Here is a 57,671-nt window from a genome sequence, read left to right as displayed (position 1 = left end):
TTTATTCTCAATTGCCTGGTTTAATAGTTCGATTACTTTCATTGATTAATTGGTCACTGGTTAATAATCGTCGTGGGCTAAAAAAGTCCCTCAACTTTGAAAAAAAGAATCAGCATTTGCTGTTTTCTATTTAATTTAATGTTTATAAAATTGGAGCTAATAATTTTCTAGCCTTCTCTTCGGATATTCCCTTTCGGGATGCATAATCTTTCAGTTGATCCTCTTTGATTTTACCTATGGAAAAATACAAGGCATCGGGATGGGCAAAGATCAAACCACTCACCGAAGCTGCCGGATACATGGCAAAACTCTCGGTTAAAGTTGCTCCAATATTTTCCTTTACCTTCAAAAAATCCCAAAGCACTTCTTTTTCGGAATGCTCGGGTAAGGATGGATAACCAAATGCTGGACGTATTCCCTGATATTTTTCGCGAAGCATCTCTTCCACACTCCAATCTTCACCATTGGCATATCCCCAATCCACTTTACGGATTTGCTCGTGCAACAATTCGGTAAAAGCTTCGGCCAATCGATCTGCCAATATCTTTATCATGATACTATTATAATCGTCGTGCTGAGCTGCGAAATGCTTCAGGCTTTCTTCTATTCCCAATCCCGCAGTCACTACAAAAGCACCTAGATAGTCAATTCTTCCAGACTCTATGGGAGCAATAAAATCACTCAAACACAAACTACTCAAGCCTTTTGCAAATTTCTCCTGCTGACGAATGCAAGTAAAACTAGTCCGTTCTTCACGTCTATCCTCATCACTATAAATTACAATATCATCTCCATCGGCATTGGCAGGAAACAAACCGTACACGGCACTTGCCTCCAATAACTTTTCCTTCTCAATTTTGTCGAGCATGCAATTGGCATCGTCAAATAGTTTTTTAGCCTCCTCCTTTAAATCGGGATCCTCCATAATTTCGGGATACATGCACTTTAGTTCCCATGCTACAAAAAAGAAAGTCCAGTCGATATATTTACGAATCTCACCAATAGAATAATTCTTCTTTACCTGTAACCCTGTTCGTTTTGGCTTATAAATAGGAGCTGATTTCCAATCGATCCTTTCCTTATTTACTCTCGCCTCATCAAGACTATAATATTCTTTCGATTTTTTATTACTGTGTTCTTCTCTTACTTGCTGATATTGCTTTCGTACTTCGGTCAGGTAATCTTCTCTTTTATCTTTATTGCACAGCTTTTTAAAAACACCTACCGATTGCGATGCATCTATAACATGAACTACTCCATGATCGTAATTTGGTTCAATTTTCACTGCCGTGTGTAATTCCGAAGTAGTAGCACCACCAACCACCAAAGGAATATCGAATCCCGATCGTTTCATTTCTTCTGCAACAAAACACATCTCCTCCAGAGATGGTGTAATCAACCCACTTAAACCAATGGCATCTGCTTTTTCGCGTTTGGCAACTTCCAGTATTTGAGAGCTGGACACCATCACTCCCAAATCAATTATTTCGAAATTATTGCAAGCCAAGACTACGCCAACTATATTTTTACCAATATCATGAACATCCCCTTTTACGGTAGCCATCACTATTTTTCCGGCATTGGAAGCCTCCGATAAAGTGTTTTTCTCCGCCTCGATGAATGGCTGCAAATAGGCAACTGCCTTTTTCATCACTCGTGCAGATTTCACTACTTGAGGCAAAAACATTTTTCCGTCGCCAAAAAGCTGCCCTACGATATTCATGCCATCCATTAAAGGTTGTTCGATTACATCCAAAGCCCTCGGATAGCTTTTTCTGGCTTCTTCCACATCGGCTTCAATATAGTCGGTAATTCCCTTTACCAAAGCATAAGACAAACGTTCGGCACAAGCTTTCTCCCTCCACGCATCGGTTTTCACCTGTATTTTTCCTTCCGATTTCAGTCCCTCTGCAAAGTCAATTAGTATTTCGGTAGCATCCGACTTACGATTCAGAATTACATCCTCTACTTTCTCTAGTAGCTCAGGATCAATTTCATCGTAAATTTGCAACATTCCCGGATTCACAATCCCCATATCCAAGCCAGCTTTGATGGCATGATATAAAAATACCGAGTGCATTGCTTCCCGTACTGTATTATTCCCACGAAACGAAAAAGACAAATTGCTAATTCCTCCACTTATTTTTGCATATGGCAAGTTCGCTTTAATCCATTTTACTGTTTGGATATAATCTACCGCATAATTGTTGTGTTCCTCAATTCCGGTAGCAATAGCCAATACATTTGGGTCGAAGATGATATCCTCGGCAGGAAAACCAACTTCTTCGGTTAATATTTGATAAGCTTTACTACAAATAGCAATTCTCCGCTCATAGGTAGCGGCCTGACCTTTTTCATCAAAAGCCATTACCACCGCAGCAGCTCCATATCGCTTAATCTGCTTTGCATGAGCAATAAATTCATCTTCCCCTTCTTTCAGCGAGATGGAATTTACCACACATTTTCCCTGCACACATTTCAATCCTGTTTCCAAGACAGACCATTTCGAAGAATCAATCATTATAGGAACTCTTGAAATTTCCGGTTCCGACACCAATAATTTCAAGAAAATCTCCATCTCTTTTTCAGCATTCAACATGGCATCATCCATATTCACATCGATGATTTGAGCACCATTCTCGACCTGCGACCGAGCTATGGAAAGAGCCTCTTCGTATTTTTCCTCCCGAATTAAACGCGCAAATTTCCGCGAACCTGCAACATTGGTACGTTCCCCAACATTCACAAAATTACTAAGTGAATTAATGCGTAATAGTTCCAATCCGCTCAACCGGGTTTCCTTTTCAATTTCAGGTATTACCCTTGGTGCAGCTCCTTTCACAGCCTCCGCCAATGCTTTGATATGCTCGGGACGTGTGCCACAGCAACCACCAACAATATTAATTTTTCGACCTTGCAGCAATTCCTGCAAATCGCTTCGCATGGTTTCCGGCGTTTCGTCATATTCTCCCAATTCATTTGGCAACCCGGCATTGGGATATACACTTACATAAACAGGAAGCAGTGTATCCAGTTGCTGAATAAACGGCACTAAATCTTTCGCACCAAAAGCACAATTCAGTCCAATACTCAACAATCGGTCATTCTTCATAGAAGTAACGAAAGCCTCGAGTGTTTGTCCGGACAAAGTACGCCCGCTTCTATCGGTAATGGTTCCCGAAATCATGATGGGAACATCAAGTCCACGCTCTTCCAGTAACTGATCGGCAGCAAAAATGGCAGCTTTGGCATTTAAAGTATCAAAAATAGTTTCGATCAGTAATACATCTACGCCTCCATCAATCAAACCTCTTATTTGTTCGGTATAAACTGCTACTAAATCATCAAAACTCACATCCCGATAGCCCGGATCTTCTACCTTGGGAGACATAGAGGTTGTTTTGTTGGTAGGACCAATGGAACCTGCTACCCATCGTGGGGTATTCAGGTCGATTGCGTTCATCTCCTCCACAACTTCTCGTGCATTTCTAGCTGCCACCAAATTCAGTTCATATGCCAATTCTGATAATTGATAATCAGCAAGTGAAATAGCATTGGAATTAAAGGTATTGGTCTCGATAATATTTGCTCCTGCCACCAAAAATGCCCTGTGAATATCCTTAATTATCTCCGGCTGGGTCAGACTCAACAGGTCGTTATGCCCTTTCTGATCACATGGAAAATCGGCAAAGCGATCCCCACGAAAATCAGTCTCTCCCAATTGGTAAGACTGTATCATGGTTCCCATGGCTCCATCTAATACCAGAATTTGTTTTTGTAATGTTTCTTTTAAGGCTGTCAATTCTTTACTCCTTTCTATAATTTAAAAACCATTTCTAATAGCATCCCTATTCTAAATTTTCCTGAAAAGAAAAATCCCGCAAGGCACTTTCGAATTCCTTCTTAGGGATATGGGGGAAATTCCAATTCGTATCTATCAGATAAATGGCCGTATTCCTATTCTTTTGTTCTCCCAACACATGATGCTTAAACTGTATTTCCTTAATAGTGGCTGAAGTATAATGCCGAACGGTAATTAATTCCAGATTTTCGGTTATTTCAACCTCATAATATTTCTCCAACTCAACAGCTAGGTCTTTCCAATTTCTTGCCGAAGTATTTACACAAAAAACAAAGCTAACGGCTGTGTTTTGAGTAAAATTAAGCTTTATTCTAAATTTTGTCACAAGCGAAAAGATAAAAACCATGTCTTTCTCGCTTATGAATGAAAAATTTAACGGTTTCAAACTCACCAAAACCTGTTGCTTTTTCACAATGTAATTGGGAAGCAAAGGCTGTGGTCGCTCTCCTTTAGTAATTAAAGTGCCATTCTGATTCGGCTCTATAAACGATTTCACCCACAAAGGAATTTGTTTTGCCTGCAATGGCTTGATTGTTTTGGGATGAATTACGCTTGCTCCATAATACGATAATTCAATGGCTTCGTGATAAGGAATGGTGTCCAACTTTGTGGTGTTCTCAAAATAATCCGGATCGGCATTCAAAATACCAAGTACATCTTTCCAAATAATCATTTTTTCTGCATCCAACAAGTGAGCCAAAATTGCAGCCGTATAATCCGAGCCTTCCCTACCTAAAGAAGTTGTATTTCCTTTCGGATCACTGGCGATAAAGCCTTGAGTAATGTAAAGGGTATTCTGGTTTTTAGTGAATCTCGTACAGACCTTCTCTTTAGATGATTCCCAAAGAATATTGGCATCTACATAATTGTCATCTGAATCCAGACAAGTACGTACATCAACCCATTCATTGTTTTGTCCTATCTGATTTAGATAAGCTGACACAATAGTAGTGGAGAGTAATTCCCCAAAACCGATCACCTGATCGTATTCAAAATTGAATTGATCAGATGATGGCTTGGTAATTTTGGTTTCCAGCTCGATGAAAAGAGCGTTCACATCGGTAAGGACTTGCTCGGGAACTTCTTCGAATAAATCATGAATCAGGGAAGTGTGGTTTTTCTTCACCTGATTCAGAAGTTCTCTTAGCTTATCATTACCGGAAAAATAAGCTTCCACTAGTGCTTCTAACAAATTGGTAGTATTCCCAATTGCAGAAATCACAACTGTGAGCGGACACTTTGCATTGCCAATGATTTGACAAATATTTTTAATTCCCGAAGCATCCTTTACCGATACTCCTCCAAATTTATATATGATCATTTTTTCTCCTCTTTTATCAAACAGATAATATCAAAAGCCTTTAAATAAAGCCTACTCCTCGCCCAAATAAGCAAGGAATATATCTTTCCCTATTATCTGTTGACGAATCTTAAGCAGATCGTTTAGATTTAGAATTCCTATCACATAGTTAAAATCCTTCCCGATTAGGGATTCAGAAATCTCTTTAAAATCAAACAAATCCAAATCGTTTTTATCGTTATATCTTAAATACACTTTAACCTCCATATCATTGGTATATTCCAAACCACCGTAATATTTTAGTTTTTTGTATTCATATTTATAGTTGTATGCCAATGCGGTAATATCCGATAATACTGCAGAACCTGTAGGATGCGCACCTGCTCCTTTTCCGTACATAAACTGATTGTCGTAAAAATTTCCTTGTATCAAAACCCCATTATAATGACTATCTACGGTGTAGGCATGTTCTTCAGGTTTTACGAATTTAGGTATCACCAAAAGATTCACCTTATTGCCATTTACCTTAGTTACTTTTCCTATCAAGCGGATTTTATATCCCTTTTGAGATGCCAGTTCGATATCCTTCACACTTAAGTTGGAAATTCCGGAATTAAATACCTGATTGGGATGTACAAATAATCCAAATCCATGAACAGTAAGAATAATCAGCTTATACAAGGTATCAAATCCATCCACATCCGAAGTGGGATCGCTCTCGGCATAACCCAATTCCTGTGCTTGTTGCAATGCTACTTTATAATCCAGATGATCGTTAAAAATCTTAGTTAGGATGTAATTCGAGGAACCATTCAGAATTCCGCTAACCGATTGTAACAAATCATTGTCGTAATACTCTTCCAGATTGCGAATAATAGGAATACTCCCACAGGCCGAAGCTTCGTATACAAAGGAAACTTTGTATTGCCATTGCAATTGAATTAGTTCTTCGATATGATATGCCAGCATTTTTTTATTCGCCGAAACCACATGTTTTCCATTTTGCAAAGCCGTTTTCACAATTTGATAAGCTGCATCCGCATCATCAATCAATTCTGCTACCACATTAATTTCAGGATCATTTAAAATATCATCCGGATTAAGAGTAAGAATTTTGGAATCCAATTCTCTTTCTTTATCCGCATCCTTCACACATACTTTCACGATGGATGCATCCAGTCCTTTACTATTTTTTAGAACGTGAGCCAATCCGGAACCGACAACGCCATATCCGAAAACTCCTATTTTTAGTTTATTGCTCATTGTTTTTACTTTCGATTAAAAAGGATTCTAATACTTTGCTTAGTTGTTCTTGTTCCAGAAGGAATCCATCGTGTCCATAAAGGGATTTAATTTCCAGAAAGGATGCATGAGGGATATGTTTTGCCACAAAGCGTTGTTCATCAATTGGAAATATCTGATCCGTATTCACTCCAATTATTAAGGATCTGGATTTAATTTGACCCAAAGCCGCAACTAAACCATTTCTCCCTCTACCCAGATCATGACTATCCATTATTTTGGAAAGATGCCAATAGGAATAAGCATTAAATCGCCGGGCTAATTTCTCGCCCTGATAGCGTTGATAGGAGCTTGCACGAAAATCATCGGTCTTATCCTCCTCATTTTCCTGTTGCGAATGATCGTAAGTTGCATAGGTTCTATAGCTTAATAAGGCAATGGATCGTGCTACCCTCATCCCATCCAAACCAGCTTTTTCGTTAGATTCTTTCCAACTGGGATCTACCTCTACAGCCATTCGTTGCGACTCGTTAAAGGCAATTCCCCAAGGCGAGTGTTTAGCATTCGAAGCCAAAACCACCAGATTATCCAACTCACCATTCAATAAGTACGCCCATTCCAAAGCCTGCATTCCTCCCAGAGAACTACCAATCATCATTTGAATGCGTTCAATCTGAAGGTGCTTTCGCAGTATTTCATGTGCAGCAACCAAATCACGCACCGTTAATTGTGGAAAATCATGATAATATGCTTGTCCGTTCTCCGGATTTTCGGAAAGTGGTCCGGTAGTTCCGTAGCAAGAACCAAGGAAATTGTCACATACAATAAAATAATCCCTCGGATTAAAAAGATCATTCTCCCCAAATAAGCCTTTCCACCAATCAAAAACATCAGAATTGGCTGTAAGTGCATGACAAACCCAAATCACATTATTCCTTTTGGGATCATAATTCCCATAGGTGTGATAGGCTATTGTCAACTCCTTCAGACGCTCACCTGATTCAAGTTGCAGACCTTCTTTATGGATATAATATTTTGAATTCACGCTTTGTTGATTTTGCTTGTTTATTGTTTTGTGAAATTTGCACAGGAGTTTTATACCTATACAAACATTGGAGTACCCGATCGAAATACCAATTCTAAAATCAATCTTCCGATCGGATTTTCTAAAGAACTAATTGATTGTTTCCACATTAATGGCTTTCTCTACTGCTTGTTTGATATCGGCTTTAATGTCTTCGATATGTTCTATTCCTACAGAAATACGTAACAAGCCAGGTTCTACCCCCGAATCTTTTTGTTCCTCCAAACTCAATTGCTCGTGAGTAGTAGAACTAGGGTGAATGATCAAGGTTTTAGCATCTCCCAAATTGGCAACATGAGAAAGTAATTCTACTCCATCCACCAATTTATCAGCAACCTCTTTACCACCTTTTACTTTGAATGTCAGTACCGAACCAGCACCCTTCTTGAAATATTTTTTTGCTTTTTCGTAGTACGGACTAGATGGCAAACCAGGATAATTCACCTGCTCCACCCAATCCTGATCTTGCAACCATTCGGCTAAAGTCTGCGTATTTTCCACATGTCGGTCAAGTCGAAGCGAAAGGGTTTCCAGTCCTTGCAAAAGCAGGAAGGAATTAAACGGACTTTGGCTGCAACCATAATCTCTTAATCCTTCCACTCTGGCACGAATAGCAAAAGCAATATTCCCAAATGGTCCGTCAGCACCAAATACATCCCAGAATACCAAATCGTGATATCCTTCGGAAGGTTCTGTGAACTGAGGATATTTTCCATTTCCCCAATTAAAGTTTCCACCATCTATAATTACACCGCCCACAGCTGTTCCGTGTCCGCAAATCCATTTGGTGGCCGACTCCACTACCACATTAGCACCATGTTCCAATGGGCGAAACAGATAGCCACCGGCACCTAAAGTATTATCCACAATAAGTGGTAGATCGTATTGTTTTGCAATAGCTGCCACCTCATCAAAATCGGGAATAGAGAATTTGGGATTTGGCAATGCTTCCACATAAATTGCTTTGGTTTTGGCATCAATCAAGGGAATGATGCTTTCGGGATGATCGATATCCACAAAACGACATTCAATTCCCAGTCGTTTGAACTGTACCTTAAACTGATTATAAGTTCCACCATAGACTTGAGCCGCACTCACAAAATTATCACCACTCTCTAAAATATTGGTTAGCGCTAAAAATTGAGCTGCCTGTCCGGATGCAGTTGCTACTGCAGCAACGCCCCCTTCTAAAGCGGCAATTCTCTTCTCAAAAACATCATTGGTTGGATTCATCAAACGGGTATAGATATTCCCGAATTCCTTTAATCCAAAGAGATTGGCCGCATGTTCCGAATTATTGAATGTATAAGCGGTGGTTTGATACAAGGGTACTGCTCTTGAGTTAGTTGTTGCATCAATTTCCTGTCCTGCGTGTAGTTGTAATGTTTCGTATCTTAAATTTTTCGACATAGCGATTCTATATTTATTTGGTTAATTCCTTGTCAGATAAAGCGTAATTGTCACGATTCATCCAGTAAAAAAAAATTGGTTAATAGTTAATCAAAACAATTGACGAGATTTGCAAAAACTCATGGCTAAACCCTAAGTTTTGATGTAAAACTTTCAAATTGTTTTGATGAAAAAATGTCACAAATCCTTACTTATCAGCATTAGCTCTATTCTGAATTAATTTGTGGCCACAGAATAAAACATATGCCTTTCTGTTTCTGCTTAACAAAAACACATCTAAAAAATAAGTTGGAATTTGAATTTCCTGGTTCGGAGTTGTTTTATACGCACCAGCATCTAAAAAAATAGGAAAAAATCTTAGACAGAATGCGTTACAGCATACGCATCATTCGTTGCATTCGCATCATAGTGGTAATAGATACTAATTGCAATGAATAGTTTTGCTCTGATTGAGCCTGCTGATGGAAGTGTTGATTTTCTGTCTTCTTCATGATCTTTTAATTTATATTCACCAATCTAAATGGTCAGGATTTGACACCTTTCAGCTTCTGTTTTGCCGAGGTTGTCAGAAGGTCTACGAGCCTGTTCTCTCACTTCTTCTGTATAAATTAAAGATATACTCCGGGGAGTTTTACCTTAAATGTTGGAAACAAAGATAGGCAGGTTTTTTAAATCTCCAAATTGGAAATGCCACTTGTCTTTATTTTTCCAGCTAGGTATCTGCGAGTTATACCTTATATAAGCAAATCTTATTTTTTAGATGAAAAAAAATTTAAACCAGCTCTATAAATCAATTGCCCTGAGGTAAAACCCAGGGCAATTGATAACATTATTTGATATGCTGCATTCATTATTCTTTTAGGCCAACACAAATTGTGCTGTATCCCTGCTTCGTTGTTCCAACAAAATCTTTCGGTTTTTTGTCATGCGTTCCACAGATGCATCATCATGATGACGGATAGTTATCAATTCCAGATCCTCGTTGTATTTCACTTCAAAACCTTTTGAAATCTCGTTCAGCAAATATTTTAACCTATTTCCGGAATTGTCCACACACACCGAAAAGCTGATTGCCGAATTCTGTATCAGATTTACTTTTACCCGATACTTTGCGAATTGGGAGAATAACCTGCTGAGATTCTCCTCCAGAATGAAAGAAAAATCTTTGGGTCGAATAGAAATCAACACCTGATTTTGTTTCTGAATGTAAACCGGATTCTGATTTTCCAACTTTTGAGAGGCAGAACTAATCATGGTTCCGTTATCGTTAAAATTGAGAAACGAACGAACCTGAAGTGGAATTTTCTTTTTCTGTATCGGTTGAATCGTCTTGGGATGAATGACCTTAGCACCATAAAATGCCAACTCAATGGCTTCCTGATACGAGATACGATCCAGCTTTTTGGCATCGGGTAACCATTTTGGATCAGCATTCATGATTCCCGGAACATCTTTCCATATGGCTAACTGCTCCACTTCCAAAATAAAAGAAAGAATAGCAGCAGTATAATCCGAACCTTCGCGCCCCAACGTAGTCGTTAAGTTAGTAGTTGTACCGCCTAAAAAACCTTGTGTGATATACACAAAAGTATTGTTGAAACTAAATACCTGTTCTACCAGCTTTTGAGATAATTCCCAGTCCACTTTTCCTTCCCGATAAGTATCATCTGTTTTTAAACAAGTGCGAATATCTACCCATTTATTTGGTTTTCCACTTAAACGCAAATAGTCCGACACAATAGTAGTAGAAAGTAATTCGCCAAAGCATACAATTTGATCGTAGTCAAAATCAAAATTCAACGAAGGAGTTCTTTGCAGATAATCGTGTAACTGATTAAAAAGCTTTTCAACCTTTTCGAACACCACATCATCTTTCTTTGGAAACAATTCATTTACAATATCTAAATGATAGATTTTTAAAGCATCGAACTTCGATTCCAATAATTCGTTTCTGATAAAAAAAGCATCTGCTATCTCTTCTAAAGTATTGGTTGTTTTACCCATTGCAGAAAGAACGATGATAGTCTCCTCTTTATAGGCTTGTACAATTTTCACAAAATTCCGGACTCCCTCGGCATTATGTACCGAAGCTCCGCCAAATTTAAAAATATTCATTACAGTCGTTTGTTTTGTTTTTATGATTTAGAAGCTTTTACTTTTCTAAATAAAAAATGAAGTTAATAAATAAAGCATTGCTTCTCCAACAATTGAATCAAAATAAGTATCCTGATTTTACATTTTTTTTTAAAATTAAGAATAAGAGAAAATATTAAAATATACCTTCCGAATCTTTTCATTTTTGCGTCCTTAATATTTATCCTAAACCATTAAATAAAGCGTATCGGAATATTTTATCGTTAACGTTTGAAATAAGAGTTTCAGCGTTTCATAAAAAAGCATAACTTTATGCCACCAAATGAATGTAAACCAAAAAGCCTTTTAAAATGACTGAACAATTTAATGTTCAAACCCTCAATCAATTTATCATCCAAAGACAATCAGAATACCCTGGCGCAAAAGGGGAACTTTCCCGACTCTTGCACCATATTGGTATTGCCGCCAAAATTATAAACCGTGCCGTGAATAAAGCGGGACTGGTTGATATTTTGGGGGAACAGGGTGATCAGAATGTGCAGGGCGAAGATCAGCAAAAGCTAGATGTTTTTGCAGACTCCCACTTTATTAATGCACTTAAAGCCAGCGGCGAATGTTGTGCTGTAGCTTCCGAAGAGAATGAAAACATCATTCTTTTCGAGGATGAAATGGGTAGAAATGGAAAATACGTTTTCTGTATGGATCCGCTTGACGGATCATCCAACATCGATGTGAATGTATCGATTGGTTCTATTTTTTCGATTTACGAGCGTATTTCTCCTCGTGGCGAAGTAGCTAAAATCGAAGACTTCTTGCAGGAAGGAACCAAACAAGTTGCTGCCGGATATATAATTTACGGGTCTTCTACCATGTTGGTATATACCACCGGAAACGGAGTAAATGGCTTTACGCTGGATCCATCGATTGGGGAATTCTGCTTATCGCATCCCAACATCAAAACTCCTAAGAGCGGTACTATTTATTCCATCAACGAAGGAAATTACATCAATTTCCATTCAGGTGTAAAAAAATACATCAAGTTTTGCCAGGAAAAAGATGCGAAGAGCAAACGTCCCTACACTTCGCGCTATATAGGATCATTGGTGGCAGATTTTCACCGGAATTTATTGAAAGGCGGCATTTTTATCTATCCGCAAACCAATAAAAATTCCAACGGCAAACTCCGATTACTTTACGAATGCAATCCGATTGCTTTTATCGCAGAACAAGCCGGAGGAAAAGCTACCGATGGTAAACAGCGCATTCTAAAAATTGCTCCGGAAGCCATACATCAGCGTGTTCCTTTCTATACCGGATCGACCAACATGATGAAAAAAGCAGAAGAATTTCTGGACTTTTTTGACAACATCTGAAACCGAATTTTCAGAAGAAAATTATAATACACTACTAAAACTAAAGCCATTCTCTACTTGAGAGTGGCTTTGGTTTTAGTGAGAATTTTTAAAGTAAACTTTTCCCTGATGTCCGTTTAAATCATTTCCTATTAAATTACCTGTCGTATCTATGATACTTATTACTTTTTCAAGAAATAGATTTCTACCATACCATCCCTCTGGGATTTTTTTTAGCTCCCTTAGGAGCTATGGTATGGTAAAAATAAGTTTATAATAATAAAGAGAGCCACGTAGATGAGAATACTATTATCAATATCTACCTCCGTCTGAATTTTAATCGGACTGTAGTGTTAATTTTTAATGAATCGATATTGTTGCTATTAGTGACAACTAAATTATATTCTCCTTCAGAAGGAAAAGCTAGTAACATATTCTTATCATTTTCACTCTCTATCAGATATTGAAAAACTGGGATTCCATTTTGTTCATTAGGATAATAAACTTGAACAAGAGAAGGAATTTCGATTGTTTTGGTATAATAATCATGTAAAGGTTGCAATTGAAAATCCATTAACTCATACCATCCAGGAATATTTAAATTATCGATTTTTCGGGGAGATGTCAGATAATAATCATAACATTCATTTTCAGAATTTGCTAAATAAAACTGTACAGAGTCATGCATACTAAATCTCAATTTATTTGGAATATCTTGAGATATGGACAGAACATCTTGTCCTAATTTTTCTTTTAAAAAAGATCCCATTAATTTTTTATTGCAATCTTCACATATATGAGCATATCCAGCAAATACAACAAGTTTACCTTCTGCTGGATTATACACTTTCACTATATTTTCTGCTTGTTCCTCTTCTCTCTTCTGAGAGTAAGATTCATACGGAATTAATTGATATCCTAATTTTAGAGCTTTGCGAATGACATGAGCAAAAATCGGATCATTTATATACACTCCAGTTTTATTGTAAATTGGGTAACCACGCTTCTCTAAATCTGTATCTAACCACTTTCCATTGTTTAAAGCTTCAATAGCGAGGTATTTATAGCCCTTTTCTTTAAGAAAAGGTAGTTGGTTGTATAAAAAAGCCCTATCCTCAGACTTGTAATGTGCTTCGTTTAAAAGTATTACACTATTAGTTTGATATAACTTATTTAGGTCTAATTGGCTAATGGCATATTTTGAAATATTTAAATGATCGATACTGTCCCCTAAATTATTAAAAATAGAATCCCTTAAATAATAACATCTATCTGCCTTTTTATATTGACCAAGGAAAGCTGACAATGTGCCATAGGCTTGCCAGAATTGATTTTCGAACTTATGCCCAACATACTTGTCTTTGTTATTTTTAAGAAAACAAAAGGCTTCATAATAATCTTTCGTTTGCAAAGGCTTAAATGGAAAAGGGACTTGTGAAAATAATCTTATAGCCGTTAAAAGAAAAAATAGTGAAAATAACTTAAATTTTTTCATTGCTTTTAAAACATTTTATTGGTTTTGAATAGGGATCATTTATATCTTCAACAAATGCACGGCAATCCATACAAGCATATCGATATTCACAAGATTTACAAACTATCTTGTTATATCGATCCTTTCTTTGAAAAAAAATAAATTAAATACACAACAATTAGAGTAATACTAATTACAAAAAAAGTTAAAGCCAAATCTAATGCATTAGTAAAATAGAAATATATACTTACACCAATAAATATTACACCAAAAACAACGCCTCTTTTAATTCGGTTGATTATGAAATTTCTCATATGTTTATAATTTTTCGACAGTGGCATATTGGTTATACCATGAATAAAATAATTATCAACCTGTATAGGTTAATAATTATTCAAATTTAAACGTTTCGTATTTATTAAATGGACATAGTCCCAGTGTGTTCTAGCAAAGGCTAGCGCGAGCGTTTCGCTCGTGCTCTGTGAATACAGTCCTTACAAAAATTGAACATCAATTTGTCCTTTTTCTCCTGCAAAATTTTTAGCATTACTATATCTCCAGTGATGCGCTCACCCTGTGCCGCAGTAGATTTTGGTGACTTTTCGAAATGCAATGCGCTAAAAGGCAGTACAAATCAACATGCATTAAGTGAATCGTTAACAAATTTATGATATATTTCGAATATAGAAAGTTATAAGGCACAAAAACCCACTCACATTTTTTTGCAAGTAGGTTGTATCTAAATTATTTTCTTTGAAAATAGATACGAGCGACACGCTCGCACCATCAGTCATTGCATACTCGGACTATCTGGGCTCGCAGACTTGCGGCACAGATAAGACTGAATATTATTCTCCATAATAAGGCAAAACAACCTTTTCACCTGTCGCTTTATAAATATGATCTATTTTATAAACAACATCGGTAGCAATATTTTTTGATTGTAAACTAAGCGTAATAAAATCATCCACTTTTTTTGTTACTATGGTGTGTCTTACGTCAGAGTATTTTAATGTATCCTTAAAATCAACAGGTATTTCGCTGATAGGAAACTGGTAAAATTTCCCATTCATTTTACGTGCATATTCATCGCACAGCTCAAACTTTCTATCCCAGAACACATACTGAGAAAAATTATAAAGCTGAAACTTCTCAGCGAATCCATTTTCAAAATAAAAAACATCATCAGGTTTGCTGTTCTCTAAAATTTGATCGTAATAAACACCATTATATAGATTATCGTGAAGCAAAAATAATTTAGGGACAATTTCCGAAGTATCAACATTTAATATTTCACCTCCTTCCCCAGGAATATCATACTGAATAACAATCTTGCTCAACTCATACATATCGAATGATGCTGTAGGAATTTTAGTTCTGTCCTTATCTTCACATCCAATCATTACATAGGATGCGAAACAAACAATTAAAAGTAATTTGTATCTCATTATTAAAATATTTAATACACTAAAAATGTATTGGCACCACTACCGCAAGAAATACATTCCTGTTTTTTTTCCAGTCAAATATCTTTGCAACCTTACAAAGTACATTTCATTTTTGTCAAGCTATGCCTGTAAAGCTACAAAGGCAGTTTTCCTTTGGGTAAGCGTGCTATGTAAGCTTACACTTATTATTTTCCTCCATGAAAGTATGCCATGTAAGCTTACAATATATATTTAACAGCTTAAAAATGCGCCTTGTAAGCTTACATTAGCAATTTTTCTTTTGGAAAATATACCGTGCAAGCTTACATGAGTTGTTTTATTTTGGGAAAGTATGCTTTGTAATCTTACACAGCATACTTTTCCTTTATCGGAGTGCTTATGCATCGATAATTGTCACATCTTCCTCAATTTTTTTCTTGGAAACAGTTTGTGGAAACAGGCGATTGGCGAATGTCTTGCCAAACATCTTTATGGCATCGAGGTAATTGAATTCGTATTGCTGTCGTAGGTTTGCCTGGGCAACTTCTTCGTTGGCAATGGCAGTGCGTACATTTGTGTTTGCTTGTTGCAAAGCGGTGATAGAGGATCGAACTTTAGCGATACTTTCTGTTAGATGAATAATTTGACTTGCCAATGGATGTTCCTCTCCCAATGATTTAATACGCTCAATAATTTCTTCGGCAGTATTGGCTTTTTTAGCATAAGAGGAACGAAGAACACTGGTGTAGCCACCATCAGGAAAAAGAAGTTTATGAACCGGGCGTCCAGGATTCTCTCTATCGTATTGCTTTGCAATATCCGAAGTACTCCGAATCTGATCGTCTAAAACAGCATCGTTAAAAACCAGACTGTCGTAGGCAGCATCGCGATTTTCCTTTTGCCCTAATGTTGCAGCATATTTTTCTTTTAAAGTACTGATTTTTGGAGTCATTGCATCCACCAATACTTCTGTTCCTTTGGTTTGTTTGCACAAACGAACATGTCGGTTAGAATTACTAATGTGTACTTGCGATGACATTCCGTCGTTTAATAATTTAGCCATGATTTGGTCTATTTTAGTTATACAAAAACTCTCCGAAGAGAATATATTAATTCCTTATTCTTAACTAAATCATAAACATCAATCTTGCACGAAACCTTACTACCCCCTCTTTTTATGATTGAGATATAAATTTAACAAATATTTATATTCCCAATTTATAAAAACATCAACATTCTATTATTTATTATTTAAACCATGCATTTTAGTCGATTAAACATGCTTTTTAGTCGTTATACAGAACCATCGCAATTAACAGACAGAGCATAAAAAGCCCAAAATCATGTAAATATACCAGCTATTAAAGACACCCCCACTGATTATACCTGTCAGGTTTTAAAAAACCTGACAGGTCTGAAAACTACGATAAGAAAGAAATTACCCCCAACTACTGCAAGTCTATTGTTATTTGATAGTATAAGCCACAAGTCATAGGTTGGCAGTAACCATTTGACAAGCCAACAGCATCCTATTTATAATTTGAAGCTTGTTAGGCACTCTGTTTCCAAGATTTCCCTAAATTTGCCATTCAATATATAATGTACAGGAAATTGGAACTGAAACAACTCACACAATTATTTAAGGAGCATCCTGCTCGATACAGCATTGAAAAATACTTCGAGAAAGAACTGAAATTTCAAATTCATCTGAAAGGATTGCTCGGTTCTTCCTTGCCTTTGGTGGTATCAGCATTGCAAGCGCAGAATCGCCCGCAACTTTTTATCCTGAACGATAAGGAGGAAGCAGCCTATTTTTATAATGATTTGTGTAGTTTGATCGACGAGGAAGAGGTGCTGTTTTTTCCATCCTCGTACAAACGATCGGTACAATACGAGAAAACCGAAAACTCTAACATTATACTGCGCGCCGAAGTATTGAGCCGCTTAAATTCCGGTCATCAACCCCGATTCATCATTACTTTTCCGGAAGCTATTGTCGAAAAAGTAATCAGCAGAAACCAACTAAATGAAAATACCCTCAAGATAAAGGTTGGCGAAAAGCTCTCGCCTGAATTTATAGAGGAAGTGCTGGTTGATTACGAATTTATACGTTCCGATTTTGTTGTAGAACCCGGTCAGTATTCCATCCGCGGAAGCATCATCGATATATTCTCCTTTTCAGATGAGCATCCTCACCGTATCGATTTTTTTGGCGAAGAAGTAGATTCCATCCGTTTATTTAATGTGGAAAATCAACTCTCCATTCAAAAGCTCGATCAGGTTAACGTGATTCCGAACATACAGGAAAATCTGTTGAAAAACTCGCGAATAGATTTCTTCGACTTTGTTCCCGGCAATTCTATTTTCTGGTGTAAGAATGTACAGTTCATCAGCGATAGAGTTCAGTCTATCTACGAAAATACAATCGAGAAAGTACCTCACCTGCAACTGGGTGAAGATACCGTAGCAACAAAAGATTACCTGATTAAAGGAATGGATTTTATCAACCATCTGGATAAGTTCTCCAGTCTGGAATTCGGTCAGAAATTCTTTTTCCCACCACAGGAGGAAATCCTTTTTAACCAGGCACCACAACCATCCTTCAACAAAAATTTTGATTTACTCGCCCAGCATTTGCTCAACAACAATGCAAAAGCCGAGGCCAACTATATTCTTTCCGATAATCCCAAGCAGATTGAAAGAATCCGTAATATTTTCGAAGATAAAGGCGTAGAAATTGACTTTCAGGATGTAAAAAACACCCTGCACGAAGGCTTTTCGGATCGCGACCTTAGAATTTCCTGCTTCACCGATCATCAGATTTTCGATCGCTACCATAAATTCCACCTGAAGACCGCTACAGTACATAAGGCTAAAGAAACAGTTACCTTAAAGGAGATCAACCGACTGCATCCGGGCGATTATATCGTACATTCCGATCATGGAATTGGTCGTTTTGGAGGATTACAGAGTATTGATGTAAATGGCAAAACCCAGGAAGTAATTCGCTTGGTGTACAAGGACAACGACATATTATTTGTTAGTCTGCAAGCCCTGCATAAAATATCAAAATACAAGGGGAAAGACGGCAGTGCACCTAAAATATATAAGCTGGGAACCGGTGCCTGGCAAAAGCTAAAGGAGAAAACCAAAAGCAAGGTGAAGGATATTGCCAAAGATCTGATTGCCTTATATGCCAAGCGAAAGGCCGAAAGAGGATTTCAGTTCACCCCCGATTCCTACCTGCAACGAGAACTGGAAGCATCCTTTATTTACGAGGATACTCCCGATCAGGTGAAAGCCACCATCGCCACCAAAGAAGGCATGGAGTCGCCCCACCCTATGGATCGTCTGGTATGCGGTGATGTGGGATTTGGAAAAACTGAGATTGCCATTCGTGCTGCTTTTAAAGCTGTGGCTGATAACAAACAGGTTGCCATTTTGGTTCCTACTACCATTTTGGCTTTTCAGCATTTCAAAACCTTTGGCGACAGACTGCACAATTTTCCTTGTCGGGTAGATTATATCAGTCGGATGCGAAAAGCGAAGGACCAAAAGGAAATTTTAAAGGATCTGAAAGCCGGGCAGATTGATATTCTTATCGGCACACACCGAATTATTGGTAAAGATATTGAGTTTAAAGATCTGGGCTTACTGATTATTGATGAAGAGCAAAAGTTTGGCGTATCGGTAAAGGAAAAGCTGAAGCAAATGAAAGTGAATGTGGATACCCTTACCTTAACAGCAACCCCTATCCCAAGAACTTTGCAGTTTTCACTGATGGGTGCGCGCGATTTATCCATCATTAATACGCCACCGCCAAACCGATATCCCATTGCTACCGAAGTTCACAATTTCGACGAAGATATTATTCGCGAAGCCATTACCTACGAGGTAGAACGAAACGGGCAGGTTTTCTTTATTCATAACAGGGTACAAAATATCAAGGAGGTTCAGGAGATGCTACATCGCATTGTGCCCGGTGTATCTACCGTTGTGGCTCACGGCCAGATGGACGGACCAAAGCTGGAAAAGATCATGTTGGAATTTATTCGTGGCGATTACGATGTGCTGATAGCAACCACCATCATCGAGTCGGGTTTAGATATTCCAAATGCCAATACCATCATCATCAACAACGGTCAGAATTTCGGATTAAGCGAATTGCATCAGTTACGCGGTCGTGTAGGCCGATCCAATAAAAAAGCTTTCTGTTACCTGCTTACTCCACCTATGGAATCGATGACTCAGGAAGCACGCCAAAGACTACAGGCTATCGAAAGTTTTTCGGAGTTGGGAAGTGGCTTTAATATTGCCATGCAGGATTTGGATATTCGTGGTGCGGGTAATCTTTTGGGTGGCGAGCAAAGTGGTTTTATTACGGATATTGGTTACGAAACCTATCAACGTATCCTTAACGAAGCCATGCATGAATTAAAGGAAAACGAATTTAAGGATGTTTTTGCCGACGAGAAAAAAGAAGCGCAAAAAGAAACCATCCGATTCATCAACGATTGCCAGATAGATACCGACATGGAAATTTTATTCCCGGATACTTATGTGGAAAGTATTTCGGAGCGGATCAGGTTGTACCGCGAATTGGACAACATGAAAGAGGAGGGAGAAATACAGCAATTCGAGAGCCAAATAAAAGATCGCTTTGGAGAACTTCCCCTTGCAAGTCTCGATTTGCTAAATGTGGTTCGATTGAGATGGTTGGCTTTAGATTTGGGAATTGAGAAACTGGTTTTAAAAAGCCACAAGATGGTACTTTATTTTATTTCCGATCAGGAATCGGCCTACTATCAATCGCCTCAATTTAGCAGGGTACTACAATTTGTACAAAGCCAAACAATTCCTTGTAAGATGAAGGAAGCCAAAAATCGCCTAAAATTAAGTTTCGAGCATATTGATGGCATAAAAAAAGCCAGTGAAACACTGGCTCAAATTCTTTCGGAATAGCATTAGGCTTAAGCTTTTTTTATCTCTAACAGTTCGCGTACCAAAACCAGAACCTTTTCGTTTCCGAGATTGGTGATGCGAGCTTCAAACCAAAGTAAACCTTTCGCAGTATCCATTTGGTATTTAAATTTTTCCATAAAGCCTATCGAAAGCACTTTAGAAATCTTCGATTCCACTTCTTTTAGTGTAGAATTATCGAATACATCACTAATATGCGAACCAATAATAGAATCTTTACGAAGTGCCAAAACAGATTCATCATCTAATTTGTAATCTTCGAAAATACCGTCCTTATTCACCACAAAAATCAAATCGGGAATTGCATTAATCAAATCCCTGTTGCGTTGTTCGCTCTCCTCCAGCAACAGTTCATGCTTTCTTTTTTCACTGATATCGCGGATATAACATACAATTCCTGTTTCCTCCTCTTTGTCATTTCGCAGCAGAGAGGAAAAAACGTTTAGCACACAGGAAGAACCATTTCTCTCCATCACGATATCCAGTTCCAAATTGCCCTTTTTATTGGTGGGGATTAATAAATCTTCAGCAAATGTTTTTTGGTTTTTGGATATTCCCATTTCCGAATAAAACTTCCCAATCGCTTCCTTTTCAGAAATTTCAAATATTCGCTCGCAACCTTTATTCCAGGATCTCACCTTACCATTCATATCAAAAGTCACCACTCCATCGTAAAAATTGTTGATGATATTGGCTTTTTCAGCTAGCATCTGACGATACGCATATTCTTGTGTCACATCCCGAATAATCAACTGTAAATTTTTCTTTCCGTTGAATTCAATTTGGGCTCCGGTTAGTCCAACATCAATAAAATCGCCATGTATGGTTCTTAATTTTAGGTGTGTATATTCAATCCCCTGCTCCATTGTCAGAGAAGAATCCAATTTCTCCTTAAAATCAGCATGATCTTCCTCCTCTACAAATGAAAGTAATGGCAAGCCCATCAAGTCTTCAATATAAGCGGTTTTGAATAGTTTTAAACCCAGACAATTCAGGTATTCGATCAAACCATTTTCATTTACCACCAAAATAGCTTCTGGAGAATCGGAGATGAAATTACGGAAGCGTGTTTCCCGCATTTTCTGATCCAAGTCAAATTGATGTTTGTAAAAAGCCAATTCAATAGATATTCCCAACTCCTTTTTGTCAATGGGTTTCACCAAATATCCATAGGAATGCGTATTAATAACCCGCTGAATTGTACTTTCCTCGGTATCACTGGAAAGAAAGATAACCGGAATATCGAATTTTGTTTTAATAATCTCGGTAGCTTGTATTCCATCCAAATCTCCTCCCAAATGTACATCCATCAATACAATATCAGGATTTAATTGTTCACACATGCGGATTGCTTCCTTGCCATCCTCAACAATACCAAGCAAATCATAGCCTAATTCCTTTAAAAACATTCGGAAGATGGTAGAAATCAAATTATCATCTTCAACAATCAAAATCTTTTTCTTCATCCAAATAATTATTGAATTTTTAATAGCATAAATTCTGAATCTATTTCATTGAAATATCCCGCAACAACTTACTTGTATATCAATCTGTTTGGAGCTATGTATTTCCCTGATATTAAATTTCCTAGAGATCAGAAAACTAATTTGCTTAAAGTTTGCTAATTTTAGCCGATTTTACAAGATTATTACAATAAATTCACCTAATCATTTTATGAGTTTACATCTCATTATCGACATAGGAAACACCAAAACGAAAACAGCTTTATTTAAGCAAGGCAAGATGATTCTGCTTGAATATTCGTCGGATACGGAAGAAAAAATCATTCGTGCTATGATTGCAGAACATCCGGATATAAAACATTCTATTGTTTCTTCGGTACGCGATTTTCCTGAATCCTTAATACTTCTTTTAAAAAGTCACTGCCGGAAAGTTTTCTTCTTTGATTCGCATTTACCCGTTCCTATCGAAAATCTTTACGAATCGAAAAGCACCTTAGGATACGATCGTCTTGCAGCTTGCATTGGAGCATCCGGTAAATATCCAAATCAGAATATATTAGTAATTGATGCAGGCACTGCAATTACATTTGATTTTGTAAATTCTCAAAATCAATACATTGGAGGATGCATTTCTCCCGGATTAGAGATGAGATTTAAGGCTTTAAATCATTTTACCAAAAAACTTCCGCTACTATCCCACAAGGATGAATTTAGCCTGATCGGGAAAAACACCCACGATGCTATACTAAATGGAGTTCAAAATGGAATTGTATTTGAAGTAGATTCCTACATTACGAAATTAAAAGCTAAGCATACTGAATTTAAAGTGGTAATAACAGGTGGAGATGCTAAATTTATTTGCCATTCTATTCAGAATTTTAGCCAATTAGAATCTGATATCTTATTAATTGGATTAAATCGTATACTAGAATTTAATTTACTTCATTCTAATGATTAGTGAGGAAAGTTTTTGCACAATTCTAATTTATTTATAGTTTTGCATGAATCTAAAATTATGCATTATCAATTGATCGTCATGATCTTTTTATAAGGCTTATACTGAATTTTTGGTATGAGTTTTGCAGTTTTAGTTCACACAAAACTAAAAGTTTCGTTATTTTTATTCTGAAATTGACTTATGACATTATTCAAAAAGATCTAACAATTATTTCCCTAGTTTTGCAAAAAAAATAAACTTGATTATAAAAAATTAGTAACATGAAGACAAGACTTTCAATCGTAACAGTAGTTCTTTTGCTCTCAAGTCTCTTTACTGTAAAGGCTCAAACTGTAGAGTCGAAGTATGGATTGGATAGTGTGCAAACAATTTTGAATGCCTCTTTATACGTAGAGATGGTAAAACAAAAAAATTATGCAGAAGCACTTCAAGGATGGAGATATGTGTACAACAATGCTCCTGCTTTTCAAAAATCAACCTACAGTAATGGTATTAAAATAATGCGTGGGATGCTTCGAAAAACCCAAAACCCAAAGTACATAGATACCCTAATGATGGTATATGATCAAAGGATCAAATATTTTGGCAAGGATCGTAGATACCCGAAAGGTTATATCTTAGGTAGAAAAGGAGGAGACTTATTCTCTTACAAGAGAAAAAATATTCCTGCTGTAAAAGAAGCCTATGGTATCTTGAAAAAATCCATTGAAATGCGTGGATTAAAATCGGAAGCCAAAGTAATTGCCAATACCATGGAAGCATCCAAAATTTTAGTTCAAAACAAAGAAATTGAACCAGAGGAAGTAATTGACAATTACTTACTGTTTATGGATATGGCTGCTAAAAAGAAGGAAATAGAAAAAAATCCTAAGAAATTACAAAATATTGAAAATGCTCGTTTGAATGTTGAGCAAATTTTCTTCCAAGCTGGTGTTGCTGATTGCGAAACGCTAAGTAATATTTTCACTCCTAAATTTGAAGCAAATAAAGACGATCTTACCTTAATCAACAAGATTTTACGCATGTTGAATCGTCAGGAGTGTGAAGATGGTGCGTTGTATGCCAAAGTTGCAGAAAGAAAATATCAATTAGAACCAAATGCTGATGCTGCACACAATTTGGCTAAAATGTTTATCAAGAAAAAAGATTTTACGAAGAGTAAAAATTACTTATCCAAATCTATTGAACTGGAGCAAAATACAGATATAAAAGCTGATCTACATTTCAAATTGGCAACCATTCAATTAATGCAAAATCAATATAGTGCTGCTAAATCTAATGCATTAAAAGCAATTAGTGAACGACCAAATTGGGGTCAACCATATATTTTGATCGGTAAAGCATATGCTGCTTATAGTAAAAAATACGGAACCAAGCCAATTGAACACTTAGCAGTTTATTGGGTTGCTGTGGATAAATTCATTAAAGCTAAAAACATTGATCCTGAATGCTCTGAGGAAGCTCGAGGATTAATCAACACTTACTCTAAGTATTTTCCACGTAAAGAGGACGCTTTCTTTGAAGGAATTAAAAATGGCGACACTTATAAAGTAGGGGGTTGGATTAATGAATCTACTAAAGTAAGGCTAACCGAATAGAACATTGAAAAACACAAACAATATTATCAAAAGCATTGTAGTCCTTTTAGGGATTACAATGCTTTTGTCATGTGAGAACAGCATAAAAGAGGTACAAAATCTCACTAGTAAAAATGAAGTACCTACTCAATCTGGTAATGATATAGAATATATAATTACAGATTCTACACGCATAACTTATCGGGCATTCGCACCTGAATTTTTTGAAATTCGCAATCCCGATCAGAGTTATAACGAATTTCAAAAGGGTGGTAAAATCATTTCCTACAAAAAGGATGGAACCCAAGCGTGGCAAATTAAGGCCAACTTTGCAAAGAATTACACTAATGATAATTTATGGGAACTCCGTTATGATGTGGAAGCAATTAGTGATGACGGAAAGACAATCAATACCGAATTATTATATTGGGATCAAGCAAAACATCTAATCTATTCGGATCAATATGTACGTATCACTACCATTGACAATCAAGTACTGGAAGGAACCGGATTTACCTCAGATGAAAAAATGGACAAGATTACACTTAAAAAAGTTAGTGGTGAAGTTTATTTAGATGACAAAACACAAAAATAAAATAAAACGTTTTATCTTGCATCTAAAACCATATCTACTGTGAAGCACAAATTAACTTTTATTCTCGAAATTGTCTGGATGATAATAATGATCTCCAGTTTAGTTGTCGCCATTTATAAAACCATACAAACAAATTTCACCGATAACTTAATTTTGTATTTTATTGCACTTATTGCTAGTTTCATGTTTAGCTATCGCCGATATTTAAGAAAAACAGAAGAAAAGAACCAATCTAAGAATTAGAATGAATAATCTATTCATTGTTTTTTTAATGTTGGCTTTATCAGCTTTTTTTTCTGGTATGGAAATCGCTTTCATTACAGCCAACAAACTCCGGATGGAAATAGACCGAAGCAAAAACACCATATCCGGCAGAATTATATCCATTTTTTCCCGTTACCCTGGTAACTATATTAGTACAATGCTTGTTGGTAATAATATTGCTTTGGTAGTTTATGGTATAATCATGGCAAAGATTCTCGAGCCATACATCCATATTTGGACCAATTCGGCCTCTTTAGTTTTAACCATTCAAACTGTTACTTCCACTCTGTTAATATTAGTTACCGCTGAATTTATACCAAAAACATTATTCCGAATTAATCCAAATCTAGCATTAAATTTATTTGCACTTCCAGTAATGTTCTTTTACATCCTTTTTTATCCAATTACGATAATAACGATGCTGTTTTCAAAAAACATTATTCACAAAGTATTAAACACAAAGATATCTGGTGAGAATGCCACACAAGTATTTGGAAAGATTGATTTAGATCATTTAGTTCAGGAAGGTCAAGAAACCCAAGCAATAGCCCAAGAAGAGATTCATGACATTAAAATATTCAGAAATGCACTCGATTTTTCTAAAGTGAAATTAAGGGAGTGCATCGTCCCAAGAAATGAAATAGAAGCACTAGAACAGAATTGTAGTATTGCAGAAATAACACAGAAATTTATTGAAACTGGTTATTCGAGAATATTAATCTACAAAGATTCTATTGATGATATCATTGGCTATGTCCACTCATCCGTAATATTCAAAAAACCACAAAGTATTAAAACGGCTCTCAGCAGAATTATTTACGTACCCGAAACCATGGCTGCTCATAAACTCTTAAATCTCTTCACCAAAGAACAAAAAAGTATAGCTGTAGTTGTCGATGAGTTTGGCGGAACTTCAGGCATGGTAACGATAGAAGATGTGATGGAGGAAATCTTCGGAGAAATTGAAGACGAACATGATAATATTGATTTAATAGAGCAAAAAATATCCGATACGGAATATATATTCTCAGGACGTCTGGAAATTGATTACCTAAATGACAAATATGATTTTAACTTACCTGAATCGGAAGATTTTGAAACCTTGAATGGATTCATTCTATTTAATCACGAAAGTATTCCGAAATACAATGAGAGTATTAAAATTGATGCATTTTCTTTTAAAATAATAGAAGTAAGTAATACTAGAATTGAAAAAATAAATTTAAGAATTGACTCCTAGTCTATTACAAGATTTATTCTTGCAAAACCACGACATCCTAATCCTTAGTTTTCACCTCAAATTTGCCAATAAATCATCGAATAAAAGTGTCAATTTTTCCTCAAAAAGCTTGCTAATCTTATTTTACTATAAAACTTTCAAACGGGATTGAATAAAACACGATCATTTCTCATTTTTTTGTATATTCGTAGCCTAATTAAGAATATTTAAATCTTTTTCGATGGCAACATTACAAAAAATAAGAAACCGTGGTGTTTTTATTGGAATCATTATTGGAGGTGCTTTACTTGCATTTATTGCTGGAGATGCCTTGAAATCCGGTGGTTCCTTATTGGCAAATTCACGAAATGAAATGGCAGAAATTGCCGGTGAATCAATTAATATTCGTGATTTCCAAAAACGATTCAATCATAGTGTTGAGGTGGCGAAACTAATGTCAGGACAATCTGCAATTCCTTCTGATCAAATTGAAAGAATGAGAGAGCAAGTTTGGCAACAAATGGTTCAGGAAATAGTGATGAATCGCGAGTACGATGAACTTGGAATATCTGTTTCTTCAGACGAATTGTTTGACATGGTTCAAGGTCGTAACATAGATCCAACAATCCGTCAATTATTCCAAAATGAAAATGGAACCGTAAATCCAGAACAAATAGTATCAACATTAAAGCAATTAATTTCAGCTCCTAATGGAACTCCACAAAAGGCTTATTGGTTAAATATTGAAGAAGCTATTAGCAACCAGAGAACTTTAACCAAATATAATTCTTTGATTCAAAAGGGACTATATATGCCTAATGCTATTGTGAAGGATTTAGCAAATAGAGGCAGCAAAAAAGTTGATTTTAACTACATTGTTAAGAGTTATAATTTAATTTCTGATAGTACAGTTACTGTTAGTAATGATGAAATTCAATCCTATTATAACGAACATCAGGATTTATTCAAGCAAACCGAATCAAGAAGAATTGACTACGTTCCTTTTTTGATTGAACCCTCAACAGAAGATTATAAAGCAACTGAAAAATGGGTTGCTGACATCAAAGGTGATTTTACTTCAGAGATCAATAACATTCAGTTTGTTGATTTAAATGGCGATACCAAATTTAATCCTTACTATTTCAAAAAAGATGAAATTAAAAATAAGGATTTACAAGAATTTAGCTTCACTGGCAAAAAAGGAGAAGTATTCGGTCCATATTTTGAAAATGAAACTTATAAATTAGCTAAAATAAGTGACATTAAAATGTTACCTGATTCTGTAAAAGCCCGTCATATTTTAATTCGCCCAATAAAGGGAGATATGAAATCTGCACAAGCAAAAGCCGATAGTTTAAAAACTTTGATTGAGAAAGGTGCAAGATTTGCAGATATAGCAAAATCTAACTCCGACGATCAAGGCTCTGCTGTAAATGGTGGGGATTTAGGCTGGTTTACACAAGGTAAAATGATTCAAGAATTTAATGATGCAGCTTTCAATTCTAAAAAGAATGAAATAAAAGTAGTGCTAACTAAATTTGGAGCTCATGTCATTCAGGTGACTAACCTTGGTAAAAAAGTTAAGAAAGTTCAACTCGCTATTATTGATAGAAAAGTAGAAGCAAGTCAGAAAACTACTCAGGCTGCTTATGCAATAGCACGTACTTTTGCCGGAAACAATCAGGATAAAGATTCCTTTTTTAAAGCTATTTCCGATCAAAAACTTCAAAGAAGAACAGCTAATTTAAAAAGAGATACGAAATTAATTCCCGGTCTTGAAAACTCCAGAGATTTAGTGAGAGCTGCTTTTAAGAACGATGAAATGGAGAGTATCCTCTTGAATAACGAGAACTCTGGTGTTTTTGAATTTGGAAATAAGTTTGTTGTTGCCATTTTATCTGATATAAAAGCTGAAGGATATGCAGCTGTTAAAGATGTAGCTTCAACGATAAAACGTGAGATTAGAAAAGATAAGAAAGCCAAATTAATAATTGCAGAACTCACAAGAGATAGCAAGGGTGCACAAAGCCTTTTGTCTGTTGCACAGAAAGAGAATCTTGAATTGAAAAATGCATCTGGAATTAGCTTTCAATCTTTCCAAATACCTGGAGCTGGAATAGAGCCTAATGTAATTAGTACTGCCTCTATCCTTGAAAAAGGGAAATTATCCTCTCCTGTAAAAGGGAATCAGGGTGTATATGTTCTTTTAGTTACCAATACCTCTGAGGATAAAGTGACTAATGAGACAATTAATGTTTACAAATCAAGACTAGAACAAGGTTATCAATATCGCACTAACTATCAATCCTATCAGGCTTTGAAAGATAATGCTAATGTTGTTGACAAAAGATATAAGTTCTTTTAGAAACTTATCGCACAAAAAAAGCGGAATGATCGAAATCATTCCGCTTTTTTTGTGTCTTTTAAATCCGTAATATTCAGGTCAAATTAAGCATTTCAACCACCAATATTTGGTTAGGATAATAACGCTTTAACTTTGTCAGAAATAGATCTTCCATCAGCTTTTCCTGCCAATTGTTTGGACGCAATTCCCATTACTTTTCCCATATCCTTCATTGATGAAGCATCTGTTTCGTTAATGATTTGCTCAATAGCTATGCTTAATTCCTGATCAGTTAATTTAGCTGGTAAATAAACCTCTAGAAAACCCATTTCGAGAAGTTCCTTATCTGCTAAATCCTCTCTTCCACCACTCTTGTATGTTTCTGCAGCATCTTTACGCTGTTTTACAAGTTTTTGGAGGATCCCAATTGCCTTAGTATCCTCAAGCTCCGTGGCTCCAGTCTTTGTCATCTCTAGCATAAAGGCAGATTTTACAGAACGAATTGCCTGCAATTTATCTTTTTCCTTAGCTTTCATCGCAGACTTAATATCTGCATTAATTTGTTCTAATAAGCTCATTATTCTATATTTAAAAAGAAAACTATTTATTGCTATTCTTCTTCATCAAGCGTAAATTTAATGACATTACCGGATTGGAATTGACTCTTTTCCAGAATTTTTTGTTTGCGTTTAAATGCGGGGATACTCTCAATCTCGTCAATCTCTGTATCTTTAAGATTCGTCAGAATAAGCTTTTGTTCGAGAATATTTTGTGAATCATTTTGCTCCTCTTTTAAATTTAATCTGCTTTGATTCGAAATATTATTTTGAACCCTTCTCGCCTGAAATGTACTTTTAGATGGATCGTCTTCTGAAATATTACCATTATCAAAGCCAGTGGCAATTATTGTAACAGATACTTTATCATTCAAAGCAGTATCTTGTCCTGTTCCCCATATAATTGAAGCACTATCGCCAACGGCCTCCTGCACGTAATCAGTAATTTGACCAACCTCATCCATTGTCACCTCTTCCCCACCCGAGGTAATATTCAATAAAATATTTCGAGCTCCCCTCACATCATTACTATTTAGCAATGGAGATGTAAGTGCCTCCTTAATTGCATTGACTGCACGATTTTCTCCTTCGGCGTTTGCAGATCCCATTACTGCTACACCACTATCTGTCATGACAGTTTTAACATCCTCAAAATCGACGTTAATATAACCATGCAATGTTATAATTTCAGCAATACCCTTGGCGGCGGTAGATAGAACATCATCCGCTTTGGAAAAAGCTGATGATAATTTTAAATCACCATATATCTCACTCAACTTTTCATTGTTAATTACCAAAAGAGAGTCTACATTTTCCTTCAAGCGATTAATTCCCTCAAAAGCCTGCTTTAATCTCTGTCGCCCTTCGAATCGGAAAGGAATAGTAACAATTCCAACAGTTAGTACACCTAAATCCTTTGCAGCTTTTGCAATTACCGGGGCGGCGCCAGTGCCTGTTCCTCCACCCATTCCGGCAGTAATGAATACCATCTTAGTGTTTTCTGCCAACAACTCGTTTATATCCTCAAGATTCTCGATTGCAGATTGCTCACCTCTTTCGGGTTTATTTCCAGCTCCACGACCTTCTGTCAAGGACTCTCCCAATTGAATTTTAACAGGCACCATGCTATTCTCAAGAGCCTGAGCATCGGTATTACAGATCACAAAATCCACATCCTTAATACCCTTTTGATACATATAATTAACCGCATTACCACCACCACCACCTACTCCAATTACCTTAATAATTGATGATTCATTTTCCGGTAAGCTAAAATCAATTAAATCTTCAGTCATTTAATTTATAAATTATAAGTCTGTTTGTAACTTTTAAGATAAATTTATTCGTTATATTCAGCAGTTGTTCTTCTTATGAAGCACCAAACTTTATAGGATGATATTACATTGAGGTATCTTTACTATCGAAAATTTGGGTGAATTTATCTTTAAACCAAGAATCCAAACTGTTCTTTTTTTCATCTTCCACCATTTCCTCAGAATGATATTCCTTCTCAGTTTCCTGGTAAATTTCCTTTTTTGGTTCCATGATAGTCTCCTCTTTAGAAATTTCCGATCTCTTTCTCATTAATTCTTCCCTTTTCTGTCTCTCCTCTCTCTTCTTGGCAGCAGCCATACCTTCTACTTCTGCAGGATTTTCTATAATCAATTCAAGTTCCGGTACATTTTCATTTTGACTTTTTCCAAGTTGAATATTCAAATCCGGAATTGGATTTTCGGAAAATCCAGTTGCAATAATCGTTACGCTCAATTCATCGCCTAATTTATCACTATTACCATTACCCCAAATAATACTTACCTCATCACCAACAACGTCATGCACATAGTCTGTTATTTGACTCACTTCTTGCATGGTTACTTCGTCTTTTCCAGAGATAATATTTAAAAGTATATTACGTGCTCCACAAATATTATTGCTATTAAGTAATGGAGAAGTAAGCGCTTCTTCAATCGCACGAATCGATCTATCCTCACCTGCAGCAGAGGCGGACCCCATTACAGCAACTCCACTATTCCTCATAACAGTTTCAACATCTGCAAAGTCAACATTTACATAACCATGAACCGTAATAATTTCCGCAATACTCTTTGCTGCAATGGATAAGACATCATCGGCTTTCGAGAAAGCATCCGATAACTTCAGATCACCATACATCATTCGCAACTTTTCGTTGTTTATAATCAGTAAAGCATCAACATGTTTTTCTAAATTTGAAATTCCTTCCAATGCCTGTTCTATTCTCTTTTTGCCTTCAAATCGAAAAGGTATAGTCACGATTCCTACGGTGAGAACTCCTTGTTCTCTAGCTGCTTCAGCAATTATTGGTGCTGCTCCAGTACCTGTTCCACCACCCATTCCTGCAGTCACAAATACCATTTTAGTCTTCTGGCTAAGTACTTTATTAATTTCCTCTATACTCTCTATTGCAGATTCTCTTCCACGCTCTGGCTTATTTCCAGCTCCACGACCTTCCGTCAATGATCTGCCAAGTTGCACTTTTATTGGTACAGCACTATTTTCAAGAGCTTGTGAATCTGTATTACAAATTACGAAGTCGACTCCAGTAATACCTTCTTTTAACATGTGATTAACAGCGTTTCCACCACCACCACCTACTCCAATTACTTTAATAATGGATTTCTCTTTAGGTTCAAAATCAACCGGTAATAATTCGTCAATCATGATGTCACAGTTATTAGGGTTAAACTAATTCTACATTTCCATATCTTTAGTATCAAATATAGCTTCCAAAACTCCTCTCCATCCCTTCTTCTTTGTAATTTTCTTATTGCTAATATTTGATTCTGCTTTGTTGCTTTTTGGGTTATTTACACCTTGTAACAACAATCCAATGGCAGTTGAATACATGGGTAAATCTAATGATTCATCCAATATTATTTTAGACGAAAGACCTGGATAACCAATCCTTACGTCTAGACCAGTCTGTTCTTTTGTCAATACGTCTAAATTCTTCAATAATGCACCGCCTCCTGTAAGTACAATACCAGCTCCAATTTTTTCGTGGAGACCAGTAATTTCGATCTGAAAATTAACGTTATCGATAATTTCTTCCATACGGCATTGAATTATTTGTGCAATCGTATTGAAGGAAATTTCTTTAGGGTCCCAACCTCCAATGCTAGGAATTGTAACCACTTTTTCCTCTGAGGCTATATCTGAAACTGCTTCACCAAACTGAGTTTTAAGGGCCTCTGCCTGTTTTATTAAAATAGAACAACCTTCCTTAATATCTCTGGTTACAATATCACCACCAAAAGGAATTACCGCAGTATGTCGCAATACCCCATCAAAATAAACTGTTATATCAGTAGTGCCACCGCCAATATCAACTAAAACAACTCCAGCCTCTTTCTCCTCCTCTGTCAGAACCGCAAGCGAAGATGCTAATGGTTCCAATACTAATTCCTCAATACTTAGTCCTACTTCCTTAACACATTTCTCTATGTTACGAGCCGAAGCTGTTCTACCAATAATCACATTAAAGTTGCCATCGAGTCTTCTTCCGGACATCCCTATGGGATTTCTAATTCCAGCCTCTTTATCAACAACATAATCCTGAGGAATAACATGAAGGATTTGCTCGCCAACCTCAATCGGAAGACGGAAATTCTCATTCAGTATCTCCTCTACATCCAACTTAGAAATTTCATTAATATCGTTTTGAATATATTTAAATTGCCTGTGTTTTAAACTTCGAATGTGCTGACCAGCTATTCCTACATACACTAGATCTATTTTTTCATCAGAATTATTCTGCAAACGATTCACAACTTCCCTAATCGCTTTAATCGTATCCTCAATACAATGAATTACCCCTCTTTTAACACCTTTAGAAGGAGTTTTTTCCATTCCAACCACTTTCAACTTGCCTTCTGAAGTAACCGAACCTAAGATGGCAACGATTTTAGTTGTCCCTATATCTATTGCAGCAATTCTGTTATTATTCCCCATCATTCTACTTCTTTTTTGTACAAACGACCTGATTCTCGTACTTTAAATTTATTCGATTGTACTTATTCCATCCAGTTTTTGAAAAACCTTCGGTATACAAAGCGTATAATTTCTTAAATTTTCTTTTATAATGATCAATTCCACCGAAATCAATTTTTTGAGCCCCCACTCTTGGTATCAAGATATATTCCCGATTATTATTCACATAAATTTGCGTAATCTGTGACTTCCAAAATTCATCATTAATAATAAAATTAACTAGCTCGTAAAGCTCTTCTTTTATCAATTGATCTGTAACAACCCCTGAAACCACCAAAACTCGTGATGTAAATTTATTAGACAGTGGCATTTTATTTCCCTCCATATCCAAATAGTATCCCTTAGCACTCAAAATTCGAACAATTGGCTTTCGTTGTTGAATGTCAATGACTAATTTTCCATTTAGAGCATGATAAACCTCTGCCTTTTTCACAAATGGTATTTTATCTATATTATCCTCTAAAACCTCCTTATTAATATTTAAAATTGATTCCCCTTTCCATCGCGGATATTTCTTTTTTATTATTTTTTCCACATCTGATTCACTCACAAAACCACTATTCAAACTATCTACCACATTAACTTTAATATCTGTGTAGGTAAGTTGGTTTTTCTTCTCTGTCACAAACGAAAAGCTTACCATCAAATATCCAATGATTAGTACCCAAAGTAATATATTCGTGATTTTTTTCAACATTTTATTTTCTCAATCAGCATGTTTTTAATTGGATGAACCATTTTATCTATATCTCCTGCACCTAAAGTTAACAAAACTTCAATCTCCTTTTTCTTTAAGATATCTAATAATTGATCCTTAGAACACAATTGAGCAGGAATTTTTAATTTATCGAATATTATCTCTGATGTAATTCCAGGAATAGGCAATTCCCTAGCAGGATAAATATCCAATAAAATCACCTCATCCAATAAATTTAAACTCTCCGCAAAACCATTTGCAAAATCTCGGGTTCGACTAAAGAGATGCGGTTGAAATATTCCAGTAATCTTTTGGGTTGGATAAATACTCCTCACTGAAGAAATACTCTCCTGCAACTCTTTAGGATGATGTGCATAATCATCAATAAAAACTAAATTGTCTTCTCTTATTTGATAATCGAATCTTCTGCGTACACCACAAAAAGAGGCAAGTGCCTTCCTTAATTCATTTTCTTCTACTCCACTAAGAATTGCAATGCTAGAAGCAGCAATAGCATTTTCCACATTTATTTTTCCTGGATAAGAAAATTTCAGTCCTCTCATTATCCCATTCGGATAAACCAAATCAAATTGATAAAATCCATCAACCAATAATAGATTGCAGGCATAAAAATCAGCTTTTTCTGTTAAAGCATAAGTAAAGGTAGGAAGCTCTTTGTGCGGAATATGAAGACCTTTTTTATGCACTAATATTCCTCCCTCTTTAATTTGATCAACAAATGTGTAAAAGCTTTTCTCTAACTCGGATTTCTCACCATAAATATCTAAATGATCTGCGTCCATAGAGGTTATCAATGCAAGCTTGGGATGTAACTGCAAAAATGAACGATCAAACTCATCTGCTTCTAAAATCACCCATGGACTATGCTTTGATAGTAACAGATTTGATTGGTAATTTCTGGAGATTCCACCTAAAAAAGCATTACAATCCAACTTTGATGTTTTAAAAATATGTGCTGTTAAAGTGGAGACTGTTGTTTTCCCATGTGTTCCGGCAATGCCAATGCCATTTAAACCATCCGATAAAAGACCTAAAACCCGAGAGCGTTTAACGACATAATATCCATTATTCATAAAGAAGCGCAATTGTTGATTGTCTTTTGGAATTGCAGGTGTATAAACCACCAAAGTATTCTCTTTAGAATTGAAATTCTTAGGTATCTGATCAATATCATCATTAAATGTAATCCCTATTCCCTCAGCATTTAGTTCATCTGTAAGTTGTGTCTTAGTTTTGTCGTATCCAAACACAGTTTTACTATTGTAATAGAAGTAACGCGCAATAGCACTCATTCCTATCCCACCAATTCCAATGAAGTAAATATTTTTAAATTCCTCTATCCTCATAATTTATATCATAGCTAGAATTTGTTCTGCAATATCTGTTGCGGCATTAGGTTTAGCCAAGGCCTTGCTGCTAGATGCCAACTCGGTCAATTTCTTAAAATCATTCACGAGATACAATGCCTGATTTATCAAGTCATTTTCTGCATCAGCATCTTTAACCATTACTGCCGCCCTTTTATCGACCAAAGCCATTGCATTCTTAGTTTGATGATCCTCTGAAACATTTGGAGATGGAACTAAAATACACGGTTTACCGACCAAGCAAAGTTCTGATATCGTTCCTGCACCAGCTCTTGAGATCACCAGATCTGAAGCTGCATAAGCTAAATCCATATGACTCAAGAAAGCATGAACTCTCATATCAGGCATATCCCAATTTTCCAATTCCTTTTTTATACTATCAAAATAATATTTACCTGTTTGCCAGATAAACTGAACACCAGATTCCCCTATTTTGGAGAAAGAATTTATCACGCTATTATTTATAGTTCTGGCTCCTAGACTTCCCCCTACAATAAGAATAGTTTTTTTATTAGGATCTAAACCAAAGTAATATATTGCTTCTTCTTTTTTAGAAAAAATATCAACTAAATCATTTCTAACAGGATTACCTGTTAGTAATATTTTTTTGGGGGGAAAAAATCGATCCATCCCTTCATAAGCAACACAAATTTTATGTGCTTTTTTCGACAACAATTTATTCGTAATTCCAGCATAAGAATTTTGTTCCTGAATGATAGCAGGAACTCCTAATCTTGAAGCAATATATAATAAAGGTCCACTAGCATATCCACCAACGCCAACCACAACATCGGGCTGAAAATCTTTTACAATTCTCTTTGCCATGCTTAAGCTCTTCATTAATCGGGGAAGAAATTTCAAATTCTCCATCGAAAAGTTTCTTTGCAAACCTCTTATTGGAAGACCTATAATTTTATAACCAGCAGCAGGAACTTTTTCCATTTCCATTTTCCCCTCAGCACCTACAAAAAGAATTTCACAATTAGAATAATTCTCTTTTAATGCATTCGCTATAGAAATTGCTGGGTAAATATGACCTCCAGTTCCTCCACCACTAACTATTATTTTTATCTTTTTCTTCATTCAATCTTTTTTCTTCTTCGTTTGCCCAGTTACTTACACTTAAAATCATACCAAATGCGGCACTTGTAAAGATAAGAGATGTACCTCCCATACTTACCAATGGCAAAGGTTGTCCGGTTACCGGTATTAAATTAATAGAAACCGCCATATTAGTTAAAGCCTGAAATACAATACTTAAAGTTAAACCTATCACTAAAAAAGCCGGAAAAGTTCTATTGCATTTTCTCACAATTAATCCTGCCCTATACATTAAAAAGAGATAGAATAATAAAATAGTAAAGCCTCCAAACCAACCTAATTCCTCCAGAATAATTGCATAAATAAAATCTGAATATGGATGAGGTAAAAAATTGCGCTGAGTACTATTCCCTGGCCCTTTCCCAAATATTCCGCCAGAAACAACAGCTATTTTAGCCTGTTCTACTTGATAATTTTGATTATTCCCTACCTTAGTTTCATTCTTATCGAAAAAATTCACAATTCGACTACGAACAGTTTGAACACGTCCAATACTAGGTAACATAGGAGCAAGGACAATTAATAGTATTACTAAACCCAAAACAACACCAACAGTACCAAGCATATATTTTCTTGCAAGTCTGCCAATAAACATCAGTAGGTAACATACTCCTCCCAATAGAACAGAAGTAGAGAAATCATCCATAAAAATTAATATGCAGACAATTCCAACAGGTATAATAATTTTTAAAAAGGCTTCATTTTTACATCCTTTATCTGATTGGTATCTTGATAAAGTTCTCGACACATGAAGTATCAGTGCCAGCTTAGCTAGTTCTGATGGCTGAAAATTAAATCCAATCCCAGGAATTGTAATCCATCTGGATGCGTCATTCAGGTTTGTACCTACAAATTTAGCCAGAATCAACAATCCTATAGAAACAATAAGAACAACATTAGCAGAGCTGGAATAAACAAAATAAGGAAGTTTATGAACTACATAAATAATACAGAAGCATCCCCCCAACAAGATTAACTGTTTGATGAAAAAATAGGATGTATTTCCTCCTTTTACCTTGTAGGCAAGTGTACCTGTAGAACTATAAACTACAAGTAAGGATATTAATGATAATAGTAATATAATAATCCATATCACCTTATCCCCTTTTAAATTCAACTTTCTTAATAATCCTCCCATGAACTTGTATGTTTACAAATTTCTCACCTCTTCCTTAAATTGATTTCCCCTATCCTCGTAGTTTTTGAATAAATCGAAACTAGCACAAGCTGGAGATAATAGTACTATACCGTCTTTATTCGCTATGTTATAAGCTTTTGTAACAGCTTCCTTCATAGAATTCGCATCAACAATATTTGCCACTTTTCCATCAAAAGCATCATGAATTTTCTTATTATCTATACCTAGGCATACAATACCCTTTACTTTCTCGTCAACCAAGTCGAATAGTACAGTATAATCATTCCCCTTATCGACTCCACCCACAATCCAAACTACGGGTTCCTCCATACTCTCCAATGCGTACCATGTTGAATTAATATTGGTGGCTTTTGAATCGTTGATAAATTGAATACCTCTAACTTTTACCACCTTTTCGAGACGATGATTTACTCCTTGAAAATCACTTAAACTTTCACGAATGGTTTCTTTACGAATTTGTAATACACTTCCTGCAATTCCGGATGCCAAAGAGTTGTATATGTTATGTATTCCGGGTAAAGATAAATCCTTCTTATCCATAGAAAAGTTATATTCGTTATAATGAATTTTTAATGTTTCGTTATCTAACCATCCTCCATTATTAAGCTTTTGCTTTACAGAGAAAGGGTATAACTGAAATGGAGTACTACGTTCTGTCATTTGTTGTTGAATAATCTCATCGTCGCAACAGAAAATAAATGCATCACTCACTGTGAGATTTTGAATAATTCTAAACTTGGAACTGATGTAGTTTTCCATTTTATACTCATATCGATCTAAATGATCTGGCGTTATATTCATTAGAATTGCAATGTCGGCCTTAAAATCATACATACCATCCAACTGGAAACTGCTTAATTCCACTACATAATGAGTGAAATCCTTTTCTGCTACCTGCCACGCCAAACTACTACCAACATTACCAGCCAACCCAACATTTACACCGGCTCTCTTTAATAAATGATATAATAGCAGAGTTGTAGTTGTCTTTCCATTACTACCTGTAATACATATCATTTTCGCAGTAGAGTATCTTCCTGCAAATTCAATTTCAGAAACAATTGGAATATTATGCTCCTTCAATTTTGAAATTATTGGAGCTTTTTCAGGTATTCCTGGACTTTTGATTATTTCATCTGCAGAGAGAATAATGTCTTCACTATGTTGCTTTTCCTCAAAGGGGATTTGGTAATCCATTAAAACCTTTTTATACCTCTCATCAATTTCTCCAAAATCAGAAACAAACACATCGAAAGCTTTACTTTTAGCTAACACTGCTGAGCCAACGCCACTTTCTCCAGCTCCTAATATGACAATTTTTCTAGCCATAAATTCCTATCTGATTTTTAAGGTTACAATGGTGATCACCGCAAGAAAAATTCCAATAATCCAAAAACGGGTTACAATTTTTGGCTCCGGATATCCCTTCATTTGATAATGATGATGTAATGGAGCCATCTTAAAAATTCTTCTTCCTTCTCCATATTTCTTTCTAGTGAATTTAAACCAGGAAACCTGCATCATCACCGAAATATTTTCAACTAAAAAGATTCCGCACAATATCGGAATCAATAATTCCTTGTGAATAATTATGGCAAAAACAGCTATGATCCCCCCAAGGGAGAGACTACCAGTATCCCCCATAAAAACTTGTGCCGGATAAGAATTATACCACATAAATCCAATAGTCGCACCTATAAAGGCGGCAACAAACACTACTAATTCACCGGAATTTGGAATGTACATAATACTCAAATAATCAGAATAAACAACATGACCTGAAACGTAGGCTAACATCCCTAGTGTTGCCCCAATAATAGCAGAAGAACCCGTCGCTAATCCATCCAATCCATCGGTTATATTAGCCCCATTAGAAACGGCTGTAACAATAAATATTGTTATAATTATGAATACCAACCAAGCTAATTTAGAAGAGTATTTTCCTGCAAAACCAACCAAAGAAGCATAATCAAATTCATTATTTTTAAAAAAAGGAATAGTGGTTTTAGTCGACTTAACATCATTGGTCAATCTAGTACTACCTGGATTTTCAACCGTAAAACCTTCATCGACAAGTTCCGTTCGAGTTCCAATTTCATTCATATCAGCTTTTTCTCGAATTACAACATCATCGCTAATATAAAGAGTCAATCCAACAATTAATCCCAAACCAATTTGTCCAGCAACTTTAAAGCGCCCTTTTAATCCTTCTTTATCTTTCTTAAATACCTTGATATAATCATCTATAAAACCAATTAGCCCAAGCCATATGGTCGTAATTATCATCAAAATGATATAAGTATTTTCAAGTTTCGCAAACAATAAAACAGGAACAATGATGGAGATAATAATAATAATTCCACCCATTGTTGGAGTTCCCTTTTTTTCTAACTGACCAGCTAATCCAAGATCTCTAACAATCTCACCAATTTGTTGTTTTTGCAACATCAAAATGATTTTTTTACCAAAGACGGTTGCAATAAATAAGGAGGCCATAATTGCCAGTGCTGCTCTAAAAGAGATGTAATCAAACATTCCGGCACCAGGAAAATCTAACTGATTTAAATATCTAAACAAATAATAAAACATAGCTACAGCTTAAAAATTTCACGTATAATTTCTTTATCATCAAAATGATGTTTCACTCCTTTAATTTCCTGATAATCTTCGTGACCTTTACCTGCCACAAGTACAATATCATCTTTTTGTGCCAACATACATGCAGTTCTTATCGCTTCCTTTCTGTCAGTTATGCATAGCACTTTCCTTAAATCATTAAATATCACTCCTGCTTTCATTTCCGAAATAATTAATTCGGGATCTTCGGATCTTGGATTATCAGAAGTCAGAATTACTTTATCACTATATTCCGCAGCAATTTTTGCCATCAAAGGACGTTTCTTTTTATCTCTATTCCCTCCCGCACCAACAACAGTTATCACCTGTTCATTTTTAGTACGTAAGGCGTCGATGGAATCCAGTACATTTTTCAAAGCATCTGGTGTATGAGCATAATCCACAATTGCCATAATTCCCTCAGGAGAAATAATACTTTCGAATCGTCCTGCAACTGAAATCAGTTCACTTATTCCTTTAAGCACTTCCTCCTTTGACTGGTTCAGCAATCTGGCTGTAGCATATACAGCAAGCAAATTATGTGCATTAAAATCACCAATAAAATTGGTCCAGATTTCAACACCATCCATCTCCAATAGCATGCCAGTAAAATGCTTTTCCAATACTTGACATCGAAAATCAGCAAAAGAACGAGTCGAATAGGAAAATTTGTGAGCTTTGGTATTCTGCAACATGAGCTTTCCGTTTTTATCATCCACATTTGTGACTACAAAAGACTTTTTATCTAAATCATCAAAAAAGTTCTTTTTCACCTTCAAATAAGCATCAAAAGTTTTATGATAATCTAAATGATCGTGTGTTATATTCGTAAATATTCCACCTTTAAAATGTAAGGATGTAGTTCTATTCTGATCAATAGCATGAGAACTTACTTCCATAAAACAATATTCACACCCAGCTGCTACCATCTCGGAAAGTAACAAATTGATTTGCATCGGATCCGGAGTAGTATGGGTGGCTGCAATTTTTTTATCATCTACATAATTGCATACCGTTGAAAGTAATCCAACTTTATATCCTAATTTCCTGAACAATTGATACAATAAGGTAGCAATAGTTGTTTTTCCATTCGTTCCGGTCACCCCCACTAGTTGAATGTTTTTACTCGGTAGAGCATAATAATTACTAGCCAATTGTGAAAGAGCTAAAAGAGAATTCTCCACGAGAATGTAAGAAATTTCGGAACTAGTCTCTTCGGGTAATTCTTCACATACCACTACTCTTGCTCCTTGTTCTATCGATTCTCTGATATAATTATGACCATCACTAAGTGTTCCTCGGCAAGCCACAAACAAATCTCCATCCGCCACCTTTCTAGAATCAAATTGGATATTTTGAATTTCAACATCCCAAAATCCCTTAATGCTTTGTATATTGACTGAACTAAAGAGTTCATTGATATTTTTGCTCATCTTATATCTTTTTAAGATAATCCTATAGTTATTCTATCTCCCTTTTTAAAATAAGCTCCAGGTCTTATCGATTGACTATTAACTGCACCAATACCTCGAACCGTGACTTTAAGTCCTGCATTCTCCAAAATATATAATGCATCCTGAATCCCCATTCCTTTCACATTTGGCACTAAATATTTTTTAACTCTCCGATATTTATATTCGATTATAGAATCTTTTCTTGATGTCATTACCCATCGAGATGGAATTTCTTTATTTACTACTACAAAATTCAATGCGTCAAAAACTTCATCCAAGTCTTTTTTATTTCCATTTAGAGATAAGGGAACTTTCGGTTCTGATTGATCCTTCCTATCTTTTACAGGATGCATAGAATAAGTCATTGCATAAACCTTATCCGCAATAGTTTTAAAAACTGGTCCTGCCACTTGATTTCCATAAAACCCTTTCGTTTTATTTGGACGATTAATAACAACAATACACGAATACATAGGGTCATCAGCAGGAAAATAACCAACAAAGGACGCCTGATAAACTTTATGAGCATATCCTTTATTGTTATCAGCTATTTGGGCTGTGCCAGTTTTTCCGGCTATTTTATAACTCGTATTCCTTAGATTTCGAGCTGTACCGCGTAAAACAACCCCTTCCAACATATTCTTTACTAATTTTAAAGTCTCGGATGAGCAAATCTTCGATTTCAACACTTCTGTATCAAATCGCTGAATTACATCGCCATGATATTGCAATTCTTTCACAAAACGAGGCTTCATCATTTTACCATTATTTGCGATAGCATTATAAAAAGTCAAGGTTTGCAAAGGGGTTTGCTTTACCGAATAACCAATTGACATCCATGGCAAGGAAACACCAGACCAGGTTGGATCATCGGGATATTTAATTTCAGGTATACCTTCTCCTCTAATATCTAAACCCAGTGTCTCATTCAAACGAAAATCGTATAATCTATTAATGAACGATCGTGGTTTATTTTTATAATGCTCATACACTAATTTTGAAATACCAACATTGGATGATTTTTCAAAGGCCTCTTGTACAGTAATTTTCCCAAAACCTCCATAATGAGAATCTCTCATTTTTTCCTTATAATAACTGTAAATACCATTCCCGGTATCTATTGAATCCATCGGACCCACATAGCCGTCTTCAAGCAAAGCCATTACTGAGGCTAATTTAAAAGTAGATCCTGGTTCTGTTGCTTCACCAATAGCGTAATTATAAATTTCTCTATACGTTTTAGTTTCGCTATCAAACCCCAAATTGGCGATAGCCTTGATGGCTCCTGTTTTCACCTCCATTAATATCGCAGAACCATGATCTGCATTATATTTTATCAATTGTTGATGTAATGCAGATTCAGCAACATCCTGAAAATTAACATCTATCGTTGTAATCAGATCATTCCCATCTTTTGGATCCACCATATTCACCGGCAACCACCGACCAGACATTTTTTGCATCAAACTGATACCATCAATACCCTTTAATTCACTTTCAAACGCACCTTCTATTCCCACTTTACCAACATGTCGTTTTCCTTCCCCCTCTAACAAATACCCTATTGTCCTTGTTGCCAAATCAATATGCGGTTGTACCCTTTTGTTTTCCTGCTCACAAATTAATCCACCTTTATTTTTCCCCATTCGAAATAATGGAAATTTTTTAATTTGCTTCAGTTCATTATAATTAATTCTACGGCGATTAATTAAAACATACCGATTTGACTTTGTATGATACTTTGCGTTCCATAATTTATTACGGTATTCTCTTGCAGATTTGTCTTTAAAGAATCGCGAAAGTTTCAGCGCTAAAGAATCTACATTTGCTCTAAATACAGCATCTGACAAGCCCGATGCCCTAAAGTCCATTCGAATTTGATAATATGGCAAAGAACTTGCTAACAAACGACCATCATCAGCGCAGATATCTCCTCTATTGGCATGAACGACAACATCGCGTTGCGAAATAGTTTGGGCTTTACTTCTCCATTTGTCACCTTCGAATAATTGCAATACTACCACCCGAACCACTACAAGTATTGCAATCAGCAAAACCATAATGTAGATCGCCCCAACACGCCATATGATATCTTTCTTAATGGGCATTATTCGTCTATATATATTTTCACAGGAGGTTCTGTTGACTCAATCAAATCCAAACCGTCCTTTTTTACCCGTTTTACTACTTCCGACTGTTTGCTCATGTACATCAAATCAGAAGCTGTTGTTATCGATTCAAATCGAAGATCCTTCAGTTCCTTTTGCAGGGTAACCATATCTCTGTAAACTCTTTCAGAATGATAACGATTACTGATATAAAAAATCCCCAACCCTACCAAAAAAAGCACAAATGGCAATTGCTGAACAACTGCCGTTTTGGTTAAGATACTTCCGTCAATAAAATCTTTTATCGATCCCGATGGAGTTTCCTTCAGCTCCTCACTAGGTTTTATAAAATCATTATATTTCTTTCCAAACTTGAACATCTTTTAATGAGATTTGGGTTTTGCAATCCGAAGTTTTGCACTTCTGGCTCTTCCGTTTCGTTCTATTTCCTCATCAGAAGGAATAATTAGCTTTCGATTCACCGCCTCTAATGGCGTCTGGATGTTTCCAAAAAAATCCTTACTCGCTCCACCTTCAAATTTTCCATCGCGTATATAATTTTTCACTAAACGATCCTCTAAGGAATGATAAGTTATAACAACCAGTCTTCCATCAGGTTTAAGGACATCAGATGCCTGCATCAACATTTCTCTTAAAACCTCCATCTCCTGATTCACTTCTATTCGCAAAGCTTGAAAAACCTGCGCCAAATATTTGTGATCCTTAAATTTAGGAACACAAGGTGCAATCACCTCCTTAAACTGCTGAATTGTAGTTATTTTATTGGATTTTCTATACTCATCAATCAATTTCACCAATCGTCCCGGATTTTTTACTTCCCCATAGAGCTTAAAAATGCGGAACAAATCCTCCACAGCATATTGATTTAAAACGTCCGCAGCAGTAAAATCAGAACTTTGATTCATTCTCATATCCAAATCCCCATCAAATCGAAAGGAAAATCCACGTTCTGCAACATCAAATTCATGCGAGGAAACACCAAGGTCAGCTAAAATACCATCCACTTTATCAAAGCCAAGATATCTTAAGAAGTTCTTATAATACCGAAAATTATGACGCACAAATATAAATTTATCATCTTTTGGCACATTAGCTTCAGCATCCTCATCCTGATCAAACCCAACCAATTTACCACTAGTTAATCTCTTTAATATCTCACGGGAATGTCCTCCTCCTCCAAAAGTCAGATCCACATAAACGCCATCTGATTTTATATCCAACCCTTCCAAACTCTCCTTCAACAAAACGGGTATGTGATAATCACTATTCATCCTCATATATTTTTAATGAATCTTTTTAATTTGAAAAAAAAACTTAGTCTTCCTCTGGTTTGCCACCCAATATCTCGTTGGCTAAGTCACTAAATCCTTCCTCACTCCAGGCTACTTGTTGATAACTCTTTTCATCCCATATTTCAATTTTCCCATCCTGTCCTGCCAATATTATATCTTTGGAAAATCCAGCAAAATCAAAAAACTTTTTGGGAATTAATATTCGTCCATTACTATCAATTTGCACTTCTGCTGTACCTCTAAAAAACTCTCGTAAAAATCCTGCATGAGTTTTATCAAATGGATTCAGTTTTGATCTAACAATTTGGGTTTGTCGTTCCCATTCCACCAATGGATATAAATCCAGACATTTTTCATATAGATTTTTTCGCAATACACAACGATGTTCAGAATCTCCATTAAGGAGTTTTCGGAAGGCAGAAGGCAATATTACGCGTCCTTTTGCATCCAATTTGCAATTATAATCACCTATAAACGTTGTCATTAATAAAATCTATTTACAATTGTAAAATTAGAGAAAAAATCACCCACTTTCAACCACACTCACCCACTTTTATACTATTGTTAATAACTTTTCACAATTGAAACAAGTAATTATAAGTCAGACAATTTGATTACTCCTTAAAATGAGAACAAACAAGCAAGAAAATTGCGATATTTGCATCAGAATTTACAGTAAATTGATAATTTAGAAATTGAACAGAAACCTTCTCAAACTATAACACAAATAGGCTTAACAGCATCAATTAACATTGGTAGATTTTTTCAATTACTCTCTATGTGTATATTAAATTAAAACCGTTCGAATTTTATGCAAAAACAAAATGTGCCCGAGTTTTTAAAAATTGATATAGAAAAAGTATTTGCTGGTAAGAGTGAAAAACTTGCAAAGTTATTACCAAATTTCATTATTCGTTACCTGAAAAGAATAATTCATCAGGATGAACTGAATGATTTTTTATCAAGGAATCATCATAAACAAGGAATTGAGTTTGCTGATAGTGTTTTGGAAGAATTAGATATATCTTTTAAAATCGAGGGGCTGGAAAATATCAACAAAGAAGATCGATATTTATTTGCTTCTAATCATCCATTAGGTGGACCTGATGGCATTATATTGATAAGTATTTTTGGTAAGATTTATCCAGAAATTAAATTCTTGGTTAACGACATATTGATGAATATCAGGAATTTATCAGATGTATTTATCCCGATCAACAAACATGGTGGACAAGCTAAAGAAGCTGCTTTAAAATTGGAAAAAGCTTACAAATCAGATGCTGCGATATTGACCTTTCCTGCTGGTTTAGTATCCCGCAAGCAAAAAGGAAAAATTGAAGACCTAGATTGGAAAAAAAGTTTCATTGCCAAATCCGTTAAGCACCAACGGAATATTGTACCGATTCATATTGATGGAAGAAATTCAGATTTTTTCTACAATTTGGCTAACCTTAGAAAATTCTTTGGATTAAAATCAAATTTGGAAATGTTATATTTGCCAAACGAATTATTCAAACAACGGGGTAAAACATTTACAGTTCGGATTGGAAAGCCCATTTCATACCAAACATTTGACAAAAGCTATAGTAAATGGGCTGAAAAAATGAAAAAAGAAACTTATAAGCTAGTTAATCAATAAATAAATGTTGATTTGTCAAAAACTTTCGGATAACAACTCATACTATCTATAAAGTAAGTATTTTCGTAAGCTATTATAATCAAAATAAAAGTCAAGCAATTAATAATCCTTTACTTGTAGGAGTTTAACACCATTAATGATGAAAGATATTATACCTCCAGTATCTAGAGAAGCACTTGAAAAGGAGCTAACAGAAGAAAGATTTGTACGCAAAACAAACAAGGGATCCAATGAAATATACTGCTTCACCCATCATAATTCTCCAAATTTAATGAGGGAAGTAGGCCGATTGCGTGAAATTACCTTTAGAAAAGCTGGTGGAGGAACAGGAAAAGAAATCGATATCGATAAATTCGACACAAATGAGAAACCCTATCATCAGCTAATTGTATGGGATCCAAAAGCGAAAGAAATACTCGGGGGATATCGTTACATCCTATGCAGTGAATCTCCTGTCGATAAAAATGGCGATACTTATCTTGCAACCTCAAGACTGTTTAATTTTTCAGATGATTTCAAGAAAAACTACATGCCTCATATGATTGAATTGGGGCGTTCTTTTGTTCAACCAGAATATCAATCAATCCGAAAAGGTAGGAAAAGCCTATATGCTTTGGATAATCTTTGGGATGGACTAGGTTCTTTAATCGTTGACTACCCGGAAATAAAGTACTTTTTTGGAAAAGTAACTATGTATCCCCATTTCAATCGTGATGCCAGAAATCACATATTATATTTCATGAATATGATGTTTCAGGATAAAGATAAAATGGCATGGCCTGTTACTCCTCTCGAAACTAACATGGATGTTGAGCAAATGAACCATGATTTCTGTGGAGCAACCTTTGATGAAAATTATAAGATATTATCGCAAAATGTGAGAAAAAATGGCCAGAATATTCCACCACTCATTAATGCTTATATGGGACTTTCTCCAACTATGAAATGTTTTGGAACAGCAATCAATACTCATTTTGGAAACGTAGAAGAAACAGGGATCATGATTACCATTGCTGACGTTTACGAGAACAAAAAAGATAGGCATATCTCATCATATCTATCCTTTTTAAATATTAAATTACCTAAAACGAAATTGAAAATATTCAAAAAAAAATAATTTGATTCCAAATTGAAATTCCATCAAAATTATTGACAAAGAAAAACCCGCTTAATTCAAGCGGGTTTCTTTATTTTGTTTAATTATTGTGAATTAATATGCTCTTTTATCCCTACCTTCAACATAATTAATAAATGAAGTGTTCACCACTTTATTTCCCCCAGGAGTAGGGTAATTGCCAGTAAAATACCAATCTCCATTATTTTCAGGACAAGCTTCATGCAGATTTTCTATGGATTGATACACAATTTCAACTTCAGCATCCATCTTCGATGGTGTTAAAAGAATTGCTATTTTACAAGAGATTTGATCTGCAGTGAAAGGCTTATAAATCTCCTTCACATAATTAACCATCTCTTCTTTAGGAAGATTTTCCTGAGCTTTACATTTCTTGTAAGTTTCCTCAATTAAATTCTCCATGCCATTTTCTTTAAGCAAAGCAATGGTTGCATTAAAAGCAATAAATTCACTCATACGTGTCATATCTATTCCATAACAATCCGGGTAACGAATCTGAGGTGCGGAAGATACAATCACAATTTTTTTAGGATGCAGCCTATCCAAAATACGCAATATACTTTGCTTTAAAGTCGTCCCACGCACAATAGAATCATCGATAACTACCAGATTATCTTCTTGGTTTTTTACGATACCATAAGTAACATCATAAACATGACCAACTAAATCATCTCTACCTTCATCATTGGTGATGAAGGTGCGCATTTTCACATCCTTAATAGCAATTTTTTCAACACGCGGCTCAACAGAAATAATTTCCTGCAATTTTTCCTCCGTCCAATTACCATTAAGCTCATGTATTTTTCGCTTTTTCTCCTCCATAAGATGTAATCTCACACCTTCCATCATTCCATAAAAAGCCGTTTCTGCAGTATTAGGTATAAATGAAAAAACTGTATTTTGAACATCATAATCAATGATATTCAAAATCGAAGGAGTTAATAATTCCCCCAACTTCTTTCTTTCTTTATAAATATCCTTGTCACTTCCTCTCGAAAAATAAATCCGTTCAAACGAACAGGATCTTCTTTTTTGAGGTACTCGAATAGGCAATTCTTCAACTGTTCCATTCTTTTTAATCACGACAGCATTTCCCGGAGAAATTTCTTTAACATCCTTTGCTCTAACATTTAAAGCTGTCTGAATTACAGGTCTTTCTGAGGCTACGACTACAATCTCATCATCCTGATAATAAAATGCTGGACGAATCCCCCAAGGATCCCGCATAGCGAAGGCATCACCATGTCCGAATAATCCGGCCACAGCATAACCTCCATCCCAGGATCTACTTGCATTTGAAAGAATCTTTTGAATTTCAATATTTTCCTCAATTAGAGGGGAAATTTCCTTATTTGAATAACCATCATTCTTATATTGACGAAAAAGCATTTGATTCTCTTCATCCAGATAATGGCCTACTTTCTCCAATATGGTTACTGTATCTGTATAATCTTTAGGATGCTGTCCCAAATCGACTAACAAGTTAAATAATTCATCAACATTTGTTAGATTAAAATTACCAGCCATAACCAAATTCCTGGATTTCCAGTTATTTTCCCTCATTACCGGATGAACAAAATCAATGCTATTACGTCCAAAAGTACCGTATCTTAGATGGCCCAAATACAATTCCCCGGCAAAAGGCAAATTCTTTTTAGCCCAATTCGCATCATTAAAATTTTCAATATTTTCTCTTTCAGCGATTTTATATTCCCCATAAATGCGGTCAAAAACTTCTTTTATTGGCTGATCGCCATTGGATCTATGGCGGTGAATATATTTCTCACCTGGTTTCTGATCCAATTTCATGCCTACAACCCCGGCTCCTTCTTGTCCTCTGTTATGCTGTTTTTCCATTAACAGATAGAGCTTTTGAATACCATATCTCCAGGATCCATATTTTTCCTGGTAGTACTCAAGAGGTTTTAGCAATCGAATCATTGCTATACCACACTCATGCTTTAACTGATCACTCATTATTAAATTCTTAAATGGTTATTTAGTATGTATTGTTTATTCTATTCCTCCTCTAAAATTGGATTTTCACTATCTTTTATTTTTAATGGCTCTAAATCCGCAAATGTTATTCTTGTTTTTACGGGATAACAGTTTGGAAAATACTTTTCACAAGCCTTAAACAGAGCTATAGATTCTAATTTAGTGCGAAAATTACCCACCCGAACCCTAAAATCCGGAGCAGAATACACCACATAAGCTCTCTCCGTAGGAAATAATTGTAAAAACTCATTCTTAACTGCAACTGCTTTTTCTTTATCGGTACTTCTCCCTGAAAATATCTGAATTCGATATCCGGTAAAACCCAGATTCTTCGAATTAATAGTACTATCTGTTTTTAATAGCTCATTCACTCTATCATCCTGTATGATATTAACAGTTCCCAAACTATCCTTTTTAATAATCTGAGAATCTACTTTAAAGGTAAGTGCACTATTTTGAGCAACTACTGCCAATCCTGATAAAACTATAGCTAGACCTAAAAACAATTTACGATACTTCATTCCAATTATTTTATCTATTAAAAAAACACGCTAAATTCATTCTCTCCAAAATAAATTTAGTTGGGAACAGAAAAAATAGGTATCTCTGAACGGTTGACCATTTGCTGAGCATAAGAACCGAAAAACATATTAAATGTAGTTTCAGCCTGTTCTCTCATGATCGCAATCAAATCAGCATCTATTTCCCGAGCATACTCCAAGGCTGTGATTGTATTATTATCTCCTTTTCGAATATTTTTAATCACTTTTATATTTTTTTCCTGCAAATAATCTTCTGCCTGCTGCATATAATGCTCTATTTTCCCAATCACACTGGAATTAGAAGTTTCATGAACGCCTAATATATGAACTTCAGCCTTACAGTTATGCGCAAGTTCTGTAACGTATGGTATTTTTTTTCTGGTTTCATTACTTGCATCAATAGGCATAAGAATGGTTTTTACCTCGCTATGTTCTCCTTCATTTTGTACTGTAACCACGGGGCAAGTAGAATAGCTTACAACCTTAAAAGCATTACTCCCAATAAAAAATTCTTCAAACCCAGAAGCTCCATAGGCACCCATAACAATTAAATAAGAGTCACCATATTTAGCTTGATTTATAATTTCACGATATACGCTTCCTATTCTTATCTTAAAATCAAAAACCCCATTCTCAACCTGATAATTAGGAGAATGGAGTTCTATTAATTTTTCAAAATATTCCTGAACCGTATGTATAATCTCATTTTTGAGTTCATCAAAATGAAATGGCATTACAAACTTTTCAGATTTTTTCACATGGACCATTCTTAGATGTGCTCCAAGTTTATTTGACAGATAGATGGCAAATTTCAAAGCATTAATAGAATCTCCAGAGAAATCAACCGGTACCAGAATACGCTTCATGATGCTTAAGTTTTCAATTTAAATTAAACTGTTCGTAATGCAGTTTTGATTTCCTAAATAAAAATAAAAACGAATAACCTAGAAAGAGAAATCCTCCTAACAAACTACATATCAATACCTTCTACGACACGCCATTTGCAGGTTAAAATTACACAAAAATATTTAGCAACAAACACAATTTAAGCGCTTATGCAGTCTAATTAGGAATTAGAAAAAATTGACTTTGCAAGTTAATTCAATTTACAAATTAATCTTTGAAAAGATTCTATCATCAAAAAACATATATGAAGAATGAAATAGTAGATTTTCAAGATGATATCTAAAATAATTGAATACCCAAGAACTTGTCAATCTATGGAGATAATATAACTTTGTGCGGAATTTAAAAGTGGGGATATCGAAAATGAGTAATAAGAACAAAAAATTGTTTTTGGAAACATATGGTTGCCAAATGAATGTTGCAGATAGTGAAGTCGTTGCTTCTATCATGCAACACAACAATTATGAGATTACAAAAACTCGCGAAGAGGCAGATATTATCTTAGTCAACACTTGTTCAGTCAGAGAAAATGCAGAACAGAGGGTAAGAGGAAGAGTACAAGGGTTTGCAGCATTAAAAAAGAAAAATCCTAAATTACTAATTGGTGTCATCGGTTGTATGGCCGAACGATTGGGTGACAAACTCTTCGAACAAGAGAAAAATGTGAATCTTATTGTGGGTCCGGATGCTTACATGGATCTTCCCCTTTTAGTGGAGAAGGCAGAAAAAGGAGAAAAGGCTATCAACATCGAGCTATCCCTCACAGAAACCTATAAGGATATTTGCCCATCAAGAATAGATGAAACATCCATTTCAGGTTTTGTTTCAATCATGAGAGGTTGCAACAATTTCTGCACCTATTGTATTGTACCCTATACAAGAGGGAGAGAACGTAGCAGAAATCCTGAAAGCATACTCACAGAAGTAAAAGATTTGGTAGAGAAAGGATATAAGGAAGTTACCCTTTTGGGACAGAATGTAAATTCCTTTCATTATAAGAATTCTGTTTCGGAAATTAATTTTCCTGAACTATTAGAAATAGTTGCATTAGCAGAACCTAATTTACGTATTAGATTTGCCACCTCTCATCCTAAAGATATGAGCGATGACACCCTAAGAGTAATTGCCAAATATCCCAATATCTGCAAAAGCATCCATTTGCCTGTTCAATCTGGCAGCAATTCGGTTTTGGCCAATATGAAACGGAAATACACTAAGGAATGGTATATGAACCGGATAGAAGCCATCCGAAACATTATACCGGATTGTGGGATTTCTTCGGATATATTTTGTGGCTTTCACAACGAAAGTGATGAAGATTTTCAGGAAACTTTAGACTTGATGAAATGGGCTAAATATGATTTGGCTTTCATGTTTAAATATTCTGAGCGTCCAGGAACCTATGCCTACAAGAACATGAAAGACAATATTCCGGAAGAAGTAAAAGGAAAACGGCTTAGTGAAATGATTGAATTACAGAATCAATTATCGCATGAGAGCAACAAAAGAGATCTTGGAAAAGTATTCGAAGTATTAGTAGAAGGAACTTCCAAAAAATCTGATCAGGAATTATTTGGCCGAACTTCTCAAAATAAAGTAATTGTATTCCCTAAAAAAAATTACAAAGTTGGAGATTTTGTTCAGGTAAAAGTGAATGATTGTACCCAAGCTACTTTAATTGGAGAATCAATATAAATAAACAAGTCATACTGATTACAAAAAATCCTGTATCAGTATGACTACATACTATTTTCTTATCTTTAGTTCAAATAGTTATTGATTCACTACCTCTTGTTAAATCTTTAATTTCCAATCCATGAAGATTACAATACGTCCTGAGAATAAGTCTGATTACCGAACAATAAGCATGGTGACAGATATGGCTTTTGGCAGGGAAGAAGAAGGAAAACTGATTGAAAATCTTCGCAAAAACAGAAAATTTATTAAAGATTTATCATTAGTTGCCTGCATGGGAAGTGAAATTGTTGGTCATATTCTATTCACGCCAATACTCATTAAACATGAAGATAAGATATTCAATTCTCTTGCGCTAGCACCTGTATCAGTTATTCCAGAATTACAATCTTTAGGAATTGGCAGCCAATTGATTCAAAAAGGATTAGCTAAAGCAAAAAAATTAGGACATGAATCAGTAATTGTTTTAGGGCACGAAAACTATTATCCAAGATTTGGATTCCTTCCTGCTAGTAAATACAGGATTACAGCACCTTTTGAAGTACCCGATAATGTTTTTATGGCTATTGAATTAGTGAAGAATACACTACAAAATGTACACGGTTGTGTAGCATATCCAAAAGAATTTAATGAAGTCTAATTTTTCCCAATCACAAAAGCATCCTTTAATCCTACAAGTTCAACCAACTCCAATACATCATCAGAAACATTGGCTAGAGCAAATAAACGATCCTGTGCACAAGCCAATTCGGCAATAGCTTTTAATGCAGAAAAACCCTGACTATCTATAAAACTAATTCCTTTTAAATCTAGTACAATTTGTTTCCCTGATTGTTCAATAAATTCAATAATTTCCTTTTTCACCAAATCGGAAATTTTACTGTTAATTCTTCTTGTTCCCTCCAAGGAGGCAACAACCGATTGATCTTCCATTCGAAAATTCAACATATCCTTTAGGCTGGTTATTAGCTATGTGTACACAGCAAAGAAACTAGATTTTCCTTAAAAAACAATAATTCGGTTCTAATTTAATATTGATCTGAATCCACATAATACGTTCGATACCGAACATACTTTTGTTCATATCCGAACAAAAGCATTCATAATACAATTACACATCCCTGTAGAACCCACACAATACTAAATGCTTACAATTTATGGTATGAAATGTGATAAATACCACAAATTACCTTAACAATTATATGCTATTCAGATTTTTAACGCAATTTTTTAAGACATGATTAAAAAGCTCTTTTTTATTTCTGCATTTTTAATGGCCTTGGCAGAAAGTCTTCTAGGAATGGAGACACCACAATGGCTACGTTATCCAGCAATATCCCCTAACGGACAAACTATTGTTTTTGAATATGGAGGAGACCTTTTCACTATTCCTGCTGAAGGTGGTATCGCAATGCCTCTAACCAGCAATCCAGCCTACGATTATCAACCTATATGGTCTCCCGACAGCAAAACCGTTGCTTTTGCATCAGACAGACATGGAAATTTTGATATTTTCACTATTCCTGCCACAGGAGGAAGCCCCAAAAGACTCACCTTCTACTCCGGAAGCGAAACACCATCCAGCTTTAATCCGGATGGTAAGGAAATTCTCTTTTCGGCAATGATCTACGACAAACCCAAAAGTGTGATGTTCCCTACCCGAACCTTACCTGAATTATATAGTGTTCCAACAGAAGGTGGCGAAATCACCCAATTATTAAGCTCGCCTGCATTAGATGCAAAATATAGCAAAGACATGAATTACATTTTGTATCGCGACAGTAAAGGATACGAAAACCATTGGAGAAAACACCATACCTCGGCAGTAACACGGGATATTTGGTTATATGATGTGAAAAATAAAAAACACAATAAATTTTCCACTTTCAAAGGCGAAGATTTATATCCGGTTTATAGTACCGACAACAAAAACATCTATTATCTAAGTGAAAAATCGGGAAGCTTTAATGTATGGGAAGCTCCTGTAGATAACAAAACTGAATTAACTCAGATAAGCTTTTTTGAAAAACATCCGGTGCGTTTCCTTAGTATTTCTAATCAGGACAAACTTTGTTATTCGTGGAATGGAGAAATATACACCCAGGAAAAAGGAAAAGAACCTGTGAAATTAAAGGTGAGTGTAGCAGTAGATAACAAGGAGAATGCCATTACCTACGAGAAGTTAAGAAACGGAGCAAGAGAAATGAGCGTTTCCCCAAACGGTAAAGAAGTTGCCTTTATCGTTAGAGGAGAAGTTTTTGTCACCTCGGTAGAATATGGAACCACCAAAAGAATTACCAATACTCCGGAACAGGAACGTTCGGTTAGTTTTAGCCCTGATGGAAAAGCATTACTATATGCTTCGGAAAGAAATGGCAGCTGGAATTTATATCAAACCAAATTGGTTCGCGAAGAGGAGACTCATTTTGCCAATGCTACTCTTTTAAAAGAAGAACCAATTTTGGAAACAGAGGCAGAAACCTTTCAACCTAAATATTCTCCCGACGGAAAAGAAGTTGCCTTTTTAGAGGAAAGAGTAATCTTAAAAGTGATTAACCTGGAATCTAAAAAAGTGAGAACCATATTGGGCAAAAAATGGAATTATTCCTATTCTGATGGAGATCAACACTACGATTGGTCGCCAGATGGAAAATGGTTTTTAGTCAATTTTTATCCTCACACTATTTTCATGCCCGACGTTGCTTTGGTGGATGCCCAAGGAAATAAAAATATTGTGAATCTTACAGAAAGTGGATATAGTGATTCGGACGCCAAATGGTCCTTAAAAGGAGATGCTATGATCTGGTTTACCGACAAACGTGGCTATCGAAGTCATGGTAGTTGGGGAGCGGAATCGGATGTTTACATTCAATTTTTCAATAAGAAAGCCTTCGACAAATTCCAATTATCGAAAGAAGAGAAAGAGCTATTGAAAGAAGCCGAAAAAGAAAAGAAAAAAGAAGCTGACGCCGATAAAAAAGAAGATAAAGACAAAAAGTCCAAAAAAGATAAGAAGGACAAGAAAGACAAAAAGAAGGTTGAGGATCTTAAAATTGAATTTTCCGGAATGGAAGATCGTCAGATTTGTTTAACGATCAATCCATCTAAACTTTCGGATGCAATTCTTACTCCTGACGGAAAAAAATTATTCTATCTAAGCAAATTCGATGGTGGATATGACCTATGGGTGAATGATCTGGAGGAGAAAGAAACCAAAAAGATTTTAGACCTAAAAGGTGGCGGTGGAGCCATGCAGTTCGATAAAGATGCTAAAAATCTGTTCCTGATGTCGGGAAACAGCATCATTAAAGTTGATGTAGCATCAAACAAACGCAAAAACATAAGCTACACTGCCGAAATGTATTTGGATAAAGCCAAAGAACGAGCTTATCTATTCGAACATGTTTGGCGCCAAATGCTAAAGAAATTCTACGATCCTGAAATGCATCGCATCGACTGGGATTTTTATAAAAAAGAATACAAACGCTTTTTACCTTATATCAACAACAATTACGATTTTGCAGAAATGCTAAGCGAACTATTAGGGGAATTAAATGCCTCTCATACTGGCTCCGGATATCGTCCTAATCCTAAAAATCCTGACAGAACAGCACATTTGGGTGCTTTCTTCGATTGGAACTATGAAGGTAATGGACTACGCATTGCTGAGATTATTGAAAAGGGACCTTTAGATATAGCTGATGCAAGAATTAAAGTAGGTGATATTATCGAAAAAATTGATGGCATTGCCATTACAAAAGACAAAAGCTATTATCCTTTATTAAATCACAAAGCAGGTAAAAAAGTATTGCTTAGTCTATACAATCCTTACTCGAAAGAGCGTTGGGATGAAACCGTAAAGCCTGTTTCACGAATCGGTAACTTACTTTACGAACGTTGGGTAAAGAAGCGTCAGGAAGATTGTGACCGATTATCCAACGGGCGGATTGGCTATGTTCATGTAAGAGGAATGGATTCCAAAAGCTTTAGAAAAGTATATTCCGAAATAATTGGAAAATACGGAACACGTGAGGCAATAATCGTGGATACCCGTTTTAATGGCGGCGGTTGGTTGCACGACGATCTGGTTACCTTACTAAGCGGAAAAATGTACTCTACCTTATCCCCAAGAGGACAAGATTTAGGTACAGAACCATTGTCGAAATGGAAAAAACCATCTGCTGTTTTGGTTAGTGAGAGTAACTATTCCGATGCTTGTGCTTTTCCATACGTTTATAAAACCTTAAAAATTGGTAAGCTTATAGGAATGCCGGTTCCCGGAACCATGACCGCTGTTTGGTGGGAAACACTTCAGGACCCAACATTATACTTTGGAATGCCAATGGTAGGTGTAAAAGACCTAAACGGACAGTATATCGAAAATCATCAAATAGAACCGGATATAAAAGTTGCCAACGAATACGAAGAAGCAATTAAAGGTAAGGATCAACAACTGCAAAAAGCCGTTGAATCCTTATTATCCGAACTAGATAAGAATTAGTCTGTGTAAATTTTAATACCCTTGCAGAACCGCACTTCTCCTTATGGGAGAGGTGTTTTGCAAGGCACAGAAAAACTTTATTTACAACAAACAATAACACATAGGAAGTCTGGGAAACCGGCTTCCTATCTTTTAATTAGACTAGTCCAAACCGGCAAAACATACTTAATTAATCAATCACAAGGAAA

General features: G+C 35.7%; 44 protein-coding genes and 1 riboswitch (1 of these 45 only partly in view). Of the genes, 13 read left to right on the top strand and 31 right to left on the bottom strand.

Features of this window, described 5'->3' with window-relative positions; all coding sequences use genetic code 11:
* The 7 genes from metF to DLK05_RS09830 form a co-directional block, all read right to left on the bottom strand.
* Positions 1 to 42, bottom strand: the start of a protein-coding gene (gene metF, locus DLK05_RS09860) for a methylenetetrahydrofolate reductase [NAD(P)H] (RefSeq protein WP_127343839.1). 918 nt of this gene lie to the left of the window's left edge; the window shows 42 of its 960 coding nt (coding positions 1-42); it begins with the start codon at positions 40 to 42; its stop codon lies beyond the left edge, outside the window.
* Between the two features lie 100 nt (positions 43 to 142).
* Positions 143 to 3,802: a methionine synthase gene (metH, locus tag DLK05_RS09855; RefSeq protein ID WP_127343838.1), complete on the bottom strand. Its 3,660-nt coding sequence runs from the start codon at positions 3,800 to 3,802 to the stop codon at positions 143 to 145.
* Positions 3,803 to 3,848: 46 nt separating this feature from the next.
* Entirely contained in the window at positions 3,849 to 5,183 is a 1,335-nt protein-coding gene (locus tag DLK05_RS09850; protein WP_127343837.1) for an aspartate kinase, read from the bottom strand.
* A gap of 51 nt (positions 5,184 to 5,234) precedes the next feature.
* The gene (locus DLK05_RS09845; RefSeq protein ID WP_127343836.1) at positions 5,235 to 6,425 is read right to left on the bottom strand and encodes a homoserine dehydrogenase; all 1,191 of its coding nucleotides are present in this window, start codon (positions 6,423 to 6,425) and stop codon (positions 5,235 to 5,237) included.
* Positions 6,415 to 7,449, bottom strand: a complete 1,035-nt coding sequence (locus DLK05_RS09840) for a homoserine O-acetyltransferase family protein (protein ID WP_127343835.1) — start codon at positions 7,447 to 7,449, stop codon at positions 6,415 to 6,417. Before DLK05_RS09840 ends, DLK05_RS09845 begins: the two co-directional genes overlap by 11 nt.
* 129 nt (positions 7,450 to 7,578) lie before the next feature.
* Positions 7,579 to 8,898, bottom strand: a complete 1,320-nt coding sequence (locus DLK05_RS09835) for an O-acetylhomoserine aminocarboxypropyltransferase/cysteine synthase family protein (protein WP_127343834.1) — start codon at positions 8,896 to 8,898, stop codon at positions 7,579 to 7,581.
* Between the two features lie 499 nt (positions 8,899 to 9,397).
* Positions 9,398 to 9,508, bottom strand: a riboswitch (SAM riboswitch).
* 248 nt (positions 9,509 to 9,756) lie between these two features.
* Positions 9,757 to 11,013, bottom strand: a complete 1,257-nt coding sequence (locus DLK05_RS09830) for an aspartate kinase (protein ID WP_127343833.1) — start codon at positions 11,011 to 11,013, stop codon at positions 9,757 to 9,759.
* A gap of 329 nt (positions 11,014 to 11,342) precedes the next feature.
* On the opposite strand from DLK05_RS09830, the gene fbp reads away from it, so the two are divergent.
* Positions 11,343 to 12,365 (top strand): class 1 fructose-bisphosphatase, encoded by a 1,023-nt coding sequence (gene fbp / locus DLK05_RS09825; protein ID WP_127343832.1) that lies wholly within the window; start codon positions 11,343 to 11,345, stop codon positions 12,363 to 12,365.
* Positions 12,366 to 12,663: 298 nt separating this feature from the next.
* Here fbp and DLK05_RS09820 read toward each other — a convergent pair whose 3' ends face one another.
* The 4 genes from DLK05_RS09820 to DLK05_RS09805 all read right to left on the bottom strand — a co-directional run bounded on the left by DLK05_RS09820 (position 12,664) and on the right by DLK05_RS09805 (position 16,308).
* Positions 12,664 to 13,839 carry a TraB/GumN family protein gene (locus DLK05_RS09820; protein WP_127343831.1) on the bottom strand — a complete coding sequence of 392 codons (1,176 nt, stop codon included), beginning with the start codon at positions 13,837 to 13,839 and terminating at the stop codon, positions 12,664 to 12,666.
* A 110-nt stretch (positions 13,840 to 13,949) separates the two neighbouring features.
* Entirely contained in the window at positions 13,950 to 14,132 is a 183-nt protein-coding gene (locus DLK05_RS09815) for a hydrogenase subunit MbhD domain-containing protein (RefSeq protein ID WP_127343830.1), read from the bottom strand.
* Between the two features lie 534 nt (positions 14,133 to 14,666).
* A complete protein-coding gene (locus DLK05_RS09810; protein ID WP_127343829.1) occupies positions 14,667 to 15,266 on the bottom strand; it encodes a hypothetical protein in 600 nt (199 codons plus the stop codon).
* Positions 15,267 to 15,642: 376 nt separating this feature from the next.
* A complete protein-coding gene (locus DLK05_RS09805) occupies positions 15,643 to 16,308 on the bottom strand; it encodes a hypothetical protein (protein ID WP_127343828.1) in 666 nt (221 codons plus the stop codon).
* 536 nt (positions 16,309 to 16,844) lie between these two features.
* Here DLK05_RS09805 and mfd point away from each other — a divergent pair.
* Positions 16,845 to 20,207 carry a transcription-repair coupling factor gene (gene mfd / locus DLK05_RS09800; protein ID WP_209319818.1) on the top strand — a complete coding sequence of 1,121 codons (3,363 nt, stop codon included), beginning with the start codon at positions 16,845 to 16,847 and terminating at the stop codon, positions 20,205 to 20,207.
* A gap of 8 nt (positions 20,208 to 20,215) precedes the next feature.
* Here the strand turns inward: mfd and DLK05_RS09795 are convergent, their stop codons facing one another.
* A complete protein-coding gene (locus DLK05_RS09795; protein WP_127343827.1) occupies positions 20,216 to 21,691 on the bottom strand; it encodes a PAS domain S-box protein in 1,476 nt (491 codons plus the stop codon).
* Between the two features lie 208 nt (positions 21,692 to 21,899).
* Here DLK05_RS09795 and DLK05_RS09790 point away from each other — a divergent pair, with 208 nt between their 5' ends.
* From DLK05_RS09790 to DLK05_RS09765, 6 genes are all read left to right on the top strand, one after another.
* The gene (locus tag DLK05_RS09790) at positions 21,900 to 22,646 is read left to right on the top strand and encodes a type III pantothenate kinase (RefSeq protein ID WP_127343826.1); all 747 of its coding nucleotides are present in this window, start codon (positions 21,900 to 21,902) and stop codon (positions 22,644 to 22,646) included.
* Between the two features lie 260 nt (positions 22,647 to 22,906).
* Positions 22,907 to 24,244 (top strand): tetratricopeptide repeat protein, encoded by a 1,338-nt coding sequence (locus tag DLK05_RS09785; RefSeq protein ID WP_127343825.1) that lies wholly within the window; start codon positions 22,907 to 22,909, stop codon positions 24,242 to 24,244.
* Positions 24,245 to 24,248: 4 nt separating this feature from the next.
* Positions 24,249 to 24,818 (top strand): LPS export ABC transporter periplasmic protein LptC, encoded by a 570-nt coding sequence (gene lptC / locus DLK05_RS09780; RefSeq protein WP_127343824.1) that lies wholly within the window; start codon positions 24,249 to 24,251, stop codon positions 24,816 to 24,818.
* A gap of 39 nt (positions 24,819 to 24,857) precedes the next feature.
* A complete protein-coding gene (locus DLK05_RS09775; protein ID WP_127343823.1) occupies positions 24,858 to 25,061 on the top strand; it encodes a hypothetical protein in 204 nt (67 codons plus the stop codon).
* Position 25,062: 1 nt separating this feature from the next.
* On the top strand, positions 25,063 to 26,322 hold the full coding sequence (locus DLK05_RS09770) for a hemolysin family protein (RefSeq protein WP_127343822.1): 1,260 nt from the start codon (positions 25,063 to 25,065) through the stop codon (positions 26,320 to 26,322).
* Positions 26,323 to 26,542: 220 nt separating this feature from the next.
* Positions 26,543 to 28,666, top strand: coding sequence for a peptidylprolyl isomerase (locus DLK05_RS09765; RefSeq protein WP_127343821.1), 2,124 nt, complete (start codon positions 26,543 to 26,545; stop codon positions 28,664 to 28,666).
* A gap of 110 nt (positions 28,667 to 28,776) precedes the next feature.
* On the opposite strand, the gene DLK05_RS09760 is transcribed toward DLK05_RS09765, so the two are convergent.
* From DLK05_RS09760 to mraZ, 15 genes are all read right to left on the bottom strand, one after another.
* Entirely contained in the window at positions 28,777 to 29,223 is a 447-nt protein-coding gene (locus DLK05_RS09760; RefSeq protein WP_127343820.1) for a GatB/YqeY domain-containing protein, read from the bottom strand.
* A gap of 32 nt (positions 29,224 to 29,255) precedes the next feature.
* Positions 29,256 to 30,497 (bottom strand): cell division protein FtsZ, encoded by a 1,242-nt coding sequence (gene ftsZ / locus DLK05_RS09755; protein WP_127343819.1) that lies wholly within the window; start codon positions 30,495 to 30,497, stop codon positions 29,256 to 29,258.
* A 103-nt stretch (positions 30,498 to 30,600) separates the two neighbouring features.
* On the bottom strand, positions 30,601 to 31,902 hold the full coding sequence (gene ftsZ / locus DLK05_RS09750) for a cell division protein FtsZ (RefSeq protein WP_127343818.1): 1,302 nt from the start codon (positions 31,900 to 31,902) through the stop codon (positions 30,601 to 30,603).
* A 30-nt stretch (positions 31,903 to 31,932) separates the two neighbouring features.
* Positions 31,933 to 33,192 (bottom strand): cell division protein FtsA, encoded by a 1,260-nt coding sequence (gene ftsA, locus DLK05_RS09745; RefSeq protein ID WP_209319817.1) that lies wholly within the window; start codon positions 33,190 to 33,192, stop codon positions 31,933 to 31,935.
* Positions 33,193 to 33,196: 4 nt separating this feature from the next.
* Positions 33,197 to 33,928 carry a cell division protein FtsQ/DivIB gene (locus tag DLK05_RS09740; protein WP_127343816.1) on the bottom strand — a complete coding sequence of 244 codons (732 nt, stop codon included), beginning with the start codon at positions 33,926 to 33,928 and terminating at the stop codon, positions 33,197 to 33,199.
* Entirely contained in the window at positions 33,922 to 35,295 is a 1,374-nt protein-coding gene (gene murC / locus DLK05_RS09735; RefSeq protein ID WP_127343815.1) for a UDP-N-acetylmuramate--L-alanine ligase, read from the bottom strand. Before murC ends, DLK05_RS09740 begins: the two co-directional genes overlap by 7 nt.
* A 3-nt stretch (positions 35,296 to 35,298) precedes the next feature.
* The gene (murG, locus tag DLK05_RS09730; RefSeq protein ID WP_127343814.1) at positions 35,299 to 36,399 is read right to left on the bottom strand and encodes an undecaprenyldiphospho-muramoylpentapeptide beta-N-acetylglucosaminyltransferase; all 1,101 of its coding nucleotides are present in this window, start codon (positions 36,397 to 36,399) and stop codon (positions 35,299 to 35,301) included.
* A complete protein-coding gene (locus DLK05_RS09725) occupies positions 36,371 to 37,555 on the bottom strand; it encodes an FtsW/RodA/SpoVE family cell cycle protein (RefSeq protein ID WP_127343813.1) in 1,185 nt (394 codons plus the stop codon). Before DLK05_RS09725 ends, murG begins: the two co-directional genes overlap by 29 nt.
* A gap of 12 nt (positions 37,556 to 37,567) precedes the next feature.
* Positions 37,568 to 38,905: a UDP-N-acetylmuramoyl-L-alanine--D-glutamate ligase gene (murD, locus tag DLK05_RS09720; RefSeq protein WP_127343812.1), complete on the bottom strand. Its 1,338-nt coding sequence runs from the start codon at positions 38,903 to 38,905 to the stop codon at positions 37,568 to 37,570.
* Between the two features lie 6 nt (positions 38,906 to 38,911).
* On the bottom strand, positions 38,912 to 40,165 hold the full coding sequence (mraY, locus tag DLK05_RS09715; RefSeq protein ID WP_127343811.1) for a phospho-N-acetylmuramoyl-pentapeptide-transferase: 1,254 nt from the start codon (positions 40,163 to 40,165) through the stop codon (positions 38,912 to 38,914).
* 2 nt (positions 40,166 to 40,167) lie between these two features.
* On the bottom strand, positions 40,168 to 41,625 hold the full coding sequence (locus DLK05_RS09710; RefSeq protein WP_127343810.1) for a UDP-N-acetylmuramoyl-L-alanyl-D-glutamate--2,6-diaminopimelate ligase: 1,458 nt from the start codon (positions 41,623 to 41,625) through the stop codon (positions 40,168 to 40,170).
* A gap of 11 nt (positions 41,626 to 41,636) precedes the next feature.
* Positions 41,637 to 43,754, bottom strand: coding sequence for a PASTA domain-containing penicillin-binding protein (locus DLK05_RS09705; protein WP_127343809.1), 2,118 nt, complete (start codon positions 43,752 to 43,754; stop codon positions 41,637 to 41,639).
* Positions 43,754 to 44,134 carry an FtsL-like putative cell division protein gene (locus DLK05_RS09700; RefSeq protein WP_127343808.1) on the bottom strand — a complete coding sequence of 127 codons (381 nt, stop codon included), beginning with the start codon at positions 44,132 to 44,134 and terminating at the stop codon, positions 43,754 to 43,756. Before DLK05_RS09700 ends, DLK05_RS09705 begins: the two co-directional genes overlap by 1 nt.
* 3 nt (positions 44,135 to 44,137) lie before the next feature.
* Positions 44,138 to 45,046 carry a 16S rRNA (cytosine(1402)-N(4))-methyltransferase RsmH gene (gene rsmH / locus DLK05_RS09695; protein ID WP_209319816.1) on the bottom strand — a complete coding sequence of 303 codons (909 nt, stop codon included), beginning with the start codon at positions 45,044 to 45,046 and terminating at the stop codon, positions 44,138 to 44,140.
* Between the two features lie 43 nt (positions 45,047 to 45,089).
* Positions 45,090 to 45,551, bottom strand: coding sequence for a division/cell wall cluster transcriptional repressor MraZ (mraZ, locus tag DLK05_RS09690; protein WP_127343806.1), 462 nt, complete (start codon positions 45,549 to 45,551; stop codon positions 45,090 to 45,092).
* Between the two features lie 327 nt (positions 45,552 to 45,878).
* Here mraZ and glsA point away from each other — a divergent pair, with 327 nt between their 5' ends.
* Positions 45,879 to 46,706 carry a lyso-glycine lipid O-acyltransferase GlsA gene (gene glsA, locus DLK05_RS09685; protein WP_127343805.1) on the top strand — a complete coding sequence of 276 codons (828 nt, stop codon included), beginning with the start codon at positions 45,879 to 45,881 and terminating at the stop codon, positions 46,704 to 46,706.
* Between the two features lie 139 nt (positions 46,707 to 46,845).
* Positions 46,846 to 47,823 (top strand): glycine N(alpha)-acyltransferase GlsB, encoded by a 978-nt coding sequence (glsB, locus tag DLK05_RS09680; protein ID WP_127343804.1) that lies wholly within the window; start codon positions 46,846 to 46,848, stop codon positions 47,821 to 47,823.
* A 93-nt stretch (positions 47,824 to 47,916) separates the two neighbouring features.
* Here the strand turns inward: glsB and DLK05_RS09675 are convergent, their stop codons facing one another.
* The 3 genes from DLK05_RS09675 to DLK05_RS09665 are packed head-to-tail and all read right to left on the bottom strand — an operon-like array spanning position 47,917 to position 51,247.
* Positions 47,917 to 49,818, bottom strand: coding sequence for an amidophosphoribosyltransferase (locus DLK05_RS09675; protein WP_127343803.1), 1,902 nt, complete (start codon positions 49,816 to 49,818; stop codon positions 47,917 to 47,919).
* 41 nt (positions 49,819 to 49,859) lie between these two features.
* On the bottom strand, positions 49,860 to 50,360 hold the full coding sequence (locus tag DLK05_RS09670) for a hypothetical protein (protein ID WP_127343802.1): 501 nt from the start codon (positions 50,358 to 50,360) through the stop codon (positions 49,860 to 49,862).
* Positions 50,361 to 50,416: 56 nt separating this feature from the next.
* Entirely contained in the window at positions 50,417 to 51,247 is an 831-nt protein-coding gene (locus DLK05_RS09665; protein ID WP_127343801.1) for a universal stress protein, read from the bottom strand.
* 403 nt (positions 51,248 to 51,650) lie between these two features.
* Here DLK05_RS09665 and miaB point away from each other — a divergent pair, with 403 nt between their 5' ends.
* Both miaB and DLK05_RS09655 read left to right on the top strand, forming a co-directional pair.
* Positions 51,651 to 52,982 carry a tRNA (N6-isopentenyl adenosine(37)-C2)-methylthiotransferase MiaB gene (gene miaB / locus DLK05_RS09660; protein ID WP_127343800.1) on the top strand — a complete coding sequence of 444 codons (1,332 nt, stop codon included), beginning with the start codon at positions 51,651 to 51,653 and terminating at the stop codon, positions 52,980 to 52,982.
* A 121-nt stretch (positions 52,983 to 53,103) separates the two neighbouring features.
* Complete coding sequence (locus DLK05_RS09655; protein ID WP_127343799.1) at positions 53,104 to 53,622, top strand: GNAT family N-acetyltransferase; 519 nt, start codon at positions 53,104 to 53,106, stop codon at positions 53,620 to 53,622.
* Here the strand turns inward: DLK05_RS09655 and DLK05_RS09650 are convergent.
* Positions 53,619 to 53,930 (bottom strand): STAS domain-containing protein, encoded by a 312-nt coding sequence (locus tag DLK05_RS09650; protein ID WP_127343798.1) that lies wholly within the window; start codon positions 53,928 to 53,930, stop codon positions 53,619 to 53,621. The two genes, DLK05_RS09655 and DLK05_RS09650, sit on opposite strands and share 4 nt — an antisense overlap.
* 289 nt (positions 53,931 to 54,219) lie before the next feature.
* Between DLK05_RS09650 and DLK05_RS09645 the strand changes: the two genes are divergently transcribed.
* The gene (locus DLK05_RS09645; RefSeq protein WP_127343797.1) at positions 54,220 to 57,483 is read left to right on the top strand and encodes a S41 family peptidase; all 3,264 of its coding nucleotides are present in this window, start codon (positions 54,220 to 54,222) and stop codon (positions 57,481 to 57,483) included.
* Positions 57,484 to 57,671 lie beyond the last annotated feature (188 nt).

This window comes from Ancylomarina longa, from assembly GCF_003996985.1.
Classification (GTDB): domain Bacteria; phylum Bacteroidota; class Bacteroidia; order Bacteroidales; family Marinifilaceae; genus Ancylomarina_A; species Ancylomarina_A longa.
The sequence above is the reverse complement of the archived record's forward strand: the minus strand, read 5'-3'. Positions and strand labels throughout refer to the sequence as shown.

Excerpts from the sequence above, each read along its gene's own strand:
- rsmH (WP_209319816.1), bottom strand. The coding sequence starts at position 45,046 with ATGAATAGTGATTATCACATACCCGTTTTGTTGAAGGAGAGTTTGGAA.
- mraY (WP_127343811.1), bottom strand. The coding sequence starts at position 40,165 with ATGTTTTATTATTTGTTTAGATATTTAAATCAGTTAGATTTTCCTGGT.
- DLK05_RS09760 (WP_127343820.1), bottom strand. The coding sequence starts at position 29,223 with ATGAGCTTATTAGAACAAATTAATGCAGATATTAAGTCTGCGATGAAA.
- DLK05_RS09830 (WP_127343833.1), bottom strand. The coding sequence starts at position 11,013 with ATGAATATTTTTAAATTTGGCGGAGCTTCGGTACATAATGCCGAGGGA.
- DLK05_RS09705 (WP_127343809.1), bottom strand. The coding sequence starts at position 43,754 with ATGCCCATTAAGAAAGATATCATATGGCGTGTTGGGGCGATCTACATT.
- miaB (WP_127343800.1), top strand. The coding sequence starts at position 51,651 with ATGAGTAATAAGAACAAAAAATTGTTTTTGGAAACATATGGTTGCCAA.
- mfd (WP_209319818.1), top strand. The coding sequence starts at position 16,845 with ATGTACAGGAAATTGGAACTGAAACAACTCACACAATTATTTAAGGAG.
- ftsA (WP_209319817.1), bottom strand. The coding sequence starts at position 33,192 with ATGGGGAATAATAACAGAATTGCTGCAATAGATATAGGGACAACTAAA.
- DLK05_RS09835 (WP_127343834.1), bottom strand. The coding sequence starts at position 8,898 with ATGTCGAAAAATTTAAGATACGAAACATTACAACTACACGCAGGACAG.
- ftsZ (WP_127343819.1), bottom strand. The coding sequence starts at position 30,497 with ATGACTGAAGATTTAATTGATTTTAGCTTACCGGAAAATGAATCATCA.
- murC (WP_127343815.1), bottom strand. The coding sequence starts at position 35,295 with ATGAGGATAGAGGAATTTAAAAATATTTACTTCATTGGAATTGGTGGG.
- mraZ (WP_127343806.1), bottom strand. The coding sequence starts at position 45,551 with ATGACAACGTTTATAGGTGATTATAATTGCAAATTGGATGCAAAAGGA.
- DLK05_RS09725 (WP_127343813.1), bottom strand. The coding sequence starts at position 37,555 with ATGGGAGGATTATTAAGAAAGTTGAATTTAAAAGGGGATAAGGTGATA.
- DLK05_RS09795 (WP_127343827.1), bottom strand. The coding sequence starts at position 21,691 with ATGAAGAAAAAGATTTTGATTGTTGAAGATGATAATTTGATTTCTACC.
- ftsZ (WP_127343818.1), bottom strand. The coding sequence starts at position 31,902 with ATGATTGACGAATTATTACCGGTTGATTTTGAACCTAAAGAGAAATCC.
- DLK05_RS09820 (WP_127343831.1), bottom strand. The coding sequence starts at position 13,839 with ATGAAAAAATTTAAGTTATTTTCACTATTTTTTCTTTTAACGGCTATA.
- glsA (WP_127343805.1), top strand. The coding sequence starts at position 45,879 with ATGCAAAAACAAAATGTGCCCGAGTTTTTAAAAATTGATATAGAAAAA.
- DLK05_RS09765 (WP_127343821.1), top strand. The coding sequence starts at position 26,543 with ATGGCAACATTACAAAAAATAAGAAACCGTGGTGTTTTTATTGGAATC.
- fbp (WP_127343832.1), top strand. The coding sequence starts at position 11,343 with ATGACTGAACAATTTAATGTTCAAACCCTCAATCAATTTATCATCCAA.
- DLK05_RS09785 (WP_127343825.1), top strand. The coding sequence starts at position 22,907 with ATGAAGACAAGACTTTCAATCGTAACAGTAGTTCTTTTGCTCTCAAGT.
- DLK05_RS09845 (WP_127343836.1), bottom strand. The coding sequence starts at position 6,425 with ATGAGCAATAAACTAAAAATAGGAGTTTTCGGATATGGCGTTGTCGGT.
- DLK05_RS09770 (WP_127343822.1), top strand. The coding sequence starts at position 25,063 with ATGAATAATCTATTCATTGTTTTTTTAATGTTGGCTTTATCAGCTTTT.
- DLK05_RS09675 (WP_127343803.1), bottom strand. The coding sequence starts at position 49,818 with ATGAGTGATCAGTTAAAGCATGAGTGTGGTATAGCAATGATTCGATTG.
- murG (WP_127343814.1), bottom strand. The coding sequence starts at position 36,399 with ATGAAGAAAAAGATAAAAATAATAGTTAGTGGTGGAGGAACTGGAGGT.
- DLK05_RS09665 (WP_127343801.1), bottom strand. The coding sequence starts at position 51,247 with ATGAAGCGTATTCTGGTACCGGTTGATTTCTCTGGAGATTCTATTAAT.
- DLK05_RS09655 (WP_127343799.1), top strand. The coding sequence starts at position 53,104 with ATGAAGATTACAATACGTCCTGAGAATAAGTCTGATTACCGAACAATA.
- DLK05_RS09850 (WP_127343837.1), bottom strand. The coding sequence starts at position 5,183 with ATGATCATATATAAATTTGGAGGAGTATCGGTAAAGGATGCTTCGGGA.
- DLK05_RS09645 (WP_127343797.1), top strand. The coding sequence starts at position 54,220 with ATGATTAAAAAGCTCTTTTTTATTTCTGCATTTTTAATGGCCTTGGCA.
- DLK05_RS09740 (WP_127343816.1), bottom strand. The coding sequence starts at position 33,928 with ATGTTGAAAAAAATCACGAATATATTACTTTGGGTACTAATCATTGGA.
- DLK05_RS09805 (WP_127343828.1), bottom strand. The coding sequence starts at position 16,308 with ATGGCTAAATTATTAAACGACGGAATGTCATCGCAAGTACACATTAGT.
- DLK05_RS09815 (WP_127343830.1), bottom strand. The coding sequence starts at position 14,132 with ATGAGAAATTTCATAATCAACCGAATTAAAAGAGGCGTTGTTTTTGGT.
- DLK05_RS09650 (WP_127343798.1), bottom strand. The coding sequence starts at position 53,930 with ATGTTGAATTTTCGAATGGAAGATCAATCGGTTGTTGCCTCCTTGGAG.
- glsB (WP_127343804.1), top strand. The coding sequence starts at position 46,846 with ATGAAAGATATTATACCTCCAGTATCTAGAGAAGCACTTGAAAAGGAG.
- DLK05_RS09700 (WP_127343808.1), bottom strand. The coding sequence starts at position 44,134 with ATGTTCAAGTTTGGAAAGAAATATAATGATTTTATAAAACCTAGTGAG.
- DLK05_RS09710 (WP_127343810.1), bottom strand. The coding sequence starts at position 41,625 with ATGAGCAAAAATATCAATGAACTCTTTAGTTCAGTCAATATACAAAGC.
- DLK05_RS09790 (WP_127343826.1), top strand. The coding sequence starts at position 21,900 with ATGAGTTTACATCTCATTATCGACATAGGAAACACCAAAACGAAAACA.
- murD (WP_127343812.1), bottom strand. The coding sequence starts at position 38,905 with ATGGCTAGAAAAATTGTCATATTAGGAGCTGGAGAAAGTGGCGTTGGC.
- DLK05_RS09810 (WP_127343829.1), bottom strand. The coding sequence starts at position 15,266 with ATGAGATACAAATTACTTTTAATTGTTTGTTTCGCATCCTATGTAATG.
- DLK05_RS09670 (WP_127343802.1), bottom strand. The coding sequence starts at position 50,360 with ATGAAGTATCGTAAATTGTTTTTAGGTCTAGCTATAGTTTTATCAGGA.